The organism is Manganibacter manganicus (genome assembly GCF_002075885.1).
GTDB lineage: Bacteria > Pseudomonadota > Alphaproteobacteria > Rhizobiales > Rhizobiaceae > Mesorhizobium > Mesorhizobium manganicum.
On record NZ_MDET01000013.1, the window covers coordinates 54,438 to 96,263 of the forward strand.

General features: G+C 62.2%; 46 protein-coding genes, 5 pseudogenes and 1 riboswitch (1 of these 52 cut by a window edge). Of the genes and pseudogenes, 27 read left to right on the forward strand and 24 right to left on the reverse strand.

The features are described 5' to 3' along the window. The 7 genes from BFN67_RS10565 to BFN67_RS10595 all read left to right on the forward strand — a co-directional run. On the forward strand, window positions 1-272 hold the 3' portion of the coding sequence (locus BFN67_RS10565) for a Fur family transcriptional regulator (protein WP_080919586.1). Its footprint begins 196 nt before the window's first position; the window shows 272 of its 468 coding nt (coding positions 197-468); the start codon falls outside the window, past its left edge; its stop codon occupies window positions 270-272. A gap of 150 nt (window positions 273-422) precedes the next feature. Continuing rightward, window positions 423-995, forward strand: coding sequence for a TlpA family protein disulfide reductase (locus BFN67_RS10570; protein ID WP_080919587.1), 573 nt, complete (start codon window positions 423-425; stop codon window positions 993-995). A gap of 9 nt (window positions 996-1,004) precedes the next feature. Further along, window positions 1,005-1,733: a cytochrome c biogenesis CcdA family protein gene (locus BFN67_RS10575; protein WP_080919588.1), complete on the forward strand. Its 729-nt coding sequence runs from the start codon at window positions 1,005-1,007 to the stop codon at window positions 1,731-1,733. Further along, window positions 1,730-2,209: a disulfide bond formation protein B gene (locus BFN67_RS10580; protein ID WP_080919589.1), complete on the forward strand. Its 480-nt coding sequence runs from the start codon at window positions 1,730-1,732 to the stop codon at window positions 2,207-2,209. The genes BFN67_RS10575 and BFN67_RS10580 overlap by 4 nt, the downstream gene beginning before the upstream one ends. Continuing rightward, window positions 2,206-2,856 carry a DsbA family protein gene (locus BFN67_RS10585; protein WP_080919590.1) on the forward strand — a complete coding sequence of 217 codons (651 nt, stop codon included), beginning with the start codon at window positions 2,206-2,208 and terminating at the stop codon, window positions 2,854-2,856. Before BFN67_RS10580 ends, BFN67_RS10585 begins: the two co-directional genes overlap by 4 nt. A gap of 28 nt (window positions 2,857-2,884) precedes the next feature. After that, window positions 2,885-5,398: a heavy metal translocating P-type ATPase gene (locus tag BFN67_RS10590; protein WP_080919591.1), complete on the forward strand. Its 2,514-nt coding sequence runs from the start codon at window positions 2,885-2,887 to the stop codon at window positions 5,396-5,398. Then, window positions 5,395-6,342, forward strand: a complete 948-nt coding sequence (locus BFN67_RS10595; protein ID WP_080919592.1) for an NAD(P)/FAD-dependent oxidoreductase — start codon at window positions 5,395-5,397, stop codon at window positions 6,340-6,342. Before BFN67_RS10590 ends, BFN67_RS10595 begins: the two co-directional genes overlap by 4 nt. Before the next feature lie 291 nt (window positions 6,343-6,633). On the opposite strand, the gene BFN67_RS10600 is transcribed toward BFN67_RS10595, so the two are convergent. Next, complete coding sequence (locus tag BFN67_RS10600) at window positions 6,634-7,053, reverse strand: MerR family transcriptional regulator (protein ID WP_080919593.1); 420 nt, start codon at window positions 7,051-7,053, stop codon at window positions 6,634-6,636. A gap of 158 nt (window positions 7,054-7,211) precedes the next feature. Between BFN67_RS10600 and BFN67_RS10605 the strand changes: the two genes are divergently transcribed. Together BFN67_RS10605 and BFN67_RS10610 are read left to right on the forward strand one after the other, a co-directional pair. Further along, window positions 7,212-7,436, forward strand: coding sequence for a heavy-metal-associated domain-containing protein (locus tag BFN67_RS10605; protein WP_080919594.1), 225 nt, complete (start codon window positions 7,212-7,214; stop codon window positions 7,434-7,436). Beyond that, window positions 7,433-9,505 carry a heavy metal translocating P-type ATPase gene (locus BFN67_RS10610; protein WP_080919595.1) on the forward strand — a complete coding sequence of 691 codons (2,073 nt, stop codon included), beginning with the start codon at window positions 7,433-7,435 and terminating at the stop codon, window positions 9,503-9,505. Before BFN67_RS10605 ends, BFN67_RS10610 begins: the two co-directional genes overlap by 4 nt. A 110-nt stretch (window positions 9,506-9,615) precedes the next feature. Here the strand turns inward: BFN67_RS10610 and BFN67_RS10615 are convergent, their stop codons facing one another. After that, window positions 9,616-10,233, reverse strand: a complete 618-nt coding sequence (locus BFN67_RS10615) for an SCO family protein (RefSeq protein WP_139789125.1) — start codon at window positions 10,231-10,233, stop codon at window positions 9,616-9,618. 192 nt (window positions 10,234-10,425) lie between these two features. Between BFN67_RS10615 and BFN67_RS10620 the strand changes: the two genes are divergently transcribed. The 7 genes from BFN67_RS10620 (at window position 10,426) to BFN67_RS10645 (ending at window position 14,012) form a co-directional block, all read left to right on the forward strand. After that, the gene (locus tag BFN67_RS10620) at window positions 10,426-10,920 is read left to right on the forward strand and encodes a copper chaperone PCu(A)C (protein ID WP_245295225.1); all 495 of its coding nucleotides are present in this window, start codon (window positions 10,426-10,428) and stop codon (window positions 10,918-10,920) included. Window positions 10,921-10,982: 62 nt separating this feature from the next. Next, window positions 10,983-11,588, forward strand: coding sequence for an SCO family protein (locus BFN67_RS10625; RefSeq protein ID WP_080919597.1), 606 nt, complete (start codon window positions 10,983-10,985; stop codon window positions 11,586-11,588). A gap of 10 nt (window positions 11,589-11,598) precedes the next feature. Next, window positions 11,599-12,378 carry a signal peptidase II gene (lspA, locus tag BFN67_RS25125; RefSeq protein WP_139789126.1) on the forward strand — a complete coding sequence of 260 codons (780 nt, stop codon included), beginning with the start codon at window positions 11,599-11,601 and terminating at the stop codon, window positions 12,376-12,378. Beyond that, window positions 12,299-12,469: a hypothetical protein gene (locus BFN67_RS25205; RefSeq protein WP_158083505.1), complete on the forward strand. Its 171-nt coding sequence runs from the start codon at window positions 12,299-12,301 to the stop codon at window positions 12,467-12,469. Before lspA ends, BFN67_RS25205 begins: the two co-directional genes overlap by 80 nt. Beyond that, entirely contained in the window at window positions 12,402-12,932 is a 531-nt protein-coding gene (locus tag BFN67_RS10635) for a DsbA family protein (RefSeq protein ID WP_139789127.1), read from the forward strand. The genes BFN67_RS25205 and BFN67_RS10635 overlap by 68 nt, the downstream gene beginning before the upstream one ends. Window positions 12,933-13,068: 136 nt before the next feature. After that, window positions 13,069-13,131, forward strand: a riboswitch (Fluoride riboswitch). A gap of 76 nt (window positions 13,132-13,207) precedes the next feature. Further along, window positions 13,208-13,573 carry a fluoride efflux transporter CrcB gene (crcB, locus tag BFN67_RS10640; protein WP_080919599.1) on the forward strand — a complete coding sequence of 122 codons (366 nt, stop codon included), beginning with the start codon at window positions 13,208-13,210 and terminating at the stop codon, window positions 13,571-13,573. A gap of 7 nt (window positions 13,574-13,580) precedes the next feature. Next, window positions 13,581-14,012, forward strand: coding sequence for an EamA family transporter (locus BFN67_RS10645; protein ID WP_080919600.1), 432 nt, complete (start codon window positions 13,581-13,583; stop codon window positions 14,010-14,012). 139 nt (window positions 14,013-14,151) lie between these two features. On the opposite strand, the pseudogene BFN67_RS25210 reads toward BFN67_RS10645, so the two are convergent. The 3 genes and pseudogenes from BFN67_RS25210 to BFN67_RS10660 all read right to left on the reverse strand — a co-directional run. After that, window positions 14,152-14,454: pseudogene (locus tag BFN67_RS25210) on the reverse strand (phosphatidylglycerophosphatase A); the annotation flags it as partial. Window positions 14,455-14,548: 94 nt separating this feature from the next. After that, window positions 14,549-15,750, reverse strand: a pseudogene (gene chrA / locus BFN67_RS10655) (chromate efflux transporter). Between the two features lie 4 nt (window positions 15,751-15,754). Further along, window positions 15,755-16,069 (reverse strand): PadR family transcriptional regulator, encoded by a 315-nt coding sequence (locus BFN67_RS10660; protein ID WP_080919602.1) that lies wholly within the window; start codon window positions 16,067-16,069, stop codon window positions 15,755-15,757. 169 nt (window positions 16,070-16,238) lie between these two features. Here BFN67_RS10660 and BFN67_RS10665 point away from each other — a divergent pair, with 169 nt between their 5' ends. Further along, window positions 16,239-16,451 (forward strand): hypothetical protein, encoded by a 213-nt coding sequence (locus tag BFN67_RS10665; protein ID WP_080919603.1) that lies wholly within the window; start codon window positions 16,239-16,241, stop codon window positions 16,449-16,451. Between the two features lie 372 nt (window positions 16,452-16,823). Here the strand turns inward: BFN67_RS10665 and BFN67_RS10670 are convergent, their stop codons facing one another. From BFN67_RS10670 to BFN67_RS10680, 5 genes and pseudogenes are all read right to left on the reverse strand, one after another. Beyond that, entirely contained in the window at window positions 16,824-17,459 is a 636-nt protein-coding gene (locus BFN67_RS10670) for a class I SAM-dependent methyltransferase (RefSeq protein WP_245295226.1), read from the reverse strand. Window positions 17,460-17,461: 2 nt separating this feature from the next. Further along, window positions 17,462-17,713 (reverse strand): annotated as a pseudogene (locus tag BFN67_RS24830) (YbaK/EbsC family protein); the annotation flags it as partial. Next, window positions 17,653-17,856 carry a YbaK/EbsC family protein gene (locus tag BFN67_RS24835; RefSeq protein WP_245295228.1) on the reverse strand — a complete coding sequence of 68 codons (204 nt, stop codon included), beginning with the start codon at window positions 17,854-17,856 and terminating at the stop codon, window positions 17,653-17,655. The gene BFN67_RS24835 and the pseudogene BFN67_RS24830, both read right to left, overlap by 61 nt. Then, on the reverse strand, window positions 17,783-18,010 hold the full coding sequence (locus tag BFN67_RS24840) for a hypothetical protein (RefSeq protein ID WP_245295234.1): 228 nt from the start codon (window positions 18,008-18,010) through the stop codon (window positions 17,783-17,785). Before BFN67_RS24840 ends, BFN67_RS24835 begins: the two co-directional genes overlap by 74 nt. After that, on the reverse strand, window positions 18,007-19,203 hold the full coding sequence (locus BFN67_RS10680) for an MFS transporter (protein ID WP_080919604.1): 1,197 nt from the start codon (window positions 19,201-19,203) through the stop codon (window positions 18,007-18,009). The genes BFN67_RS24840 and BFN67_RS10680 overlap by 4 nt, the downstream gene beginning before the upstream one ends. Before the next feature lie 80 nt (window positions 19,204-19,283). Between BFN67_RS10680 and BFN67_RS10685 the strand changes: the two genes are divergently transcribed. Together BFN67_RS10685 and BFN67_RS24845 are read left to right on the forward strand one after the other, a co-directional pair. Then, window positions 19,284-19,949: an ArsR/SmtB family transcription factor gene (locus tag BFN67_RS10685; RefSeq protein WP_080919605.1), complete on the forward strand. Its 666-nt coding sequence runs from the start codon at window positions 19,284-19,286 to the stop codon at window positions 19,947-19,949. Window positions 19,950-20,269: 320 nt separating this feature from the next. Further along, a pseudogene (locus BFN67_RS24845) lies at window positions 20,270-20,475 on the forward strand (MFS transporter); the annotation flags it as partial. A 232-nt stretch (window positions 20,476-20,707) separates the two neighbouring features. On the opposite strand, the gene BFN67_RS10695 reads toward BFN67_RS24845, so the two are convergent. Next, on the reverse strand, window positions 20,708-21,187 hold the full coding sequence (locus tag BFN67_RS10695; protein WP_080919606.1) for a DUF305 domain-containing protein: 480 nt from the start codon (window positions 21,185-21,187) through the stop codon (window positions 20,708-20,710). A gap of 125 nt (window positions 21,188-21,312) precedes the next feature. Beyond that, complete coding sequence (locus BFN67_RS10700) at window positions 21,313-23,847, reverse strand: heavy metal translocating P-type ATPase (protein WP_080919607.1); 2,535 nt, start codon at window positions 23,845-23,847, stop codon at window positions 21,313-21,315. A 199-nt stretch (window positions 23,848-24,046) separates the two neighbouring features. Between BFN67_RS10700 and BFN67_RS10705 the strand changes: the two genes are divergently transcribed. Next, on the forward strand, window positions 24,047-24,427 hold the full coding sequence (locus tag BFN67_RS10705; RefSeq protein ID WP_245295229.1) for a DUF305 domain-containing protein: 381 nt from the start codon (window positions 24,047-24,049) through the stop codon (window positions 24,425-24,427). 197 nt (window positions 24,428-24,624) lie between these two features. Here the strand turns inward: BFN67_RS10705 and BFN67_RS10710 are convergent, their stop codons facing one another. Both BFN67_RS10710 and BFN67_RS10715 read right to left on the reverse strand, forming a co-directional pair. Then, window positions 24,625-24,855: a MerR family DNA-binding protein gene (locus tag BFN67_RS10710; protein WP_204842147.1), complete on the reverse strand. Its 231-nt coding sequence runs from the start codon at window positions 24,853-24,855 to the stop codon at window positions 24,625-24,627. A gap of 288 nt (window positions 24,856-25,143) precedes the next feature. Then, window positions 25,144-25,341 carry a hypothetical protein gene (locus BFN67_RS10715; protein ID WP_080919609.1) on the reverse strand — a complete coding sequence of 66 codons (198 nt, stop codon included), beginning with the start codon at window positions 25,339-25,341 and terminating at the stop codon, window positions 25,144-25,146. A gap of 723 nt (window positions 25,342-26,064) precedes the next feature. Here BFN67_RS10715 and BFN67_RS24000 point away from each other — a divergent pair. The 7 genes from BFN67_RS24000 (at window position 26,065) to BFN67_RS10745 (ending at window position 30,217) form a co-directional block, all read left to right on the forward strand. After that, window positions 26,065-26,397, forward strand: a complete 333-nt coding sequence (locus BFN67_RS24000; protein ID WP_139789129.1) for a hypothetical protein — start codon at window positions 26,065-26,067, stop codon at window positions 26,395-26,397. 94 nt (window positions 26,398-26,491) lie between these two features. Next, window positions 26,492-27,955, forward strand: coding sequence for a multicopper oxidase family protein (locus BFN67_RS10725; RefSeq protein WP_080919611.1), 1,464 nt, complete (start codon window positions 26,492-26,494; stop codon window positions 27,953-27,955). A 25-nt stretch (window positions 27,956-27,980) separates the two neighbouring features. Then, window positions 27,981-28,421 (forward strand): DUF411 domain-containing protein, encoded by a 441-nt coding sequence (locus tag BFN67_RS10730; protein ID WP_080919612.1) that lies wholly within the window; start codon window positions 27,981-27,983, stop codon window positions 28,419-28,421. Window positions 28,422-28,459: 38 nt separating this feature from the next. Beyond that, on the forward strand, window positions 28,460-28,582 hold the full coding sequence (locus tag BFN67_RS25065; protein WP_280951320.1) for a hypothetical protein: 123 nt from the start codon (window positions 28,460-28,462) through the stop codon (window positions 28,580-28,582). Continuing rightward, window positions 28,579-29,037: a c-type cytochrome gene (locus BFN67_RS10735; RefSeq protein ID WP_080919613.1), complete on the forward strand. Its 459-nt coding sequence runs from the start codon at window positions 28,579-28,581 to the stop codon at window positions 29,035-29,037. The genes BFN67_RS25065 and BFN67_RS10735 overlap by 4 nt, the downstream gene beginning before the upstream one ends. Next, the gene (locus BFN67_RS10740) at window positions 29,034-29,576 is read left to right on the forward strand and encodes a TlpA family protein disulfide reductase (protein ID WP_080919614.1); all 543 of its coding nucleotides are present in this window, start codon (window positions 29,034-29,036) and stop codon (window positions 29,574-29,576) included. The genes BFN67_RS10735 and BFN67_RS10740 overlap by 4 nt, the downstream gene beginning before the upstream one ends. A 23-nt stretch (window positions 29,577-29,599) precedes the next feature. After that, complete coding sequence (locus tag BFN67_RS10745) at window positions 29,600-30,217, forward strand: SCO family protein (protein ID WP_139789130.1); 618 nt, start codon at window positions 29,600-29,602, stop codon at window positions 30,215-30,217. Between the two features lie 102 nt (window positions 30,218-30,319). Here the strand turns inward: BFN67_RS10745 and BFN67_RS10750 are convergent, their stop codons facing one another. The 10 genes and pseudogenes from BFN67_RS10750 to BFN67_RS10800 all read right to left on the reverse strand — a co-directional run bounded on the left by BFN67_RS10750 (window position 30,320) and on the right by BFN67_RS10800 (window position 41,742). After that, entirely contained in the window at window positions 30,320-30,631 is a 312-nt protein-coding gene (locus BFN67_RS10750; protein WP_139789131.1) for a hypothetical protein, read from the reverse strand. 350 nt (window positions 30,632-30,981) lie between these two features. Beyond that, window positions 30,982-31,625, reverse strand: a pseudogene (locus BFN67_RS10755) (IS110 family RNA-guided transposase); the annotation flags it as partial. A 39-nt stretch (window positions 31,626-31,664) separates the two neighbouring features. Then, window positions 31,665-32,717: a type II glyceraldehyde-3-phosphate dehydrogenase gene (locus BFN67_RS10760; protein WP_080919617.1), complete on the reverse strand. Its 1,053-nt coding sequence runs from the start codon at window positions 32,715-32,717 to the stop codon at window positions 31,665-31,667. A 55-nt stretch (window positions 32,718-32,772) separates the two neighbouring features. Then, the gene (locus BFN67_RS10765; RefSeq protein ID WP_342587445.1) at window positions 32,773-33,939 is read right to left on the reverse strand and encodes an acetate/propionate family kinase; all 1,167 of its coding nucleotides are present in this window, start codon (window positions 33,937-33,939) and stop codon (window positions 32,773-32,775) included. A gap of 110 nt (window positions 33,940-34,049) precedes the next feature. Continuing rightward, a complete protein-coding gene (locus BFN67_RS10770; protein WP_080919619.1) occupies window positions 34,050-35,408 on the reverse strand; it encodes a hypothetical protein in 1,359 nt (452 codons plus the stop codon). A 52-nt stretch (window positions 35,409-35,460) separates the two neighbouring features. Continuing rightward, window positions 35,461-35,919 carry a DUF411 domain-containing protein gene (locus BFN67_RS10775; RefSeq protein WP_080919620.1) on the reverse strand — a complete coding sequence of 153 codons (459 nt, stop codon included), beginning with the start codon at window positions 35,917-35,919 and terminating at the stop codon, window positions 35,461-35,463. Window positions 35,920-36,011: 92 nt separating this feature from the next. Next, complete coding sequence (locus tag BFN67_RS10780; RefSeq protein WP_080919621.1) at window positions 36,012-36,620, reverse strand: Spy/CpxP family protein refolding chaperone; 609 nt, start codon at window positions 36,618-36,620, stop codon at window positions 36,012-36,014. A 57-nt stretch (window positions 36,621-36,677) separates the two neighbouring features. After that, window positions 36,678-37,799, reverse strand: coding sequence for a YVTN family beta-propeller repeat protein (locus BFN67_RS10785; protein WP_080919622.1), 1,122 nt, complete (start codon window positions 37,797-37,799; stop codon window positions 36,678-36,680). 595 nt (window positions 37,800-38,394) lie between these two features. Beyond that, a complete protein-coding gene (locus BFN67_RS10795) occupies window positions 38,395-40,470 on the reverse strand; it encodes a copper-translocating P-type ATPase (protein ID WP_080919624.1) in 2,076 nt (691 codons plus the stop codon). Window positions 40,471-40,644: 174 nt separating this feature from the next. After that, window positions 40,645-41,742, reverse strand: coding sequence for an IS1595 family transposase (locus tag BFN67_RS10800; protein WP_080919639.1), 1,098 nt, complete (start codon window positions 41,740-41,742; stop codon window positions 40,645-40,647). Between the last annotated feature and the right edge of the window lie 84 nt (window positions 41,743-41,826).

Genomic DNA, 41,826 nt, shown 5'->3' on the forward strand with positions numbered 1-41,826 from the left:
GCGAAAAAGGAGTTCTGGAGAAGCACAACTTCGGCAACGGCCCTGCTCGCTTCGAAACGGTCGATCGCGAGCACCATGACCATCTCATCGATGTCGTGTCCGGCAATGTCATAGAGTTTCGTTCAGGCGAAATCGAGCGGCTACAAGAGGAAATCGCTCGACAGCACGGATACGAGATTGTCAGCCACAAGCTCGAAATCTACGTGCGGCCTGCGAAGCGTCGTAGGAGCAAGATTTCGGCAGCTCGACATCGTCGTCAGTCTGCGAAGTAAGCGCTCTCCATTCTCCCGCTTTTTCCCTTGCGCGACAATTCGCATCTTCAAGCATAGTCGCTTGACCCTCTAGCCACTCCAGCCTTTAGGGAAGAAGATGGCCGTCAGCATCACACCATCGGTATTGCCGACCTGTCCAAAGGAGCCGGAATGCGTTTTGCCCAAGTCAGCCGCCCAACTGTCGCCGTCGTATTTGCCGCGATAGCCGGTGCTATTGTCGGCGGACTGCTCCTGGCAAGCCCGCTCGCTCAATGGCAGGGAACTTCAAACGAATCGGCACCGGCGTCCTCCGAACTGGCCGTATTCCCCTTTGAGACAGCGGACGGGCGCAAGCTCACTCTGAAAGCCTTCTCCGACAAGGCTGTCCTGCTGAACCTTTGGGCAACCTGGTGCCCACCGTGTCGGAAGGAAATGCCGTCACTTGATCGGCTTCAATCTCTCAAGGGAGGCACTGATTTCGAGGTCGTGGCCCTGTCCATCGACAAGGGCGGCACGGAACAGGTCCAGCCGTTCTTCGAGGAGATCGGTATCAAACGCCTGGAGATGTATTTGGACCAGCCAGGTGTCTCCATGCAGGCCTTGAAGATTGTTGGACTTCCGACAACGCTCCTGGTGGGTAAAGACGGACGTGAACTTGCGCGCTGGGTAGGTCCCAAGGAGTGGGATGACCCCGAAACGGTCAAGGAGATCGAAGCACTGCTTGCCCGCTCCGAGGGGGATTGAAGTACCAACATGGCATTCGAAATCGCCGATATTGGAATAATGGCTGCACTGCTGGCTGGGATGATCTCGTTCCTGTCGCCTTGCGTATTGCCGCTCGTCCCAGGCTATATGTCGTATATTGCGGGAAGTACCGATCAGGGCGTGGTGCGCAAAAGGATCGACACGGTATTCCTGAGCGGATGCTTCGTTCTCGGCTTCTCGACGGTCTTCATCCTGCTTGGCGCGAGCGCAACAGCGATCAGCGGCCTACTCCTGTCCTACCGCTATGAAGCCAACATCATTGGCGGGCTGGCCATCATCCTGTTCGGCATATTCACGACCGGCATCATCAAGATGCCTTGGCTCGAGCGAGATCTGCGCTATCACGGCGCCATCGAAGGCGGCCAGCCGCTCGGCGCCTACGTCCTTGGCCTCGCCTTCGGCTTTGGCTGGACGCCATGCATAGGACCCATTCTCGGGGCTATCCTGACGGTCAGCGCCACCGTCGATGGTGCGCTGAGCGGGGTTGCGCTGCTTTCCATCTATTCGCTAGGGCTCGGTGTGCCCTTTCTGCTCACGGCGCTGTTTGCCGATGCGCTGACCTCAAGGCTCAGAAGCGTTCGCAGGCTCGGCAAGCTGCTGCACATTGGGGCCGGCGTCATCATGATTGTGATGGGTATCGCAATGATCACGGGCCAGATGTCGGTTTTCGCATTCTGGCTTCTGGAGAAGTTTCCTGTGTTTGGGAGAATTGGATGAACGTGACCGATCATGCCCGCGCGGAGAAGGCTTCTGACGTTGCCAAGCCCGCGAGCGAAGCAGATTTTTTGTGGTCAAAGCTGTTCCTGGCTTGGCTCGTGGCGCTCGCCGCCTCGCTCGGTGCCCTTTTCATCGGGGAAGTTATGGGGCAGTCGCCCTGCGTGCTGTGCTGGTATCAGCGCGCCTTCATGTTCCCCCTCGCGATTGTGCTCGCTGTGGGTGCCTTCCGCTCCGATAGCGGCACATGGCGCTATGGGCTACCGCTCGCCGTCATCGGCGGCGGAATCGCTCTCTATCATTCGCTCCTCTATGCCGGCGTGGTCGCCGAAGCGCTGGAGCCCTGTAGCCAGGGGCCGTCCTGTACCGATGCGGCGATGACTATCTTTGGCAGTCTGCCCCTGCCTTTTCTATCATTCGCAGCCTTTGCGGCCATCACCCTCCTCCTGTTTCTAACGACACGGATCACAAAGCCATGAACAAACGAGCCATCATCATCGCCACTGGAGTCGGCGCCGCCGCCATCTTCGCCGGCGGGGCGTATCTTTACTCGCAGTCATCAACGGAAACCGCCGCCGCCCCGGTAGCGGCTGAAAGCAGTCAGTTCATTCGCCCGCATTCGCCAATCATGGGGCCAGCAACGGCGCCGGTGACGATCGTGGAATTTTTCGACCCGTCCTGCGAGGCGTGCCGCGCCTTCTACCCAACGGTGAAACAGATCATGGCCACCTACCCGGAGGACGTGCGCGTTGTCATCCGTTACACGCCGTTTCACCCGACGTCGGAAGAAGCGATACGAATCCTGGAGGCGGCGCGGAAGCAGGACAAGTTCCAGCGCGTCAAGGAATGGCTTTTGCAGAATCAGGAGCAGTGGGGCGCGGACGGCAATCCGCAGGCGGCCCGCGCATGGGAACTTGCGGCGGAAGTCGGTCTCGACCTCGACAGAGCCAGGCAGGACGCGGTCACCGAGGAGGTGGATGCAATCATCGCGCAGGATGTAGAGGACGTTCAGGCCGTTGGCATTACGGGCACGCCAACCTTTTTCGTTAACGGAAAGCAGCTTCAGTCGTTCGGACGCCAGCAGTTGAAGGATCTGGTCAAGAGCGAAGTGGAAGCGGCGAGATAGGAACCGCATTACTCGGGAGCGTTTCGAGATGAAAAGCACGCTACGCTTGGACATTCCGGTCCTGTTGCCAGAGGTCGACGACATCGCGGACGCTTGCGTCGCGCGGTTGACCTCCGACCTCGAGGCGCGCCAAGGCGTTGAGACTGTCCACATCGTGGCTACCGAAGGCGAGAAACCTGCCAAGCTGTGCGTTCATTTCGACCCGGATGTCCTGCCGCTAACCAGGATTCGCGAGATCGCGCAGGCCGCCGGCGCGCAGATCACCGCCCGCTTCGGGCATCTGACGTGGAACGTCTCCGGCATAGGCCACGAACGGCGGGCCAGGACGGTCGAAGGACAACTGAGGGCGTTGGCCGGGATCATCGAAGCCGAGGCGAGTGCCGCCGGCGCCGTCCATATCGAGTTCGACCGCCAGGCCGTGTCGGAAGAGGCGATTGCCGCCTCATTGCGCGAACTTGGCGTGACCCGGAAAACCGGGGCGTCGCATGAAGCAAAGAAGACCCACGACGAGCATGCCGGACACAATCATGCCGCAGGCGAACAGCATTCGAAAGATGACGGCCATGACCATTCGCATGGCCAATTCCTCGGGCCAAACACGGAACTGATCTTTGCGCTCGCAAGCGGCGCATTGCTCGGCATCGGCTACGCTGTCGAGAAGCTTGTGCCCGGCGCGCCGGAATGGCTGCCGACCGCCTCCTATATCGCAGCCTACTTCTTCGGCGGCTTCTTCACCTTGCGCGAAGCGATCGACAATCTTCGGCTCAAGCGGTTCGAGATCGATACGCTGATGCTGGTCGCGGCGGCCGGCGCGGCGGCCCTTGGTGCCTTTGCGGAAGGCGCGCTGCTGCTCTTCCTGTTCAGCCTTGGCCACGCGCTCGAACACTACGCCATGGGGCGCGCCAAGCGCGCGATCGAGGCTCTGGCCGAGCTCGCGCCATCGGTTGCGACCGTCAGGCGGGACGGCGAAACGAAAGAGATCCCGGTCGAGGAGCTTGCAGTCGGCGACATCGTCATTGTGCGTCCCAACGAACGGCTGCCGGCTGACGGGTTCCTGATCAAAGGCAACTCCAGCATAAACCAGGCGCCTGTCACCGGAGAGAGTATCCCGGTCGACAAGCGTCCTGTCGACGATGCAGCGGCCGCGAGGGCACGGCCGGATTCCGTGGACGGCGCGTCGCGTGCGTTCGCGGGAACGATCAACGGCTCTGGCGCGATCGAGATCGAGGTGACACGCCGCTCAACCGAGACCGCGCTTGCCAAGGTGGTCAAGATGGTCAGCGAGGCGGAAGCGCAGAAGTCGCCGACGCAGCGCTTTACCGAGCGTTTCGAGAAGATTTTCGTGCCGGCGGTGCTGGCGCTCGCTGTCATCCTTCTGTTCGCCTGGGTGGTCATCGACGAACCCTTCCGCGACAGCTTCTACCGGGCCATGGCAGTTCTGGTGGCCGCGAGCCCCTGTGCGCTGGCGATCGCGACGCCGAGTGCCGTGCTATCGGGCGTTGCCCGGGCCGCGCGCGGCGGCGTGCTCGTCAAGGGCGGCGGCCCGCTTGAGAACCTCGGTTCGTTGACGGCTATCGCCTTCGACAAGACCGGAACGCTGACCGAAGGCAAGCCGCGCATCACCGATCTGGTCACAGCCAATGGTGTTGCCGAACAGGACCTGCTTGCGGTGGCGATTGCCGTGGAGAGCCTGAGCGATCATCCACTCGCAGAAGCGATTGTGCGCGACGGCAAGGACAAGCTCAAGAGCAAGGCCGGCGCCGCAGCGTCCGATCTCAAGAGCTTGACCGGCAAAGGTGTCACCGCAACGCTTGACGGGCAGACGGTGTGGATCGGCAAGGCCGAGATGTTCGGAGCGGAGGGCATTCCGTCGCTCGGCAAGGAGATGACCGACGCCGTGGCGCGGCTGCGGGACGGTGGCCGCACGACCATGGTCGTGCGGCGGACTGATCGCGATCTCGGCGTGATCGGTCTGATGGATACGCCGCGTGCTGCCGCACGCGCCTCGTTAAAGGTGCTGCACGACATCGGCATCACGCGCATGATCATGTTGTCCGGCGACAACCAGAAGGTCGCCGACGCGATCGCGAAGGATGTCGGACTGGACGAGGCCTGGGGCGACCTCATGCCCGAGGACAAGGTGGAGGCTGTCAAGAAGCTGCGGTCCGAGGGCAAGGTCGCGATGGTCGGCGACGGCGTCAACGACGCGCCCGCCATGGCGAGTGCAACGGTTGGCATCGCCATGGGCGCGGCCGGTTCCGACGTTGCGCTGGAAACCGCCGACGTCGCCCTGATGGCCGACGATCTCGCCCACCTGCCCTTCGCCGTCGGCCTGAGTCGACAGACCCGGTCGATCATCCGCCAGAACGTGTTCGTCAGTCTTGGGATCGTCGCCATACTGATCCCGTCGACAATTTTCGGACTTGGCATAGGCCCGGCGGTGGCCATTCACGAAGGCTCGACACTCCTCGTCGTCTTCAATGCGTTGCGGCTCCTGGCCTACCGCGACCCAACCCCGAAGGGGAGCGCCAAGACGGCATGAAGATCATCGCCAAGAATAGTATCGATGCCGAGGCATCTTTCGATGGTTTGCTAGACTGCGTGATCGTTGGTGGCGGGCCCGCAGGTATGACGGCGGCGATCTATCTCGCGCGCTTTCACCGCAAAGTCGCCGTGATCGATGACGGCAACAGCCGCGCCCTTTGGATACCCCGTTCCCACAATTGCGCTGGTTTTCCCGAAGGAATCGGCGGCAGCGAGCTCTTGTCCCGCATGAGAGAACAGGCCGGCTGCTTCGGCGCCATGTTGATCGACGGGCGTATCGAGCAGCTCGATGGCGACGGCGGCTCTTTCGTTGCGCGTGGTGCAGGCCTGACATTGGAGTGTCGCGCGGTGATCCTTGCGACAGGTACCGTAAACCGGCGGCCGAATATCGATCCGGACACGCATCGTTCTGCGCTCGAGCGAGGGCAACTGCGCTATTGTCCGATTTGCGATGGCTTCGAAGCGACGGATCAGGCCATAGCGGTGCTGGGCGCTGACCAGCGCGGAGTGGCCGAGGCGCTGTTTCTCCGCGGTTATTCGAAAGACATCACGCTCATCGCCATGGACGAAGCCGAGATCGGCGCGGACGATCGCCTCAGGCTCGACCATGCCGGCATCAGGCTCGAACCCCGTTTCCTCGATCGCCTGGACTTCAGGGAAAGCAAGGTAGCCGTGCGTTTGCGCGGCGGTGGCGAACTCCTTTTCGACACAGTCTATCCAGCGCTCGGTTCCGATACGAACGACGTGCTGGCAAATGCGCTAACCCTGGAGATGGGCGACGGCTGTTGCATCGCCGTGGACAAGAAGCAGCGCACAAGCCGCAAAGGCGTCTATGCCGCTGGCGACATCGTCCACGCGCTTGACCAGATCAGCGTCGCGATGGGCCATGCGGCAATCGCCGCGACCACGCTTCACAATGACCTGCGCGCAAGGGACCAATAATGATGAGGCCTGATTGTCGTCACGTCGGCGGACCAAGCCCATGCGACCGGCAGACCTGTCAAAGCGCGATCACCACCGACGAGCGCACGCGTGACGAGGCGCGCCTGGATCAGCGTGGGACTTCGGCTCGCCATTCTGGCGATCATTGTTGCGGGTCTCTGGTCGGGCCGGATCGTCTTGCGAGACGCTCCGGAGCCATCGACGGCTTCACGATCCGATGTGAGGTAGCGTGACGACCGAACGCTTTGTGCGACATAGGCCGCGATGACTCGCTATTGAGCCTCTGCGCGGTCAGTTCACCTCCAGCGGCAAGGGCGACAGGGTTTCGATGATCCGGCATTCGGCAACTGTCCCGCATCGACATTGAGAGAGCAACCGATCCAGCTCCCTCTGCAGCGCTTTGAGATCGGCGATCTTTCGTTCGACCTCCGCCAGGTGCTCCTTGGCGATCTCATCAACTGCTTCGCACGATCTCGACCGGTCGTCGGCGAGGTCGAGAAGCACACGGATCTGGTCAAGCGAAAATCCGAGGTCGCGGGCACGGCGGATGAAGCTGAGGCGATTGAGATCCGCCGGCGCGTATGAGCGGTAGTTGCCTTCGGTTCGTGCGGGTTTTGCGAGCAATCCGCTTTTTTCGTAAAAGCGGATGGTCTCAACCTTGGTGGCGGTCATTCGCGACAGCGTGCCGATGGTCAGGTGTTTGTTCGTCATCCGAAGGTCCCTATAGTGACTACAGGGTTAGATAGTTGAAACTGCGCCGTCTTGCTAGGCGTGAATGCAACGTTTCCAGATCGTCAAAAAGCCTATTGACCCTGTAGCGGCTACAGGCACCACATTGCACGTCATCGTTCAGAAACAGGAGTTCACCGATGACTACTTCGGCACGAGAGACCATCGAATTCAAGATCGAGGGGATGGACTGCGCACACTGCGTCAGCACCATCGAGAAGGCGGTAGGCGCATTATCGGGGGTGGAAGCTGTCAAGGTTTCGCTCACAGACAACAGCGCCATCGTCAGGCTGGACCCAAGCCAGATATCGCAGGACGCCGTCTTCGAAGCCGTCGAGGATGCAGGATACGACGTTCCGCGATGAGCACCCTTGAGCTTCCGATCGGCGGCATGGACTGCGCCGCCTGCGCAAAGAAAGTCCAGCGAGCCTTGAAGAAGCTCCCAGGCGTCGAGAATGTCGAAGTGCTTCTCAGCGCCGAAAAAGCCGTAATCGACCTCGATCCAAAGCTCGTGACGCGCGATACGCTGCGAGCGACTGTCGAGAAGGTTGGCTTTACCGTTCCTCAGCCCCAGACGCCTGACTACGTCAAGCATGGCAGCGATCTGCAGAAGAAGCTGTTCACCCTTCTCGGCATCCTCTTCGGCGTCATTTTGTTGCTGGTCGTGATCGGCGAAGGGCTTGGTCTTTTCGATGCGATCACCGATCGGGTCCCGTTGTGGCTGGGAACGCTTGTCGTCGTCGCCTTCGGCGCCACCATCTTCATCGATGTCATCAAATCCGCGCTGCGAATGGAGGTCACCAGTCATACGCTGATGTCGGTCGGCGCCGTTGCGGCGCTTGTCACCGGCCAGTGGGCTACGGCTGCAATCGTGATCTTTTTCATGCGAGTCGGTGTCTTCGCGGAACGCTTCACAAGCGAGAAGGCGCGTCAGCTCCTCAAGGAGCTGACAGCGCTTGCGCCGGTTCGTGCCCGGGTTGTGCGGGATGGCGAAGAGATCGAAGTGGATATCGCGCAGGTCGGCATCGGCGACATCGTGCTGGTCCGGCCGGGCGAGCGCGTTCCGGTGGACGGCGTGGTTGTTGAGGGCCAAGCCACCCTCGACCAGGCCGCCATCACGGGTGAGAGCATGCCGGTCGAAGCCGAGGTCGGCAGCAAGGTCTTTGCCGCGACATTGGCGAAGCTCGGCCATCTCAAATTGCGCGCCGAAAAGGTCGGGCGCGACACCACATTCGGTCGTACCGTCAAGTTGGTCGAGGAAGCCGAGGCCAATCGTGGCGACGTGCAGCGCCTCGCCGACAAGTTCAGCGGTTACTATCTACCGATCGTCGCGGGCATCGCGATCCTCACCTATGTGCTGAGTGGCAATGTGATGGCAGTCGTCGCCGTCCTGGTGGTCGCCTGTTCGTGCTCGTTCGCTTTGGCCACGCCGATCGCCATGATGGCGTCTATCGGGGCTGCGGCAAAGCGTGGCCTCCTGATCAAGGGGGGAAAGTATGTCGAGGCGATCAAGTCGGCCGACGTCGTTCTGGTCGACAAGACTGGCACGCTGACCACGGGCAAACCCAACGTCACCGATATTGTCTCGCTCGACGGTACCTCGGAAGAGACGCTGCTGCAGATCGCGGCGACGGCCGAGCGTCACTCGGAGCATCCGCTGGCGGAAGCTGTTCGCTTGCATGCACGTGACAGGAGTGTGCGGGCGAGAGAACCGGAGCGTTTTGAGACGCTTCCAGGCAAGGGGATCCGGGCCGTCGTTGACGGAAAGACAGTGGAGATCGGCAATCGAAGGCTGGTTTCGATTGGCGAAGATCATCCCGAGATCGCTCGTCTCGAAGGGGAAGGCAAGACGCTTTTGATCATGGCGATCGATGGACGCCTGTCCGGCATCCTCGCCGCAATGGATACGGTGCGGCCGGAGGTAGGCACAGCAATTGAGGAGATCCGCAAACTTGGCATCAAGCGGATAGAGCTCCTCACCGGCGACAATGAGCGCACCGCCGCAGCCATCGCCGGACCTCTCGGCATCGGCTTCCAGGCCAATCTCCTGCCGGAAGACAAGATCCGTGTTGTTCGCGAACTGCAGGCGAAGGGGCACCGAGTCGTCATGGTCGGCGACGGAGTCAACGACGCGCCAGCGCTCGCACAGGCTGACGTCGGCATCGCCATGGGCGGCGGCACGGATGTCGCGATGGAAGCAGCGCATATCGTGCTCATGCGCGAGGATTGGTCGCTCGTAGCTGACTGCTTCCGTATAGCGCGCAGGACCATGGGTGTCGTGAAGATGAACATCGCGTTCACCGCGCTCTATAATCTTGCGGGGCTTTCCCTTGCGGCGTTCGGCATCATTCCGCCGATCCTCGCGGCTTCCCTGCAGGCCATTCCCGACATCGGAATACTGGCGAATTCGTCTCGCCTGATCCGACAACGATAGCGTCAGTGGACTGGCGTGCTGCAACCGCTGTCACGCCGGTTCCGACATTGTGCTCAAAACGAAACGACGGGTAGACACGGGAGACTTCATTCGGAAGCGTCAACGATGTGTCACTTGCCGGACTTCAACACGAGATTCCTGATCTTTTGCAGGCGGGTGTCCCGCAGCTCGTGCATGTCGAGCACCCCCGCGCGTCCGCCTTCGGCATCCACAAGAAAGACGCCGGCCGTATGCTCCATAGTGTAGTTGTCCCCTCCTGTCGGCACTTTTTGCGCTCTCGCGCCAAACGCTTGCAGGACGGCTTCTGTTTGCTCTCGCGTACCCCTCAAGGCAAGGATACGACTGTCAAACGCCGTCATGTAAGTCGAAAGCATTTCCTGTGTATCTCGGTCCGGATCGACGCTGATGAGCAGTATATTAAATGCGTCCGCGACGGGTCCGAGCTCCACCATCAACTCGGTGAGTTCGAAAAGTGTGGTCGGACAGATGTCCGGACAGTTGGTGAAGCCGAAAAAGGCCAGATAAGGCTTACCACGCAGCGTCTCGTTCGAAACGATCTGACCCGGGTGGGAAATCAGCTGGAAAGCTCTGCTTGTCCTGGATGAAGAACCGCCAGTGTGGATTGATTCTTTGGCCACCGGCAATACGCCCACGACGTATGCAAAACCAGCGAACGCAAGCGATGCGATCAGAAGTGCAAGCAGAATTGACGTACGCGTTGTCATCATGTCCTGTTCATTGCGACGCTTCCGAACTTGAATCGGGCGCTGCCTACAACTTCTAGACCCCCTAGCGACTATAGGGTCAACATGTTGGTGAGCAATGCGGCACCCTGTTCGTATGCCTAGCTGTATCGTGCATTGCAAAGCTTCTTACCTTCACCGCACAAGCCCAAGCGACCTTTTGTCCGAAGCCGGCAATTGACCCTGAAGCCGCTACAGGGTCTATCAGGTGACAAAAATTCAGAGACGAGTGCTTCCATGAAGACCCGATCAATCGCATTTGTGACCGTCGTGGCATCGGTCGTTGCCACCTCAGCTCTGTCCCATGACTTCCAAGGTGGTTCGATCGGGATCATTCACCCCTGGTCACGAGCAACCCCACCTGGCGCTCCGGTCGCCGGCGGATATCTCAAGATTGAAAATGCCGGCGCCGAGCCCGATCGGCTTGTTTCGGTAACGTCCGAAATTGCGGCAAGCACGGAGCTGCATGAATCCGTGGTGAAAGATGGCGTCGCAAGCATGCGCCCTGCGGAGGGTCCACTGGAAGTGCCGGCAGGGCAGACGGTTGAGGTTGGCGCCGGCAATCACATCATGTTCTTGAAGCCGGTCAGAACCCTGAAGACAGGCGAGGAATTCAAGGCGACGCTTGTCTTCGAAAAAGCGGGGCCGATCGAGGTCGTGTTCGTCGTTTAGGGGATGGGCAGCCGCGCGCCCGAGGAAGGCTCGGAGCACGGCGCTGGTCACGCGGCAGGACAATGAACCTGTTGCGGGTCATCAGGGTTGTCACGTGGACGGCAATCGCTGCGATCGCCGCGGGCACAGCAGCCATCTATTTCTTGGGGCCGGGAAACGGGGGCTTGGCAACCTCAATTTCGGGTAAGGCGGCTATCGGCGGGCCCTTCTCGCTCGTGTCGCATAAGGGAGAACGCGTTTCCAACGAAACACTGCGAGGGAAGCCCTATCTGGCCTTTTCTGGCTTCACCAACTGTCCCCATATCTGTCCTACGACGCTTTTCGAGCTTTCAGACATGATCGATGAACTCGGAGCCGATTTTGACGAGTTCAACGTCCTGTTGATCAGCGTCGATCCTGAGCGCGATTCTCAGGAGTTGCTCGCGACGTACATGACCGCATTCGATCCGCGGATCCTGGCCCTCAGAGGGACCCGTAAGGAGACCGACGCGGTCGTCAAATCCTTCGCGGCGGCGGCGATCAAGGTGCCTCTGGACGGCGGCAACTATACCATGGAGCACACCGCGGGCGTTTATCTGATGGACGAGAATGGCGAGTATGCTGGACTGATGCGCATGGATGAGCCGCGAGAACAGCGGATGCAGGCGCTACGAGATCTCGCAGGTTAGGGCCAGCTCTATGATGCGTCTGGGCCTGTCGATCAGCTTTATGTGGTTCATCGTCGACCAGGCAACGAAATGGTGGATTGTAACCTATGTGATGGATCCGCCGCGGGTGATCCCGATCACCCGCTTCTTCAACATCGTCCTTGGTCGGAACACGGGCGTCAGCTTCGGGCTGTTTGGTGATGTGTCGCCGTGGCTGCTCGTCGTCGTTGCGGCAGCCATAGTTGCGACGCTGATGACCTGGATGTGGCGCGCGGAAACGCGCATGGCTGCGATCGCGTTCGGCCTCGTTTCTGGAGGGGCTGTCGGCAACGTTGTGGATCGGCTGCGCCATGGAGGCGTGACTGATTTTCTGGATTTCTATGTCGGCCAATGGCATTGGCCCGCTTTCAACATGGCCGATGTCGGCATCGTTTGCGGCGTAGCGCTATTGCTGGTGGCAGAGTCTCATTCTTCAAGGACATGTGAAGCGCGATGCCTGCAATGTTCCGCGCGGCTGACTGCCACAATCAACGAAGGGAGAGAAAATGACGCATCTGATGGATGGAGCCTTCTCGCGCGCTGGACCGCGCTCCAGGGCCGGGTCACCAACCCACCCGCTACGCAGCCTGACGCGCTTGGCCGGCTTCGTGCTCACCCTGCTCGCAGCGATGATAATCTCACACTCGCCGGCAGCCGCCGACCCTGTCGACAAGTCACAGATCGAAGAGATCGTGCGAGACTATATTATCGAGAACCCCGAGATCATCGAAGAGGCCTTGGGCGTGCTGCAAACCCGGTCGCAGGAGGCTGAAGCCAAAGCCAGAGCCTCAGCCGTTGTCGCCGAGCAAGATGCTCTTTTTCAGTCGGAAGACGATCTGGCGATGGGAAATCACCGCCGGTGACGTGACATTGGTGGAATTCTTCGACTTCAATTGCGCCTACTGCAAACGCGCGGCGCCGGATGTCCAGGCACTAGTCGCGAGCGATCCTAATCTCCGCGTCGTGCTAAAGGATTTTCCGATCCTGGGCGAGCAATCTGTCGAGGCTGCCAAAGTGGGACTTGCGGTGAAACGGCTGATGGGAGCGGTCGTCGCGGGAGAGTTTCATAAGAGGCTTATCGGCCTGCAGGGACGCGCAGACGGCCGGCGCGCCATGGAACTGGCCGAGGAACTGGGGATCGATCACCAGCGGCTGGAAACTGAGGCATCGGGCAAGGACATCGAGACAATCATCGCCACGAATCTAGCGCTGGCGCAGCGTCTCGGACTCACCGGCACGCCATCCTTTATCGTGGGAGATAGCATCATCGAGGGTGAAGTCGGAGTAGAACTCCTCAGAAAGGCAATCAAGGCTGCCCGACAGTAAACTCACTGGTCTGGTCTCCCAGTGATCTATCCCGGTCGGCTTAGCAATTGTTTTGCAGTTGCCCATCCCGCCCCGCGCCAAGATGAGCGCCGCCTCTTTCTCGCGGTGTCTCCCGCAAAAAAGCCGTGCTAACGTTGACAATAATGGGGATGGGGTTCCCCCGATAACCGCCGCGAAGGCTGATGACTCCTACCGGGCGCGCACGTCGCGGTAGAAGCTTCTTGCCTTGTCGCTGCTCTGCGCGCCTTCAACTGCAATGGCTGAAAGGAGCGCTTATGCAAGCCTATCTGATTGTCTTTCTCGGGGCCGGGATCGGCGAGGCGGCGCGCCGTGGCGTCAATGTCGCCGCCCTCCGTCTGCTCGGCTTCGGCTTCCCCTATGGCACACTGGCCGTCAACATCGCTGGTTCGCTCATCATGGGTCTGCTGGCAGGCTGGTTCGCCCATAAGGGCGATCCCGGCCAGACCTGGCGGCTCTTCCTGACCACAGGCATTCTCGGCGGCTTCACCACCTTCTCGACCTTCTCGCTCGATGCGGCTCTGCTCTACGAACGGGGAGAGGTAGGGATGGCAGCCTTCTACGTCGCCGCCTCGGTCGGACTGGCGCTTGCCGGACTGTCCATCGTCCGTTTTCTATCGTGAGGCACACATGAAAACCGCGCTCCTGTCATGGCAATTCTGGGCGCTGGCCTCGGCCGCCTTCGCCGCCCTCACAGCTATTTTCGCGAAGGTCGGGGTTGAGAACGTCAATTCCGATTTCGCCACCTTCATCCGCACGATCGTCATTCTGATCGTCCTCGGCGCGATCCTGACGGCGACCGGGCAATTCCAGTCCTTCGGCTCGATCTCAAGCCGGAGCTACATTTTTCTCGTGTTGTCGGGCATGGCGACAGGCGGTTCGTGGATCTGCTATTTCCGCGCCCTCAAGCTGGGCGATGCGGCGCGGGTCGCGCCGATCGACAAGCTAAGTGTCGTCCTTGTCGCGGTATTCGGGGTGATCTTCCTGGGTGAGCAACTTTCCCTGCCGAATTGGGCAGGTGTTGCCCTGATCGCGGCAGGCGCGGTGTTCCTGGCCTTCTAAGGTTGAACGGTCCGGAGAAGATGACGGACAGCGAGCGCGGCGATCGCCACCACGAGCCCAGCGGCGCAATCATCCGGAGCACGCCGATATCGGTCTTTCGGAAGAACTCCGCCTGCGCCGGCGGCCACGGTTTAATCCGGTCAACGAAAGCATAAATCGGCGCAATGGCCAGCGTCCAGCATCGGCTTTTCCATCCGCCAAGCCCGGCTACGAACATGCCCCCCACTTTGTCGATGACGATCCTGCCGTCATCGGCAACCCCGGTCAGCGCGAACCAGGAGCCGCCGGCGACCGCCGTAGCAACGGCGACCGGCGCGAACGCCGCGAGCGGCACGGTCCACTGTCCGCCCGCCGTGGTGATCCACAACAGCGGTACGATCGTCAGGGCGGCGAGAAAACCTTGGAACGGTTGGACAAGCCCGGTGCCGAACCATGTCGCCATAACGGCGAGCAAGTGGAGCCACGCGATCTCATCGGGCAATGTCTCGATGTAGATCGCAAGCGGCAATCAGTTGTTTCCTTTAATGACCGGTCAATCAGAGCAGCCCCAGTGCGATGCCGCCGGATGCCATCAGCACGACGACCAGCCACGGCGGGGCTTTCCAGACGGTGAGCAGGATGAAGCCGGTCAGGGCGAGCGCAAAGTCATAGGGGCTGAGAATGGCGCTCGTCCACACCGGATCGTAGAGCGCCGCGCCCAGAATGCCGACTACGGCCGCGTTCGCGCCGCGCATGGCGGCCTGCGCGAGCGGCCGAGCGCGAAAAGCATCCCAGAACGGAAGCGCGCCGATCAGCAGCAGGAATCCGGGCAGGAAGACCGCGATCAATGCGATTGCGGCTCCGGCGATACCGTTCGGTTCCGGTCCCATGACCGCGCCGAGATAGGCCGCAAAGGTAAAAAGCGGACCAGGAACCGCCTGCGCAGCGCCGTAACCGGCAAGGAAGGCGTCCCCGCTCACCCAGCCGGGCCGGACCACCTCTGCCTCAAGCAGCGGCAGAACCACATGCCGCCGCCAAACACAAGCGAGCCTGCGCGGTAGAAAGAGTCGAACAGCGCCAACCCCTGCGACGTGAGCGCCGCCGATATAGCGGGCAAGAAGAACAGCAGCAGGAAAAATAGGGCGAGCGATATGATCCCCACGCGCTTTGGAACGGCAAAGGTCAGGTGCCCTACCGTAGGAGCCGGACCGCCCCGGCACAGAAGCAGACCGGCAAGGCCGCCGACGACGATTGCCGCAATCTGCCCGATCGAACCGGCGGCAAAGACGACGATCAGCACGGCGACAAGCGCGATGCTTGCCCGCTCCCGGTCAGGCGCGAGCGTGCGCGCCATTCCCCAGACGGCTTGCGCGACCACGGCGACGGCGACCACTTTGAGGCCATGGATGAGACCTGTGCCAGCAGGCCCCTCGAACGACGCCGCGCCGAATGCGAACAGCAGGAGAAGCAGAGCGGATGGCAACGTAAATGCCGCCCATGCGGCGAACGCCCCGAGCGGACCGCCGCGCAGCAGGCCAAGGGCAAAGCCGACCTGGCTGCTCGCGGGGCCGGGCAGGAACTGGCACAGCGCGACGAGATCGGCATAACCGGCCTCATCGATCCATTTGCGGCGCGTGACCAGTTCGTCGCGGAAATAGCCGAGATGGGCGATCGGGCCGCCGAACGAAGTCAGTCCGAGCTTCAGGAACGCGCCGAAGACCTCGCCCGCCGAGCCGTGCCGGGGTGCATTGCCGGTTATATCGTCAAGCGCCGGCGTTGCCGGGTTCGACTTCACGAAACAGCTCCCGGACTTTTTCCTTCGCCATCTTCAGCGCGGCGACGCCATAAGGCGTCGCTCTGTAGATGCGGCGATGCGAACAGCCCGCTCGCTCGGTCCGGGATTCGAGATAGCCTTTGCGCTCCAGCGCATGAAGCATCGGATAGAGAGTGCCGGCGCTGATCTTGTAGCCGTGATGCGCCAGTTCCGCGATCATCCAGTGTCCGTACAGATCGCCCTCGGCTGCGTGATGCAGAACATGGAGCCGGATCAATCCGGAGAGAAGTTCCTGATGCTCCATTGGTGTTTCTCGAAAAGCCCCTTGGATCTCGCAAGCGGCCCCCATAATCGAATCCCGATATCGGGAACCGATCGTAACCGCCAATCGTTTGGGCGGCAATCCGTTTCAGCGGAGTCTGACCGTGTCAGACCGCAGGCGGGTTGAAAAGCCCGGAACAAAGGAGACTCACATGACCAGTGAAGCAGACCGCCATCCGCGTCATCATACCCAGCAAATGCAGACCCGTTTGCAGGAAACAATCGACCATCTGCGCGCAGATATCGACAAGGTGGACGAGCCGCAGCTCAAGGCGATGTTTGAAACCGCCGCCGAAGTGCTCGGAGGTCTCAAAAAGGCGTTCAGCGACTACGAGCAGAAGAACGAAAGTGCCTGGCGCGGCTGATAGCTAGGGGCGGGCCTTGACGCCTGCTTGGTCCTAGCATTCAGGCTTGAACGGCAAATTTGACTCATCGGCTTGATGCCGATCGGGGCGGGGCTACTTTGGCACCCTGCAGCCGGCGCTTAAGGAACAAAGCATGATGCACGATATGATGGGCGGCGGGATGATGTGGGGCATGAGCTTTCTTTGGCTCCTCGTGCTCGTTGTGCTGGTGCTCGCGGTCACTGCCCTCGTCAAATACCTTCGGAAGTAGTCGCCCCATCTGCCCAATCACACAACGTCTAACGCGCGCTCGTCCGGTGCAAAAATCTGGCGCAGAATCGCCCTTTCAAACTGGAATGCCACAGCAGCCTTGGACGATTTCCCGATCGTCGTTTAACCTGTCGAGGTCAGATTGCCGCTAGCCTGGCCGGCGCGGATCAGAACGCTTCCATAATGATAGGGTGGAAGGTCCACGACCTGTACAGTAACAAATCCTGCCGGCTCAACGACGGTGCTGACGGCTTGCGGTGACATGCGCAATTTGGTCTGCGGGCCGCGTGGCTGGCCAAGAACCGTCGTCTGCTCGCGCGGCAGGGGACGCCAGTTCACGATCACCAGGAGCCCACTGGGACGGAGAACTTTGTGAATCACCGCTGCCAGGCGCGTCTGGTCGGGCACGCCATGGAAGGTGTTGGCCATCAGGACGCAATCGAGCGTCGCTGAGAGGTGATGGGCGGCGTCGAGCGCATCAGCAACGATCCACTTCCTGACCGATGCGCCCTGCCGCGATACTTCGTCCTTCGCCCGCTCGATCATGACCGGATCGAGGTCGAGGGCATATACTTGGCCGCCGACCAGCCTGGCGAGCGCCGCGGTGAAGTAGCCATCGCCGCAGCACAAGTCGAGAACGCTCATGTCGGGAGCAATCCCAAGCTGGCGCAAAGTGCCTTCGGGGTCAGGCCACAGCGCCGACCACCAATCCCGGTCAGGCATCGATGTCGCGGGGAACAGACCACCGGTCGTCGTCATGGTCACTCGCCTTGCCCGGGCCCGGCGAAGTTCACCACCATGGGCTCGCGATCACAGGCGCGAATGAAAGCGAGCAGTTCATGCGGCGCGAGGCCGATGCTTTCGGTGCGCATGAGGGGATGGAAGTTGATCTGGCTCGTATCCATGAGAAATGCATCAACCACAACCGTCACCAAACCTTCCTCGTCGTTTATCAGTCCGAGCGGGGACAGTGCGCCCGGCTGCACGCCGAGCAATTCGACCATACGCTCGGCCGACGCGAAGCGAGGCGTCCGCTGGCGCCGACACGCTGATGAAGCGTCTTGAGGTCCAGAGCGCGATCCTCATGGATCGAGAACAGAAACAAGCGCCCCTTCTTGTCCTTGAGCAGCAGGTTCTTGGTGAAGGTGCCAGCCATTTGCCCGCGCAGGCGCTTGCCTTTCCTCGACGGTCTCATGCGCCGGATAGGGCACCGTCCCGATCGCGATGCCCAGCTCATCAAGTCGCCTGAAGAGCGTTGCACGGTTCGTTTCCATGTCGATCATGGCGGAAATCTCGATTTCCCTGCTCATCGGGCCGCAATCGCTTCCGAGTGTCTGCGCCTGTAGCCGAGCCAGACGAGCGACGCTGCGGCGAGGCCAAGCCAGGGCAGCAGGATGACGTTGAGCATCTGCCAGCTGAACGTCTGCAGCAGAGCCGCAGCGCCGAAGGAACAGGCGAGGCCGACCGCGAAGATGGTCATGTCGTTGGTCGCCTGCGCCCGACCGCGCTCCATCGCCGTATATGTGGTTGTTAGCAGCGCCGTGCCGCCGATGTAAAGGAAGTTCCAGCCAACCCCGAGCAGGACCAGCGCGCTGGCGAAGGAGCCGAAGCCGGTGCCGGTGAGCGTCAGCAGCACATGGCCCGCAAGGACCAGCACTCCCGTCAGCATGATCCTCAGCACGCCGAAGCGGGCAATCAGCGACCCGGTGAAGAAGGACGGCAGGAACATGCCGAGCACGTGAAGCTGGATGACGGTCGCGGCGGTCGCAAGGTCGTGATGGTGATGCACCATGGCGAGCGGCGTCGCGGTCATGGCGAGAATCATGATGCCATAGCCGGTCGCAGCGCCGAACAGCGCGACCAGATAGGCGGGCTGCAAGACGATCGCTGACCAGGAGCGGCCCGCAGCCGCACCATCCGCTTCCTCCTTCGGCGCAGGCACACGCAGGCCGAGCAGAACGCCCGCGCCGATGAGCGAAACCAGCGCCAGGAGCAGGAACGAGCCCGCATACTCGGCCGGAAACAGGTTGGCGCCGTAGCGGCCGACCATCGGCCCGGCGAGCGCGGCAACGACGCCGCCGGCCAGGACCAGAGAGATCGCACGCGGCCGGAAGGCATCGTCGGCGACTTCGCCTGCCGCGAAGCGATAGAACTGAGCGAACGCCTGATAGGCGCCGATGAGAAAGGTTCCGAGGGAAAGAAGCGGCAGCGAGCCTATCCAGATGCCGGCTGCGCCGGCTGTGCCGCCGGCCACGCCCAGCAATGCCCCCAGCACGAAGCCGGCCCGTCGGCCGACGCGTGTCATCCACATCGAGGCCGGGAACGTGGCGGCGGCCGTGCCCAGGAACATCGCCGCGATGGGCATGGTGGCGAGTTCCGGGCGCGAGGCGATCTGGCCGCCAGCCAATCCTCCGACCGTCATCACCATCACCGAGGCGGTCTGGAACAATGCCTGCGCGCTGGCGAGCAGAAAGACCTGCCTGTGCATGAGGGAACGTGTCATCGGAAGTTGTCTATTCCACGGTGGTGTGCTAAATGACATTCAATAATTATATTGAATGAATTATCGCGACGTGGGCCGACATGTCAATCCGCAATCCCAAACAGGCGCTCTACGAGCAATTCGCCGCCGTGGCGAAGGCGCTGGGCAACCCGCAGCGGCTGGAGTTGATCGAACATTTGGCGCAGGGACCGCGCAGCGTCGACGCGCTGGCCGGCAAGCTCGGCCTGCCGATCGCCAATGTCTCCCAGCATCTCCAGGCCATGCGCCGGGCCGGGCTCGTGACGTCCGAGCGCGACGGCAAGTTTATCAACTATAGTCTCGTGGACGAGAGTGTGCTTGCCGCCTTCGCTGCCGTGCGCACTGTCGCGGAACGCCATTCGGCCGAGGTAGAACGGGTCGTGCGGGTCTGGTTTCACCGCCGCGATGACATGGAGCCAGTCTCGCGCGAAGAACTGGCGTCACGCATGAACGACGGCCTGGTCACCGTCATCGACGTGCGGCCAGCCGATGAGTTTGCACTCGGTCATCTGCCCGGCGCGATCAATGTTCCGCTCTCGGAGCTGGAGAGTCGCTTGCCCTCCTTCGAATCCGGCCGCGAGATCGTCGCCTATTGCCGAGGCCCCTGGTGCGTCATGTCCTTCGAAGCCGTCGCCGAACTTCGCAAGCGCGGCTTTAGCGCCCGCCGCCTGGAAGACGGCCTGCCGGAATGGAAAGCATCGGGACTGGCCGTCAAATGCAATGCGTAACGTTCACGAAACCAACAATCATCCTGCGAGGCAGGGCAAATCGCTGCCTTGGGGCGCGTGAATCGTCGCGGAAATCGTAAAACACCAGTTACGTTGCGGGAGTTGGTGTAGACGCTAAAATCGCAGGTATCCCAATATTCGCGACAACCCCAGCGCTCCTGGAGACTAGAGGTAATTCCGTCGCAATCGACTTTTGCGAGCGAACCATAGCGATAGCCGTTCGCATTCTTGCGAGGGCGGCCACACGCGTGAATATTGGAAAACGGCACTATGCAGTCTTAAGGAAAATGGTCCTGCAAACTCCAAACACGCGGGCGGAAGTCGTTCTGCCGAGCCCGAAACCTGCGAAGCCTCGTAGCATCTACGACAGGACGACGCGCGGAATTCGCGTCTATCTTGCAACGCCGCGCCTGCGCGGACTTCTTGCGATCAACTTTGCCGTCGCTTCGGCCGGTCGCTCGTGATCGTGAACACCGTCGTCTACGTTAAGTCCAGCGCCGGTCTGACACAAAGCGACACGGCGCTTCAGTAGCAGCGTGGCTTTGGCCCACCGCACGAAGCGATCGAGCACGCGCATCAGGGGATGCCGGCTCACCAACCGCATTGGCGGGAAGGCCCTGCCAAGGGCCGCGACATCAATGCCCACGCTTTCGTGATCGACGATCTACACCCCGCCTGGCCGCAAGCCAGGTGAATCGACAGCCCACCGTCCCGTGCGCGCTCCGCCAAACCCAGCGGCGGCGGTCCGTTCCAGAATGCTAGAGGCGTTCGAGGATCGCCTTCATCACGGCGATCTCTTGCTGCTGGGCGGGGACGATCTGACCGCACAGCTCGACGATTTCCGGATCCACTAGACTGGCCTGTTCGCACATGAGCACGGCCCCGGAATGGTGCGGGATCATGGCCCTGAGGAACTCCTCGTCGTCGATCGCTGCCTGCGATCGCATGCCGTAGAGGCTGCCCGCGAACACCACGGCCGCCACAGCCGCGATCGCGAGGTTTGCATTGCGGGACGGGAACATCGAACGCATGGAAACCAGCATGACGATCGCCATCGGAGCCACCATCATCAGCGTCATGTAGACGTTGTTCAGGTTGGGATAGAAATCCTCGAGCGTGGCGATCATCGTGTACATGACGAGGTACATGATGACGAAGTCGACCGCGAGTTCGACCGCGAAGCGTGCGTACATTCCGCCGCCTGAATGCCTTTCGGCATGGCTGTGATCTTTTTCCATCCGTGCTTCCTCCGTTCAGGTGCTCTCGGCGCAGTTCGAGGCTCGAAACTATCTGTCCAACGGCAGGGACATGTCTGCGACGCGCTCCGACTTGCGTCGCGCGACCGGCGAGGCACTCAGGGCGTTCACACCCTCTCCCGGGTGCGCGGTTGGTGAGGGGTGTCAAGCCGCAGGCCGCGCAGCCTGAGCGAATTGGCGATCACGGATACCGACGACAGGCTCATCGCCGCCGCGGCGACCATCGGCGACAGCAGCACCCCGAGAACGGGATAGAGCACCCCGGCGGCGACCGGAACGCCGAGCGCGTTGTAGACGAAGGCGAAGAACAGGTTCTGCTTGATGTTGCGGATCGTCGCCTTGGCGAGCGTCCGCGCCCTGACGATACCGTTGAGGTCGCCCTTCACCAGCGTGATGCCCGCGCTTTCCACCGCCACATCCGCGCCGGTTCCCATGGCGATGCCGACATCGGCGGCGGCCAGCGCCGGCGCGTCGTTGACGCCGTCACCCGCCATGGCGACGCTGGCGCCCTTCGCGTGGAGTTCGTCGATCAGCGCCTTCTTGCTTTCGGGCAGCATGTCGGCCCGCATCTCGTCGATGCCCAATCTCGACGCGACGGCCATCGCGGTGCGCTCGTTGTCGCCGGTCGCCATGATGATCCTCAGCCCGCTCTCGTGGAGTGCCCGGATCGCTGCGGCGGTCGTCGCCTTGATGGGATCGGCGACTGCCACCATCCCCGCGAGCTTGCCGTCCACGGCGACGAACATGGCGGTCTTGCCGTCGGACCTCAGTTCGTCCGCGTGCGGTTTCATCGCTTCGGTGGCGACCCCGAGGTCGCCCATCATCGCAACGTTGCCCAGCGCGACGGAACGGCCGGACACCTTGCCCTGAACGCCCTTTCCGGTGACAGCTTCGAAATCCGTGGCATCGACGATGGAGGCTCCTCTCTTCTCGCCGCCTTCGACAATCGCCTCGGCCAGCGGATGTTCGGAGCCACGTTCGAGGCTGGCAGCAAGCCCCAGCAATTCGTCTTCGCGAAAGCCTTCAGCCACCACGACGTCGGTGAGTGTCGGCCTGCCCTCGGTCAGCGTCCCGGTCTTGTCGACGATCAGCGTGTCGACCTTCGCGAAACGCTCGAGCGCCTCGGCATCCTTGATGAGCACGCCTGCCTGCGCTCCTCGTCCTGTCGCGGTCATGATCGACATCGGGGTCGCGAGCCCGAGCGCGCAGGGGCAGGCGATGATCAGGACCGAGACCGCCGAGACGATTGCGAAAGTCATGCTCGGCTCGGGACCGAAGATCGCCCAGACGATGAAGGCAAGGATGGCAACGAGCACGACGGTCGGCACGAAATAGTAGGAGACACGATCCGCAAGCCCCTGGATCGGCGCTCGCGAGCGCTGCGCCTTGGCCACCATCTCGACGATCTGCGACAGCATCGTGTCCTTGCCGACCTTCTCGGCGCGCATGACCAGCGACCCGTTCTTGTTGAGCGTGCCGCCAGTCAGGGCGTCCCCTTCGGTCTTCTCGACCGGTAGGGGCTCGCCCGAAATCATAGATTCGTCGACCGAGGAGCGCCCTTCCAGCACGGTGCCATCCACCGGCACGCTGTCGCCGGGACGCACGCGCAGCCGGTCGCCCGACTGGACGTCTTCCAGCGGAAAATCGGCCTCGGAGCCGTCCTCGGCGATCCGCCGCGCCGTTTTCGGCGCAAGGTCGAGCAGCGCGCGGATGGCCGATCCGGTACGCTCGCGCGCCCTCAGTTCCAGCACCTGACCGAGGAAGACCAGCGTGACGATGACGGCGGCCGCCTCGAAATAGACGGGCACCGTGCCGCCGTGGCCACGAAACTGATGCGGGAAGATGCCGGGAAACAGCGTCGCCACGACGCTGTAGGCGTAGGCAGCCCCGACGCCGATCGCGATCAGCGTCCACATGTTTGGGCTTTTGTTGACGAAGGACTCGTAGCCGCGACGGAAGAACGGGAGCGCCGCCCAAAGCACTACGGGCGTCGCCAGCGCGAACTCGATCCAGACAGCGAGCCGTTCTCCGATCCACTCCCTGAACGGCAGACCGACCATAGGCCCCATCGCCAGGATGAACACCGGGACGGATAGGACCACGCTCACCCAGAAGCGGCGGGTGAAATCGATCAGTTCGGGGTTCGGACCTTCATCGCCCGTCGGCACGCCCATCGGTTCCAGAGCCATGCCGCAGATCGGACATGATCCGGGCTTGTCGCGGACGATTTCCGGATGCATCGGGCAGGTGTATTGCGTACCCACCACCATCGGCTCGGCAGCGGGGCGCGCGCCGAGATAGGTTTCCGGCTTCGCTTCGAACTTGTCCTGGCAGCCTGACGAACAGAAGTAATAGCCCTTGCCTTCGTGCCGCGTGAAGTGCTTCGCCGTCGAGCGGTCGACCTTCATTCCGCAGACCGGGTCGGTGGCCTCGAGATAGGCATCCGGCTCCTTCAAGAACCTGTTGTGGCAGGACTGGCTGCAGAAATGATAGACGTGCCCGCCGTGCTCCGCCCTAGGCTTGCCCGCCTGCGGATCGACGGTCATGCCGCAGACCGGATCCCGGACGACACCGTCCACCGCCCCCGATTCCGAGTGGCGCTGCTCGTCGGCCAAATGGCCGCGCCCGTGATCATGTTCCATGGATGTCTCTCCTGATGAACCTTCCCGTAAGCCTTCCACCTACTGGAAGGTCAAGATCGATATTCCAGTTTGACCTTCCAGCAGGTGAAACCTGCAGGGTTATCATGGCATTTGACGCGCCATCCAGCCACGGGTGTCCACGGAACCAAAACCGTACGCGGTCGTTCGTAAAGATTGACATAGGACAAAGGACCTCGAAATGAACAGGTATCGTCTGGCAGCAGCGGCGGGCACCGCAATGATCGCTGCAGCTTTCGCCATGCCGGCCACCGGACAGGAGGCCCATGGCTCGACGGATCATTCGGCGACTGAAAGCATGAACGGCGCCTCCAAGGACTACATGGAGGCGATGAAGAAGATGGACGAGGAGATGGGAGGGATGGAGATGTCGGGCAAGCCCGGGGTCGACTTCGCCATGATGATGATCCCCCATCACCAGAGCGCCATCGACATGGCGAAGGCCTATTTGGCGAGTGGCGAGAACGATCCGGAGCTTGCGAAGCTCTCGAACGAGATCATCGCCGCCCAGGAGGATGAGATCGCTTTCCTGAAGGGCTGGCTGGAGAAGAACGCCAACTGATCGGCTTTCAGGGCGAACCCAGCCGTGCGATGAAGGCGACGGCAGGAGAGCTAGGATCAGCGTTCCCGCCGCGGCTTCCTGCGATAAACTTCTTCATCTCGAGGACGCTTCGTCCAAGGCGACGAAGAGCGCCCCGGCGATCAGGAAGTGGTCGATGACTGGCTGCGCGAGACTGCGCATGATGCCTTGCAGCCTCATCAGTAAAGGTCGTGACGGCCCGACAGGCCGTCGATGATCGGGCAGTCGGGCCTCTGGTCGCCGTTGCAACTGTCGACCAGTTGGCGGAGCATTTCCTTGAGCCCAGTCAATTCCCTGATCTTGCGCTCGATGTCACCGAGCTTGGCGGTCGCGATCGCCTTCACGTCAGCGCTTGCCCGGTGTCTATCGCCGTAGAGGGACAGAAGCTGTCTGCATTCCTCGACCGGCAGGCAGCCCCGATTTTTCTGCTGCGTCGCCTATGTTCATTGAAAGCCTCCAACCAAAAACGTATCGAAGCTTAGACCTTCCAGTTAGTGGAAGCTCAAGGATTTTCTTGGTAGACTACGAGTTGGCGAAGCCTGCAGCTGAGCTGTCTAATGGTCAGAGCAAGGCGAATGCCGCCGCGCCGCATCGATAGCTCAGCGTGCCCGGGGATCTGCAATATCCCAGGGACGACGCTGGTTTCGCCTGTACGAAAATCCGTTTGAAGGATCACGATGGTGCCGAACGCTTCACTCTCAATCGAAGCCAGACTCGCCTGAACGATGGTCCCCGATGGTCACAAAACCTTCCACCTTGCCACCATCTAAGCCTGCCAATGCCAGTTCGGCGTGCTCCACGACCAACTCTGCTGCCGGATTGCTGTGATCGATTGGGCCGGTAGAAGTCGTTGCAGAAGCGCTCGCGACAAAGACCGGTGTAATCAAGGCAGACATCAATCTCGGAATTGTTCGCTTCATCGTGAATCTGCCCCCATTACACCGAACGGCTTCAGCCTCTACCAGAATTTCCCGTGCTGGCAGCCTCGCCGTGGGCGTAGGGTTCATGTACCTGACGGCTATGCTCGTAAAGATCTGATGTCGCCTCCGGCGAATTGGCGGCGACTGACAAGTCGGGCCTTTGCCCGATGATGACAGGCAAAGACGACGCCGGTGAGCTGGCGACACGGTCGCCGCTCGGCAGTCTCGCTTTTACACCTCGGATTCTTCGTCGGTGATCGGCAATAATAAGTCGTCCTGTCGGCAGCCTCATCGGTCGACGGCACATCACGCAGCAGCGCCGTCAGAACGGGGCTTCCCGTCGGGGCAGCAATGGACCCTCTTATTGTGATCGTTGGGTGATCGTCGGGAATCAACTCGAAGGCGGTTTCGTCGCCGACCGTCCGGCCCAGGCGCAACCTCAGTCCCTTGAGGGACGCGTGGCCAAGCCAGCCAAGCCAAGTAATCAGCGGCAATCATCGGAGCGACTAGCGCGCTGTTGATCGCCCTTCGCATCCTGGCTCCCGCACCATGTAGACCATCGCGATACCGCTGGTTGCTCAGCAGAACGTTCAGCGGCGCCACGTGAATCCGGCTGTAGCGATCGGAGCATGATCACCTATGCCACCTGCCACCATCCTATTCTGGACACGGCGCGGAGGCAGGACTACTGTCTGTCCAATGACCAAGCTCGTCCGCATCCTCGTAATGGTCTTCCTCGCGGCCTTCGCCGCGGGCACGGCGGCACATTCGGCGGTTTCCACCGACATGTCCCTGAAGATGTCCATGGCGACCATGGACGATGGTGGCATGGCCGATTGCCAGGACTGTCCCGACGATGACGCACGGGCATCAGCATGTGACCAGTTCTGCATGACCACGCTTACCGGGATCTGCCCGCCTGCCTTGGCCGAGCTTCCGCATGTCGCAAACCTCGCCTCTTCGCCACCCGCAGAACCGTCAGACGGCCGCAAGGGGCAACCTGACCCGTACCCTCCCCGAACCATCCTCTAAGTTGAAGGCTGCGGCGTCATCCGCTTGCGGCCGACCCGTCGACGCGCTGGCTACAACCGCGCGTCACATGAGGCAATTTCAGGATGGTTGATCCATGTCCGATTTCCAGGTGCCAACGCTGACGCGTCGAGCCCTCCTCGCATTCGCTGCCACCGTCTCGGCGGGCGCCATGCTTCCACCGCAATCAAAGGCCGCCGCGCGAACCCGCGAGTTCCGGCTCCGCCCCGGACCGGGCCGCGCGCAGATCACGCCGGAGCCCCACGGCGATACCGCCGTCTGGTGCTATGACGGCAGCCTGCCCGGTCCGGAAATCCGCGTCCGCCAAGGTGGACGCCTGCGGATCGTGGTCGAGAACGCGCTCGACGAAGAAACAACCGTGCACTGGCACGGGGTGCGCGTCCCGAACGCCATGGACGGGGTGCCATACCTGACGCAGGCGCCGATTGCGCCCGGCAAGTCCTTCACCTACGAGTTTGATGCCGTCGATGCGGGCACGTTCTGGTACCATCCGCACCAGCGCAGCTTCGAACAGGTCGGCCGCGGCCTCTACGGGCCACTGATTGTCGATGAGGCCGATCCGGTCCGGGTTGACCGCGACCTGATCTGGGTGCTGTCCGACTGGCGGCTAACCAAGACCGCCGAGATGCGGGAAGACTTCGGCAACCGCCACGACATGATGCACAACGGCCGGGTCGGCAACACGGTGACGATCAACGGCCGCGTGCCGGATGCCTTCCCGGTCAGGAAGGGCGAACGCATCCGGTTGCGGCTGATTAACGCCGCCAACGCCCGCATTTTCAGCCTCGACTTTGGAAGCCACGAACCCGTCGTCATCGCGATGGATGGGCAGCCCGTCGAACCGCATGCGCCGGAGGGCGGACTGGTCGTGCTGGGACCCGCCATGCGCGTCGATATCGTCCTCGACATGACGGGTGATACCCGAAGCCGTGTTTCGGTGATCGACCGCTTCTACAAGGGGTTGGAGTACCGCCTCGTCGATCTCTCCTATGAAGACGAGCCGCTCAGGGAGACGGCCCCTGACTGGCCTGTCGCCTTGCCGCCCAACCCGCTGCCGGAGCCGGACCTCGCGACGGCCAGCCGCCACGAGGTGACCTTCAACGGTGGCATGATGGGCGCGATGGTGATGCAGGAGATGGGTGGCAGCATGGGCGACATGGGCAAGGATTCTTCCAGCATGATGGGCAACATGGGCGGCATGATGCATTCTGGCGGCATCTGGTTCATCAACGGCATCGCGGCGGAAGGCCACGTCATGGACCCGATGCTGACGCTAGCGCGGGACAAGAGCCATGTCATCGCGATGACCAACGCGACGGCCTGGCATCATCCGATGCATCTGCACGGCCATTCGTTCCGTGTGATTTCCCGGAACGGCAAGCCGACCCGCCACCGCGAGTGGCAGGACACGGTGCTCATGTCGCCGCGCGAGCGGATCGAGATCGTCTTCGTCGCCGACAACCCCGGCGACTGGATGTTCCACTGCCACATCCTCGAACACCAGGCCGCCGGGATGATGGGCGTCTTCCGCGTCGTCTGACCAATTCCTCGAAAGGAGAACCGAAATGCGCATCATCCTGAACACCGTCGCACTCGCTACCTTCGTCTGGAGCACGGCCCCTGCCCTCGCGGGCGAGAACGACGTGATGCTCTACAAGAACCCGCAATGCGGCTGTTGCGAGGGTCATGCCGAACACCTGCGGGAGAACGGTTTCAACGTCACCGAACAGGCCACGCACGACCTAGGGCAGATGAGCAGCGAGGCCGGCATCCCCGAGGAGCTCCAGGGCTGCCACCTGGCCTTCGTCGACGGCTACGTCGTCAGCGGCCATGTCCCCGCCTCGACGGTCCGGAAGCTCCTGACCGAGCGCCCTGACATCAAGGGCGTGACACTGCCCGGAATGCCGACGGGATCGCCCGGCATGCCCGGCCCCAAGCAGGGTCCGCTCGAGATCCTCGAGATCACGAAGTCGGGAGCAGTGGGCGGCATCTATGCGCGGGAATAGAGGGGAACCCGGCAATCGGACACTGGAAGGAGCCGACAATGATGGAAGGTATGAGCGGCATGATGGCGGGCATGGGGCTGGTTTGGCTTCTGCTCCTGGCCGTGCTTGTCCTCGTGGCTGCGGCACTTGTGAAGTACTTGTTCTTCAGCGGCCGCAAATGAGCAGGAAGGTCGTTGCCTTCGGCATCGTGGCGATTCTCTCCGGAGCTGCGGCCCTCGCCGTGATCTGGCAGTTCGGAGCCAACCCCGGCGATGCCACCGCGATTGCGCAGGGGCGGCAGCTCTATACCGAGAACTGCGCCTCCTGCCACGGAGTCAACCTCGAAGGTCAGCCCGAGTGGAAGCGGCCGCTGGCTTCGGGACGCATGCCCGCCCCGCCGCACGACGCGTCCGGGCATACCTGGCACCACCCCGACGGCGTGTTGTTCCGGGTCACCAAGGAAGGTCCCGCCGCCGTGGTGGGCGGCAGCTACGAGAGCGACATGCAGGGATTCGGGGAGATGCTGAGCGACGAGGAGATCCGTGCCGTCCTCGCCTTCATCAAGAGCACATGGCCGGAGCGAGAACGCGCCTACCAGGCGGAGATGAGCAGCCGGGAGAAGGAGAAGACGCAGTGAAGGCGATCCTGTCGGCGCTGGTATGTGCCGTCCTCATGATCACTAGCGCGTGGGCCGAGGAGCCGGCGGCCATAATCCTCCACGACGAGCGACAGCCCTTGCCCGAACTCGCCTTCGCCGACGAAGCAGGAAAGTCGCGATCCCTCGAGGACTGGCGCGGCAAGGTCGTGCTGCTCAACGTCTGGGCGACGTGGTGCGCGCCCTGCCGGGCCGAAATGCCCACGCTCGCCCGCCTGCAGGAGCGGCTCGGCGGCGAAGGATTCGAGGTCGTCGTCCTTTCGGTGGACCGAGCGGGGGTCGGCGCGGTCCGGAAGTTCTTCGACGAGATCGGGGCCAAGCTTCCCGTCTTCATCGATCAGGACGGGGCCGCGCTCCGTACGCTGGGGCTGTTCGGCCTCCCCACGACGCTTCTGATCGGCCCCGACGGAAACGAGCTCGCGCGGCTCGCCGGACCCGCCGAATGGGACACTCCCGAGATGGTCTCCTTCCTCGAAGGGAACATCGAACGAGAACTCGACCAAACCGGAGAACGGAAATGAACAGAAGATCGCTTCTCGGCGCTATGGCCGCCGTCGCGGCGGCTGCATTGCCCGCGCATGCCCATCACCCGGGTGCCGATCTCGACAGGCTGATGGGCAGCGAAGAGAAGTATTTCCAGGCGATCGACGCTCCCGCAGCGCCCGGATTCGATCTGGCCGACGCCGAAGGCAATCCGGTTCGCCTGTCGGATTTCTCGGACAAGGTCGTCGTGCTCAACTTCGTCTTCGCAACCTGCACTGATGTCTGCCCGCTGCACTCCGACCTGATCGCCCGTGTCCAGGCCATGGTCAATGAAACGCCCATGAGGAGCCTGGTTCAGTTCCTGACAGTGACCACCGATCCGGCGGCGGACACACCCGAGGTCTTGAAGGGATACGCTGAGGCGCACGGGCTGAACCCGCACAACTGGACCTTCCTGACCACCCGCGAGGGACAGGCGGAGGACGCGTCGCGCAAACTGTCGGAGGAATACAACGTCCGTTTCGATCCGCTCGAAGGCGGCCAGCAGATGCACGGCGTGGTCACCCATGTGATCGACCGTGGCGGGCGCTTTGCGGCCAAGTTTCACGGCCTCCGGTTCGATCCGTTGAACCTGGTTATGTACATCAATGGCCTGACGAATAACGTGGAACGGCCGTGACCCCATACGGTTCCCGGCGAGGTCAGCCGAGCGATTGGATTGCGGCCGGGCCAATTCTGTCACGTCAACGCGAGCAGCTGAGCACAGCCGCCGTCCAGAAGCCTACGCACAGAACCGCAGCGCCAATGCCGATGGCGACCAGTACGGCATCGTAACCGCCTGCTGCAGACCATACCCAGGCCGCGTCAGCGGAGCGACCGCCAAGGTGACATTCATCGGTGCGACGAGTGCCCCGTACGCATCCCGGCTGAGCATTTCCGGCACCATGAAGCCGCGGACGATGGTGATGATCCCGTTGGCAGCGCCATAGGAAGCCGCAATACCAGAGAGGAACAGCACTTTTGGCGGCGCCAAGGCGAACCCTGCCACCGTGATCGGGAACACGATCACGATCACCGAGCCGATCTTGCGCACTGGCGCGTTCGCTCCGAAGACCATGACAAGGATTCGTCCTTACATGAGGGTTCGAGTTTATGGCGGCATGGCGTTCATCCTATCGATCTCCATCATTTATCGTTCTGCGAGCGAGTTTGGGGCGGCACTGTACGGCAGTCTTGGCTGCGTAACCTTACATGCGGTGGGATTCGACGTGGAACCCCATAACCATAATGCCTCATGCACGAGGCAAGGCCCCGATTGAGCACGACCAACCTGCCACGCGGCAGTCTGAGTCGACCATTGACGAAGACGGTCATGCTCCTCGCGTCGCCGCTGATGCTGAGCCAGCGGCGATTCCTATACTGCTCTGAGCGCGCCGCCGGCCGGATCTCTCCGGTTTCGGTGAAGCGCCAGAGCGCGATGAGCAACTTGCGCGCCATTGCCACAATCGCGTCCGGCCCTGCAGCTTACCAACGCGCTGGCGGAACCAGGCGGAGAGTTCGCTCCCGGGCTGATAACGCAGCCAGAGCCAAGCCAACTGGACAAGCGTCTTTCGCGCTCGCGCATTGCCCGCCCGGCCGATGCGCCGGTCTCGATCCATGTCGCCACTCTGATGAGGCATGGGTGCCAGACCGACATAGCTCGCGAGCTGCTTTCGATTTCCGAAAGAACGGTAGAAAACCTCACGCGCGAGAACGGCAGCAAAATTGTCGCCGATGCCGCAAATGCTCCGCAGTGCCGTAATCTTGGATACCACCGCATCGTCTGGAGCAGCTGCGAGGACCTCATACCGTTCGGCGTCCAGCTCACGGATCAAATCGAGGACAAGCCCAAGCCGCCGCCGCAAGCGGTTGATCTCGGCGGCCAGCCGGGGAGGAAGCTTGCGGCCATCGCCAGTCTCGAGCGCCGCGAGCTCTCGCTCCCAGTTTCGCAATGACGGTCGTGAACGAATTCCCTGGGTCGCGAGAAGCGCCAATATCCGGTTCTCTATCCGCGTCCGCTCCTGCACGAGATACTCGCGCTCGCGGTGGTGGTATATCCGCCTCTCTACAAGAGATAGTCGAAGCGCTCATTGCGAAGTTGGCTGACGCGAGAGCCTCCCTATCCCGAGGGCAGCGTCGGTCCGTGCCATGGATGCCTGCCCGTTTCTCTCCGTTCCAGCCAGGGCCCGGATTGCGTCGATCGTCTCGGGAATGACGATCGCCTGGTTGTCCACCATGTAGGCGTAGTAGAGTTCATTCCCGTCTACCTTCAGCATGTCCTCCCAGATCGCGACCTCGTACAGGTCTCCGTGCGGCCGGCCGATATCGAGCATCCATTCCTTGACGGTGTTCAACGCCGCCAGGCCTCGGTCGATGCGCACCATCGCGATGCGGGAAGATGCCCGGAACGCGTCCAGCACCTCCTCCTTGACGGCAGTCCTGGTCAGTTCGACGTTCCAGTAATGAAGGTGAGACAGCGTCTGTGGCACTTTTACCGCCATCGTCACGACGTCCAGTTCCGGGTCCACCGTCTGCGCGTCCGGTCCCTGGTGGCTCGGAATCTCGGCTTCAGGCACCAGCGTGTTCATGATGCCGCCAAGATGGCTCTCCCACGGGTCTGTTGCGCGCCTCAGCAACGTTCCTCGCGCCTTGTGCAGCAACCCCACCCTCTTCAAGGCGGAAAGCGTCCGGACGATGGAGGTCGTGTTGCACGAGACGACACGTGTCGCTTCCCGTCCGAGGGCGCTTTCATAGGAGCATTCGGCAACGAAGGAGTGTCCGGTCGCGTCGTGCTTCTCGCCTCCCTGGAGAATGAACTTCCTCCCCATCTTCCTGTAGGTTTCGATATTCGCCGCGGCCACCTTCTTCGGGGTGCAGTCCACCACGACATCGGCATTGGCCAGAAGCTCGTCCAGGTTCCCCGCGACCTCGACGCCACTCGCCGTCATTTCGGCCGAAGCATCAGGCCGCCCAGCGTATATCCGGAAGCCCTTCCCGCCCGCGACCTGCATGCGCCAGTCCGCGGTTATGTCGGCCACGCCCGCGAGTTCCATGTCGTCCTGCAGGATGATGGCTTCCGCGACCCGCTTGCCGATCACGCCGTAGCCATTCACTGCCACCCTCGTCTTTCCGGTAGTCATTTTCTTTCTCCATCGATCTGGCTGGTCGTCAGCAGGTTACGGTCACGGCACCCCTTCATCGCGTTTCGAGCAGTTGAAGGACCTCGCGCGCGACCGCCACTTCTTCATCGGTGGGGATCACAAGGACCCGTACTTTCGAAGTCGGCGTGCTGACCAAAGTTCCGTTCTGCAGGTTGAGGTCCGGGTCGATCTGCACCCCGAGCCACCTGGCCGCCTTACCGATCATGTCCCGGATGGCTGGCGAATTCTCTCCGATGCCTGCCGTGAAGACCAGCATGTCCAGTCCGCCCAAAGCTGCGGCGAGAGAGCCGATCTCGCGTCCAGTGCGGTAGACGAAAAGATCGATCGCCTCCCGCGCCTCGGGGCGGTCGGATTCCAGCAGCCGCTGCATGTCACCGGTCATCCCGGAGATGCCCAGGAGGCCCGACTGATCGTAGAGCAGCTTTGCGACTTCGTCCGGCCGCATGCTTCGTTCCTGCAGCAGGTACAGGACCACGCCGGGATCGAGCGAGCCGCAGCGTGTGCTCATCACCAGGCCGTCGAGGGGCGAGAAGCCCATGGTCGTGGCCACGCTCTTTCCGTCGAGCATAGCGCAGAGGCTGGCGCCGCTTCCGAGGTGGGCGACGATCACCTTGCCTCCCGCAGGAGGACCGTACGACTTCCGGAGTTCGGAAGAGATGTAACCAAAAGACACCCCGTGGAAGCCGTAGGACTGGATGCCCGTTTCCGACAGCTCGCGCGGAAGAGCGTAGGCTTTGGCGACAGCCGGCCGCCCAGTATGGAATGCGGTATCGAAGCACCCGACCTGCGCCGCGCCGGGGAACAGCTTCTTTGCCCGGTCTGCGATTTCCAGGTTTTGCAGCTGGTGGATCGGAGCCAGCGGGATCAGCCGACGCAGATCCTCGACAACGTCATCGTCCAGAAATGCAGGAGACGTGAACGTCCGCCCTCCGTGGACGATGCGATGGCCTACCGCTTCCAACCGTGAGACACCGACCATGGAGCGGATTTCGTCGGCGACGATCTCGACCGCCGCTCCGATATCCAACGGTCCGGCGCCAAGGTCGCGTTGCCGTGCAGGCTCCCCGGCCCCGGAAACCCGGAGGCGGGGATTTGAATTGAGGGACGCAACGCTGCCTTTCAGGACGAGGGGCAGGCTCGCTCGCCTTTCGTAGAGGGCGAACTTCAGGCTGGACGAGCCAGCGTTCAGGGCGAGAATCACTGGTACCAATCCTGAAACCTCCCGTGGGCCTCTAGTTGCTCGTCCATTGCCAGTCGCGGACCTCGGGCACGTCCTGGCACCGTCATCGGGCGCAGCGCCCGAGATTGAGGTCACGGACAATCCTTCCCATGGACGCAACCGGTTAGATCCGCCGCTGCAGTCGTGAACACGGGAGCGAAGCCGCCGCCTGGCGTTCGTGCGTTCGTTGTCTGCCCTTGGTACAAACGTGCGGTGACGAACTGCACCTGGCCCGCGTAGACGTAGTTGCGGACGTCGAACTTCAAGGCCCGCGGCGGGCCGGGTTCGCCGACCAGCCGCTCGCCGGGAGACACAAGTTCCTGCGCGACGTAGTCCCCGGCAAGGATCTCGCTCCAGACGCGCCTCGTCAGCTTGTCGCCGCGGTAGGCCGCCCTGCTTCCAAATCCGGAGGCGGGCTTGAAGAACAATTTTCGGCGCCGCGCCCAGAGAGACTCTGCATTATCCGCGTCGACGAGTTCGGTTTTCGGAACACCTGTCGCCAGCGTACCTGAAATCTCGTCGGACACCCCGAGTGCGAGCAGCCCGGGGCGATCGCTGAGCACCGCCAGATTTCGTTTGTTGGCATACAAGGCATGCGCGAAGGGGTGCGGCGTCAGCACCACCGCACGTTCAAGATAGGCTTCGCGAAGAACTTGATGAGCTGGCTCTTGCAGCGTGAAATCGGTGAGCCGATTGTACACAAGATCTATAGGACCCTGATCATGCCAGAGGCTGCCGTCGCGCAACTGCAGTGCCGAGGGATCCGCTATGACTGCATCGATCCCGTGATGCTCGAAGAGGCGCTTGAACAACAGAAACTCAGGGTAGAGATACTGCTCCTCCGGACGCTCGTCGACGATGGCAATGCGATGCAAAGGCTGTTGCCCACGTTCGAGACGCCATTCGGCGAGGAACATGTCGAAGAAGGCCTCTTCCAGGGCATCGAGCGTACCCGCCCCCGGCACCATGGACTTGACTGCCTCGCAGCATGCCCGTTGGGCGCGCGCCAGCGAAAGGTTGAGGAGGGCGCCGCCTGCATTGGTATTGATCTCGATGAGCTTGGGCTCGTCGGATGCCAGGTGGAAGTCGAAGCTCATGAACACGCCCCGCGCCGGGGGTTCGAACCGCGCTATGTCGGGCATCCCCTGGAGGACGAGATCACGATAGGCGGGCAACGCTATGACCGCCTCGGCAGCCCTGACGATTTCTGCCATCCTCTCGAGGCGCTGCCGCGACACGAAAACGGGAAGTGCAGCGAACATATGGGCATATCTGTCACCCATGGCCGGAAGAATAGCGGGTGATTCCGGATTCGCCCGAAAGGCCCGACTGAGTTCTGCACGGTCCAGGCTGATGCAGAAGCATCTGGTGTTCAGCAATTCGACGTCTAGCTGCAGGTCCGGCAAGCCTGAGCCGGGACTTGGCCGCGGAGTTTCACTTCGATAGACCATGGTTCTTTCCAGTCAGGTCAGGGGCGCGGTGGCATCAATCGTCTCCAGCCGTCTACTTCTGGGTACCCGCCTTGTAGAAGACCGACGGCGCCTCGGAGGTGTCACGCGGAACAGCATAGACCTCGTAGGCGGCGGAGGTCTCGTCGCCCATGCCGAGCGACCCTTGCGGCATTCCGGGAACCGCCAGGCCCGCGACCTGAGGCCGCTCGGAGAGCAGCTTCCCGACGGCTTCGAGCGGCACGTGGCCCTCGAGGAAGTAGCCGTTCACCGCCGCGACGTGGCAGCCTTCCATCTCTGCTGGCACCCCGGCCTGTTTCCGGATGGCCGAAAGGTCTTCGAGGTCGACCGTGGACACCTTGTATCCGGCCCTCTCGACCGCCTCCGCCCAGGCATGGCAGCAGCCGCACCAAGGTGTCTTGTAGACGGTCATCTCGACCGCGGCCATAGAGGCCGCAGGGGACGCAATGAGCACCGCCAGGGCGGCGAAGAGGGATCTGCTGTAGGTGTTCATTCGAGTCCGCTTCCTTGTTCGAGGTGACTGGAAAATCGCCCATCGTTGCGGTGACAGCTGGCGCGCGCCTTGCCGCGCGCCAGGGGCTTGCGTCACATCATTCCCATCGGCGCCAGCAGGGTGTCGGCCGCCGCCTTCTGCGCTTCGTCGAGCGACGCGTAGAAGGGCTCGACGGCTGCCCTCAGTCGCCGCAAGGATTCGAGATTGGCTGTCAGATGCCGCTCCCGCCTTTCGAGCGATGCCGGCATTCCTGCGGCAACCGCCTCCTGCATCATGCCCGTAGACGCGCGCGCGTTCTCGCGCAGAGCGGCGGCCACGGCCTCCCAGAGGGGCTGCTGCGCGTCCGTCACCTTCATCTCCGTCCGAAGGAAGGCGATCCGCCCTTCAACATGCTCAGGCGCCATCATCTTCCCCATCATGCCGTCCGGCATTCCGGCTCCGTCCGACATCATGCCCCGCATCATCCCGGCGTGCCGGCCCATCATCTCCTTCATCATCTTCATCATGTCGCCGCCCATCATGCCGCCGGGCATCGCGGCTCCGTCACCCGGAGCGGGAGCGGACGGCTGGGGAGCCGCCTCCGTCGGCACGGAGGTTTCGGCAGGAGCCCCGGCAGGAGCCGGGTGATGTGCGTCTTCGGCAAGCGCCGGGGCGGCAAACAGCAATGCGGCCGCGAAAGCAGTTCTGGAAAGCGTGTTCATGGATGTGCTCCTTGCAAAGGAAAGCCCGGGCGGCGGGATTGCCGCCCGGGACATGCGTCACTGAGCCTGGAAGGTGATCCCGTTGGGTCCCTCGCCCACCTCGTGGGTGCGGACCACGGACTGCGAAGCCACGGAGATCTCGGAGACGGTGCCGTCGACGATGTTGCTGACGAACACATGGGCGCCGTCGTCGCTGACGGTCACGCCGTGCGCTCCCTTGCCAGTGGTGATAGTCTCGACGACCGATCCGCCCGCAACGTCGATGACGGACACGGTGTCGTCCGGCTCGGTCTCGCTGCCCTGATTGGCCACGTACACGAACTTCCCGTCAGGGGTTGCGTGCATCTGGATTGGAGAGCGGCCGACGTCGATCCGGGCGGTCACCTGCAAGGTTGCCGTGTCGATGACGGCGACTTTGTTCTCGTCCCTGAGCGAGACGTAGACACGGCTCCCATCGGGTGTGAAGCCGACCTGGACCGGAGCCTTGCCGACCTCGATCCTGTCAGTCTCCTCCAACGAAACCGTGTCGATAACGGAAACGGTCCCGTCCTCGACGTTGGCGACGTAGATCGTGCTGCCGTCAGGGCTCATCCGCAGGCCGTGCGGGTAGTCCCCTGTCCCGATCTCCCGGACGGTCAAGCCCTTGGCGAGGTCGACGACCGTCACCGTGTCGTCTCCGGAGTTGGAGACGAAGGCGCTCTTGCCGGAATGGTCGGCGATCACATGGGCAGGATGGGATCCCACCTCGATGGTGGATGCAGGACCCGATGCGAGGCTGGCCGGATCAAGGACGATCAGCGCGCCGCTCGCCCCGGAGTCGCCGTGGCCGTCACCGCCGCCATGGCCACCGCCATTGCTGTTCTCGGCTTCGGCGTGTCCCTGGCTGGCATCCTCCTGCAAAGGACTGCCGACCGCCAGAACGCGGTCTATCCCGGGCACGAACTGGACGTTGTGCGGCGTGACCTTGACCGGAACGATCTCGACCCGGCCCGAGGCGAGGTCTATCCGGCTGACCGAATTCCCGTATTCGTCGGCCGTATAGACGAAGCCGGAGGAAGCTACCTCGGCCCCCGCATGTCCCGCGAAGGGCATGAGGAGCGCGAGCGCGGACGCCGTCGCAAGTGCGGCCAGCGTGGCTCGCCGCGAGATCGAGGCGTGTATTGGCGTAAACATGTTCATGGTGAAAGCTCTCATTGTTCGTGACTCCGTTCAGGGAGCGCACGGAACCCGCGGGCGCGTGCGCTCAGGCGGTCACGGAGAGCTTGGGAGGGCGCGACAGGGTCGACGGATCACGCGGGAGCGACGTCGAAGGAGGCACAAGGGCCGCCGGCGCAGCTTGCGTGGCCAACGTCAGTCCTGCCGAGGGAACGGGAACGCAGACCGCGCACGAGGTAGCCGACATGCAGCAGTTGTCCGCATCGCCCTGATCCGCGCCGCTGTCGTCGCATGGGACAGCGTGCGCGTGCCCCTGATGCCCGTGCGGGCCTGCAGCGGCGACGTCCGGGTTGCCGATGGCGACGTGTACCTCCCCGCCCGTTGCATGGGCGTGCCCGCCGCCGAAGGTGGAGAGCGAGAAGGCGACCAGAACGGCAAGCAGGAGAGCGACGAGGCGCGCGGCGGTGGCCGGCGCATTCGCTTTCCTTTTCGTGCTCGTCAGGTTCCGTCGCAACCTGCTCTCCTTCCAATGTTCTCGACTATCAAAGATAGACCGCGCCGCCGCAACGCTGTTTGTCCTGGATCAAAGAGGAAGCGCTTTCCGGTTTTGTCGTTCGTGTCATGTCGTCTTCCGATACAGCCTGAGCAACTGGGCGTTGAGGGCGACGATGATGGTGCTTGCGGACATGAACACCGCACCTATTGCCGGGGTCATCAGGAAGCCCGTCCCGAAAGTGATGCCAGCGGCCATCGGGATTGCGATGGCGTTGTATCCGGTCGCCCAAATCAGGTTCTGCACCATCTTCCTGTAGGTCGCGCGGGAAAGGCCAAGGATTGCCGCCACGTCCCGGGGGTCGCTTCTGACCAGCACCACGTCGGCGGATTCGACGGCCACGTCGGTTCCCGCGCCGATCGCGACGCCCAGGTCGGCCTGCACCAGCGCCGGGGCGTCGTTCACGCCGTCTCCGACCATGGCCACCTGGAGGCCGCGGGACTGTAGCTCCTTGATCTTGGCCGACTTCTCGTCGGGAAGCACCTCGGCGAAGTACTCTTCGATACCCAGTTCGCGGGAGACGGCCGCCGCCACGCCCTCGGCGTCTCCTGTCAGCATGATGGAACTGATGCCCAGCGTCTTCAGTTCTGCAATGGCTTCCCGGGACTCCGGCCTCACGATGTCAGCAAGCGCGAACAGGGCGCGGGGCACACCGTTCCGGACGAGGACGACGACGGTCTTGCCTTCTGCTTCCAGTTCGCCGAGTCGGCTACCCGGGACCGGGTTGCCCTGTCTGGCGAGATGGCCAGGACTGACGATCCGGATGTCCTGTCCCTCGACCTCTGCGACGATGCCCTCGCCCGTGAGGTTTCGGACATTGCCGGGAGCGGGAAAGTCGATGCCTCTCTCCTTTGCGGCTGCCACGATTCCTTGGGCGATCGGATGCTCGGAATGGCTCTCGACGGAAGCGGCGAACCGCAGTTCCTCCTCTTCGCTCCCACCCGCGAGAAGAACGGTGTCGCTTACGCCGAACAGCCCCTCCGTCAGCGTTCCGGTCTTGTCGAAGACGACCGCATCCAGGTTGCGCGCGCGCTCGAAGGCGGCGCGGTCGCGGATAAGCAGCCCGCTGCCGGCGCTCAGGGACGTGCTCACGGCCACGACCAGCGGCACTGCCAGGCCCAGCGCATGGGGACAGGCGATAACCATCACCGTGACCATGCGCTCGATGGCGAATTGCCAGCTCTCGCCTGCGAGGACCCAATAGGCGAGTGATCCGAAACCAACTGCAAGGGCGATGTAGGTGAGCCAGCCCGCTGCCCGGTTCGCCACGTCCTGGGTGCGGGACCGCGTCGCCTGCGCCTCCCTGACGAGGTTGATGACCTGTCCCAGGTACGTCTTGTCGCCCGTCGCCGTGACCTCGATCGTGACGACGTTCGCGCCGTTGATGGCGCCGCCGATCGCGCTGTCACCCGCTTCCTTCGACACCGGCCGCGATTCCCCTGTCAGCATCGCCTCGTTGAAAGAGGACCTGCCTTCCACGATAGCGCCGTCGACGGGTACCTTGGCGCCCGGGCGGATGAGGACTCGGTCTCCCGGAACGAGTTCGGAGATGGGGACCTCGGTGACAGCACCGGACGCGTCCAGCCGCGCCGCCGTGTCCGGCAGCAGGCGGACGAGCTCTTCGAGTGCGCGGGAAGCGCCCATAACCGAGCGCATCTCGAGCCAATGCCCGAGAAGCATGATGACGATTAGCGTCACCAGCTCCCAATAAAAGGACGTGCCCGGGAGACCGAAGGTGACGGCGGCAGAATAGAGATAGGCAACGGAGATCGCGAGCGCGATCAGCGTCATCATGCCGGGCTTGCCTGCGCGTAGCTCGGACGTGAAACCCGTCAGGAAAGGCCAGCCGCCATAGACGTACGCGACGGTCGAAAGGGCGAACAGCAGAAACTCGCTTCCGGGGAAATCCAGGCTCCCCTGGATGCCGAACCAGTGCTGGATCATCGGAGACAGCAGCAGGACGGGCGGGGTCAGGACAAGCGAGATCCAGAACCTTCGCCGATAGTCGGCCACCATCTCGCCGTGATCGTGCCCTGAATGGCTGGAGTTTCCGGCGTCGCCGCGAGAGGACTTGCCGTGGCCCGCTGGATGCTGCCGCCCCGCTGATTCAGCGATGTGCTCTTTGTGATGAACGTGTGTCATGCAACGCCTCGGTGCCATCGGTGTCGCATCCAATGAATTCTTTGCGACAGCAGGCAGGACCCGGCCAGATCTCGTCCGGCCCCGCTATTTCAATCCCTACCCCTTCCAGCGGGTGGAAGGTCAAGTCCTTTTAGGGTCAGAACAAGAGCTGCTCAAAATCGTACGCCGCCTTTATCAACCAAAGACAGCTACGGCTGATTTGATGATAATTCCGCCATCCGGGCTTCGGCGCATTTGACGTCCCGTTGCGGCGCGAAAGACGCTCGCTAACTGCAGTGCCGGCGGCACGCGTGACCAAAGTGTCCGGATGGTTTGGCGGCCACGCCGCGTTTTGCGGACCGCATTGCCGATGACGATGCGCTGCGACCAGCGGAAGCCGATCTCATGGAAATACAGGTCGGCATGCTGCGGGCTGATATGATGAAAGACGCCGACGATAGTACGGCGGACACGAGAATTGAACCCTTCAACCGAATTGACGTGGACAGCGTCACGGACGTATTCACCGTCGGAATGCTTCACGGTCTCATGCTTGGCAAAGCTCTGGCCAATAGCGAGGAATGCCTTCCACTCGTCGCTCATCAAATGAGATCCCAAGTCGATCTGCGCCTCAATGACGCGTTCGCTTGCTCGCACCGAGAGGCCGGTAACGACCGCAGCACGCGCGTCACCGGCAAGCGTGCCCGGCGTGATGTCACTCGATCGCTGCACCATTGCCATCACCGGTGTTTTCTGCGTGTTCGCCTGACCTTTCCGGCCTCTTCCCGAAGGCTGGTCATCGGGATGCTTTCTGGGTCTTCCGCCAAGATGAAAATGATCAATCTCCACCGTACCGTCGAGCATATGCTCCCGCGCCACCATGAGACGCAGCGCATGTCCCATCCGCCAGGCCGTTGGCTGACTCACTCCGAGAGCTTCGGCCAAGCGCACCGAGGACATGCCCTTGTCCGATTGCAGCATCAACCACATGGCCTTCAGCCAGACCCGTAGAGGAAGCTTCGTGGAGTGCAGAGGCGTGTGCGTTGTCACTGTGAATTGGAACCGGCAGTCGCCGCTCGAGCACTGATACAGCCCCGGTCGGGCGCGCCGCTTACCCACATCCCGGCCGGCGATCGCGATCGAGCGCTTGTAACCGCAGGCGGGACAAATCCTGCCATCCGGCCACACCATGCTTTCCAGCAGCCGACGACAATGATCTTCACTACGGAACGCCAAAATCATGTCTTCGACGGTCCGAATGTTAGATAGCGCCGCAAGCATCGTTTCAGGCATTTTCATCTCCTTCAGACCAGCCGGAAGAATCGCATGAAAAGTGCGGGATCACAACGATATTGCTGTCTTTGGTTGATAAAGGCG

Excerpts from the sequence above, each read along its gene's own strand:
- BFN67_RS10570 (WP_080919587.1), top strand. The coding sequence starts at position 423 with ATGCGTTTTGCCCAAGTCAGCCGCCCAACTGTCGCCGTCGTATTTGCC.
- BFN67_RS10575 (WP_080919588.1), top strand. The coding sequence starts at position 1,005 with ATGGCATTCGAAATCGCCGATATTGGAATAATGGCTGCACTGCTGGCT.
- BFN67_RS10580 (WP_080919589.1), top strand. The coding sequence starts at position 1,730 with ATGAACGTGACCGATCATGCCCGCGCGGAGAAGGCTTCTGACGTTGCC.
- BFN67_RS10585 (WP_080919590.1), top strand. The coding sequence starts at position 2,206 with ATGAACAAACGAGCCATCATCATCGCCACTGGAGTCGGCGCCGCCGCC.
- BFN67_RS10590 (WP_080919591.1), top strand. The coding sequence starts at position 2,885 with ATGAAAAGCACGCTACGCTTGGACATTCCGGTCCTGTTGCCAGAGGTC.
- BFN67_RS10595 (WP_080919592.1), top strand. The coding sequence starts at position 5,395 with ATGAAGATCATCGCCAAGAATAGTATCGATGCCGAGGCATCTTTCGAT.
- BFN67_RS10600 (WP_080919593.1), bottom strand. The coding sequence starts at position 7,053 with ATGACGAACAAACACCTGACCATCGGCACGCTGTCGCGAATGACCGCC.
- BFN67_RS10605 (WP_080919594.1), top strand. The coding sequence starts at position 7,212 with ATGACTACTTCGGCACGAGAGACCATCGAATTCAAGATCGAGGGGATG.
- BFN67_RS10610 (WP_080919595.1), top strand. The coding sequence starts at position 7,433 with ATGAGCACCCTTGAGCTTCCGATCGGCGGCATGGACTGCGCCGCCTGC.
- BFN67_RS10615 (WP_139789125.1), bottom strand. The coding sequence starts at position 10,233 with ATGATGACAACGCGTACGTCAATTCTGCTTGCACTTCTGATCGCATCG.
- BFN67_RS10625 (WP_080919597.1), top strand. The coding sequence starts at position 10,983 with ATGAACCTGTTGCGGGTCATCAGGGTTGTCACGTGGACGGCAATCGCT.
- lspA (WP_139789126.1), top strand. The coding sequence starts at position 11,599 with ATGATGCGTCTGGGCCTGTCGATCAGCTTTATGTGGTTCATCGTCGAC.
- crcB (WP_080919599.1), top strand. The coding sequence starts at position 13,208 with ATGCAAGCCTATCTGATTGTCTTTCTCGGGGCCGGGATCGGCGAGGCG.
- BFN67_RS10645 (WP_080919600.1), top strand. The coding sequence starts at position 13,581 with ATGAAAACCGCGCTCCTGTCATGGCAATTCTGGGCGCTGGCCTCGGCC.
- BFN67_RS10660 (WP_080919602.1), bottom strand. The coding sequence starts at position 16,069 with ATGGAGCATCAGGAACTTCTCTCCGGATTGATCCGGCTCCATGTTCTG.
- BFN67_RS10665 (WP_080919603.1), top strand. The coding sequence starts at position 16,239 with ATGACCAGTGAAGCAGACCGCCATCCGCGTCATCATACCCAGCAAATG.
- BFN67_RS10670 (WP_245295226.1), bottom strand. The coding sequence starts at position 17,459 with ATGACGACGACCGGTGGTCTGTTCCCCGCGACATCGATGCCTGACCGG.
- BFN67_RS24835 (WP_245295228.1), bottom strand. The coding sequence starts at position 17,856 with ATGGCTGGCACCTTCACCAAGAACCTGCTGCTCAAGGACAAGAAGGGG.
- BFN67_RS24840 (WP_245295234.1), bottom strand. The coding sequence starts at position 18,010 with ATGAGCAGGGAAATCGAGATTTCCGCCATGATCGACATGGAAACGAAC.
- BFN67_RS10680 (WP_080919604.1), bottom strand. The coding sequence starts at position 19,203 with ATGACACGTTCCCTCATGCACAGGCAGGTCTTTCTGCTCGCCAGCGCG.
- BFN67_RS10685 (WP_080919605.1), top strand. The coding sequence starts at position 19,284 with ATGTCAATCCGCAATCCCAAACAGGCGCTCTACGAGCAATTCGCCGCC.
- BFN67_RS10695 (WP_080919606.1), bottom strand. The coding sequence starts at position 21,187 with ATGGAAAAAGATCACAGCCATGCCGAAAGGCATTCAGGCGGCGGAATG.
- BFN67_RS10700 (WP_080919607.1), bottom strand. The coding sequence starts at position 23,847 with ATGGAACATGATCACGGGCGCGGCCATTTGGCCGACGAGCAGCGCCAC.
- BFN67_RS10705 (WP_245295229.1), top strand. The coding sequence starts at position 24,047 with ATGAACAGGTATCGTCTGGCAGCAGCGGCGGGCACCGCAATGATCGCT.
- BFN67_RS10715 (WP_080919609.1), bottom strand. The coding sequence starts at position 25,341 with ATGTCTGCCTTGATTACACCGGTCTTTGTCGCGAGCGCTTCTGCAACG.
- BFN67_RS24000 (WP_139789129.1), top strand. The coding sequence starts at position 26,065 with ATGACCAAGCTCGTCCGCATCCTCGTAATGGTCTTCCTCGCGGCCTTC.
- BFN67_RS10725 (WP_080919611.1), top strand. The coding sequence starts at position 26,492 with ATGTCCGATTTCCAGGTGCCAACGCTGACGCGTCGAGCCCTCCTCGCA.
- BFN67_RS10730 (WP_080919612.1), top strand. The coding sequence starts at position 27,981 with ATGCGCATCATCCTGAACACCGTCGCACTCGCTACCTTCGTCTGGAGC.
- BFN67_RS25065 (WP_280951320.1), top strand. The coding sequence starts at position 28,460 with ATGATGGAAGGTATGAGCGGCATGATGGCGGGCATGGGGCTGGTTTGG.
- BFN67_RS10735 (WP_080919613.1), top strand. The coding sequence starts at position 28,579 with ATGAGCAGGAAGGTCGTTGCCTTCGGCATCGTGGCGATTCTCTCCGGA.
- BFN67_RS10745 (WP_139789130.1), top strand. The coding sequence starts at position 29,600 with ATGGCCGCCGTCGCGGCGGCTGCATTGCCCGCGCATGCCCATCACCCG.
- BFN67_RS10760 (WP_080919617.1), bottom strand. The coding sequence starts at position 32,717 with ATGACTACCGGAAAGACGAGGGTGGCAGTGAATGGCTACGGCGTGATC.
- BFN67_RS10770 (WP_080919619.1), bottom strand. The coding sequence starts at position 35,408 with ATGGTCTATCGAAGTGAAACTCCGCGGCCAAGTCCCGGCTCAGGCTTG.
- BFN67_RS10775 (WP_080919620.1), bottom strand. The coding sequence starts at position 35,919 with ATGAACACCTACAGCAGATCCCTCTTCGCCGCCCTGGCGGTGCTCATT.
- BFN67_RS10780 (WP_080919621.1), bottom strand. The coding sequence starts at position 36,620 with ATGAACACGCTTTCCAGAACTGCTTTCGCGGCCGCATTGCTGTTTGCC.
- BFN67_RS10785 (WP_080919622.1), bottom strand. The coding sequence starts at position 37,799 with ATGAACATGTTTACGCCAATACACGCCTCGATCTCGCGGCGAGCCACG.
- BFN67_RS10795 (WP_080919624.1), bottom strand. The coding sequence starts at position 40,470 with ATGACACACGTTCATCACAAAGAGCACATCGCTGAATCAGCGGGGCGG.
- BFN67_RS10800 (WP_080919639.1), bottom strand. The coding sequence starts at position 41,742 with ATGCCTGAAACGATGCTTGCGGCGCTATCTAACATTCGGACCGTCGAA.